Origin of the sequence: Pseudoxanthomonas spadix (assembly GCF_003703395.1) — a bacterium.
Classification (GTDB): Bacteria; Pseudomonadota; Gammaproteobacteria; order Xanthomonadales; family Xanthomonadaceae; genus Pseudoxanthomonas_A; species Pseudoxanthomonas_A spadix.
On the sequence record NZ_RDQN01000009.1, the window covers coordinates 1 to 55,436 of the forward strand.

Sequence of the window (55,436 nt, forward strand, 5' to 3'; positions counted from 1 at the left end):
GTACCTCGCGCATCACAACACCAAACCCAAGCCGTTCATCTGGACCAGAAGCGCCCGCGACATCCTGCAGAAGGTGATCCGCGCCAATCAGCGCTTAAGTTCCAAACAGAATGGAACACTACACTAGGGCCTGGCACCGGTCTTGCCGCTGCGCGCCATGCTGGAGAACACCCCGTCGCGCCGCACCCAGGCATGGAACAGGGCCGCGCCCAGGTGGCCCAGCACCATGGCGAACAGGACGTAGGCCAGCACCGTGTGCGCAGGCCGCAGCAGCGCATACAGGTCCGGGCTGTGCGGGGCGATTGCCGGCAGGTGCACCCCGCCGAACAACACGACCGGGTAGCCGCCGGCCGAGAGCATCGACCAGCCGATCAGCGGCATGGCCAACATCAACCCATACAACAGCCAGTGCGAGGCGTGGGCGGCCCGCTTCTGGATCGCCGGCAGGTCCGCGGGCAAGGGCGGCGGCGGGCTGCGCAGGCGGTTGACCAGGCGCACGATCGCCAGCAACAGGATCGCGAGACCGAGCGGGCGATGCAGGTCCAGCAGGGTCGGGCGCCAGGCCAGCGATACCACCATGCCGGCGCCGATGAACAGCATCGCCAGGATCATCGCGGCCATCAGCCAGTGCAGCATGCGCGCCAGTGCGTCGAAGTGTCCGTGGCGGTTCATCTGGTCTCTCCCTTGGCGCCGGTCGCCGCGGGCGCCTGACCGGTACCGATCTCGTGCATGCGCCGGTTGAACGACACCGAGTACACCGCCGCGCGCGCGGCCAGGATCGGGTCCTTGGATGGCGCCATGCCGTCGGGCAGCACGGTCGGGTCATAGTTGATGTCGCGGCAGGCGCCGCTGTCCTGCGGCGTGGTGCCGGTGAAGGTCACGGTGCCGGCCACCACCTGGGTGCGGTCGGCGGGCCAGGGCTGCGAGGGATCATCGATGGGGTCGCCCTCCCTGGCTTGGGTCACGACCAGGTCCCACTTCACCGGACCCCTGGCCAGGCGCGTGTTGAATTCCTCGCTGAGAAAATCGGCATCGGCCTGCGCGCGCTGCCCGGCGCTGAGCTCCTCGAATGGCGCCTGCGGCCGCAGCGACCAGCGCACCGCATGGCGTTCACCAGCGGCGTTGGTAAACCAGAAACTGTTGACGCCGTTGAACCGGGTGTTGGCCCAGCTGTTGGACCACGGCGCCGACTTGGCCCAGGCCATGAACTTCTTCGCTTCCGGATACTGGTCCAGGAACGCGGCCATCCTGGCCGGGTCGGGCTTGCCGGTGGCCGGGTCCGGCGCCGAGGCGAGGTTCTGCGCCTGGAAGCCTTCCGGCGTGGCCACCACGAAGAACGGAAAGCTGTTCATGGCGGTGCGCCATTGCTGGCCGTCGTCGGTCTTGAGCAGCAGGGCGACGCTGCGCACGCGCGCCTTGGCGTCGGCGCCGTGCGGGTCGCCGCCGCCGATCGACAGCCGCCCCAGGATCGGCGTGTTTGCCTGGGTGAACACGCGCGCCCTGGACAGCTGCGGCGCCTGCGCGCTGGGGGTAAAGCTGCCGGCGACACACACGCCCTTGGCGTGGGCCCGGCGGAAGCCGGGGTGCGGCTTGCCGGCTTCGATGGTGTTGGTCATCTGCTGCGCCGTGAGCCGCGCGCCGAACCCGCCGCCAACCCAGGCAAAGGCGCCGGCCAGGGCGGCCAGAAGCGCGACGATGCCCAACAGGGCCGGCACCGGGCTGGGTTTGCCCGGCGCTCGGGATGAGGAAGATGGCTGGGACATGGGGTTTGCTGGCGCTGGGAGTCGAAGGTGGGACGCGGCGGGCGTGGAGTTATTCCATCTGCCTGTGGCGGCCAAGCTGCGGCCGCGGCGGTGATGGCCTCGTCAGACCCAGGGAATACCCTGTCGCCTCGCCCGTCCCACCCACAGACCCGTCCGGCATCGCGCCCATGACCGCTCCCGCCACCGACCTGGATGACGCCACGCTGCACGCGCTGATCCCGCGCCTGCGCCGGTTCGCCCGTTCGCTGGTGCACGAGCCGGCGGCGGCCGACGATCTGGTCCAGGCCACGCTGGAGCGCGCGCTCGTCCATGGCCGCAGCCGGCACACGCCCGCGGCGCTGCAGGGCTGGCTGTTCTCGGTCCTGTACCGGCAGTTTGTCGACGAACACCGCCGCGCCCTGCGCTGGCGCCGGCTGGCGCAGCTGTTCGGCCAGGCCGAGCCCGAGCATGCGCCGTCGGCCGAGCGCGTCACCGCCAGCCGCGCCACCCTGGCCGCCTTCGACACGCTGCCGGCCGAGCAGCGCGCCTTGCTGCTGCTGGTCAGCGTCGAGGGCTTCAGCTACCGCCAGGTGGCCGACACCCTGGGCGTACCGATCGGCACGGTGATGTCGCGCCTGGCCCGTGCCCGCCAGGCCCTGCGCGTGGCCAGCGATGCCGCGCCCGGCCCGACCCGGCCGGTGCTGAAGGTGCTGCGATGATCCGCCTGGCGCCGAGCGAGGCGGACCTGCACGCCTATGTCGACGGCCAGCTGGAGGCCCCGGCGCGCGCCGAGATCGAGCGCTGGCTGGCTGCGCACCCGGAGCGCGCGGCCGTGGTCGCCGACTGGAAACGCGATGCCAAACGCCTGCGCGTGAGCCAGGCCCTGCCCGAGCAATGGCCGGCCAATCCGAACCTGGAGCCGGCCCACCTGCGCCGCCGCGTGCGCGCCCGCGGTCGTGCGCGGCTGGGGGTGGCCGCCGCGCTGCTGCTGTCGCTCGGGCTGGGGACCGTGACGGGCTGGCAGGCCAGGCAGCTGCAGGTGGCCTCGGCGCGGCTGCCGATGGCCGATGCGGTCTGGGCCTATCGGCTGTTCGCCGTGTCCGACCGCCCCGATACGCTTGATGCGGCCGCTCGCGCGCAGCTGCAGGACTGGCTGGGCCAGCACTTCGGCGCGCTGGGCGCCATGCCCGATCTGCACGCGCAGGGCTTGCACCTGGTCGGGGGACAACGCCTGTCCACCGAACAGGGCGCGGCGGCGATGCTGGTCTATGCCGATGCCAGCGGTGCGCGGATCGGCGTGTACCTGCGCCCGGGCGGCCGCTTCGGCCAGCCGGGCCAGCGCCGCGACGGCGAGCTGCTGGCCCAGTACTGGTCGCGCGGCAACACCAGCTTCGCGGTGGTCAGCCCGTTCGAGGATGCACGCGCGCGCAACGTGGCGGCGGTGCTCGCGCCAGGCGGCTGAAGGCGCTTCGATCAAGCCGGTTGCACGGCGTTGATCTCCACCGTCACGTGGACCAGTTCCTCATGGATGGCCAGCGCCGCGCGCACGTCCTGCGGCGACAGCGGCCGGGTGGTGACCAGGCCGAGGATGGCCGCGTACTGGCCCCGTCCCACGCGCCAGACGTGCAGGTCGCTGATCGCGGTGGGCTGCGGCAGTTCGGCGATCACCTCGCGCACTTCCTCTACCACCGGCGCGTCCATCTCCGCATCCAGCAACACCCGGCCGGTGCTGCGCAGCAGGCCGATTGCCCACACCGTCACCAGTACCGCGCCGGCGATGCCCATGACCGGGTCCAGCCAGGACGCACCGAAGAACCGGCCGGCGAGCAGGGCGACGATCGCCAGCACCGAGGTCGCCGCATCGGCCAGCACGTGGACATAGGCCGCGCGCAGGTTGAGGTCGGCATGGGGGGCATGGTGATCCTCGCCGGGGTGCCCATGTGCGTGGTGGCCGTGGTCATGACCATGGTCGTGCCCGTGATGGTGGTGGCTGTGGTCGTCCTTCAGCCACCAGGCGCAGACCAGGTTCACCGCCAGCCCGAGCACGCCCAGCACGATGGCCTGGTCGTAGTGGATCGGCAGCGGATTGACCAGCCGCTGCAGCGACTGCACCGCCATCAGCAGCGCCACGCACAGCAGCAGCACCGCGCTGGTGTAGCCGCCCAGGATCTCGATCTTCCAGGTGCCAAAGGCAAAGCGCCGGTCGCGCGCGAACCGGCGCGCGCTGGCATAGGCCAGCAACGACAGGCCCAGCGCCAGCACGTGCGAGCTCATGTGCCAGCCATCGGCCAGCAGCGCCATCGAGTTGAAGATCCAGCCGCCGGCAATCTCGGCCAGCATCATCGCGGCGGTCAGGACCACGGCCCGGCGCGTGTTGCGTTCGCCAGCGGTATTGCCGGTGACGTAGCTGTGGTCGTGACGATGCGCGTGCAGCGCCGGGTCCAGGGACATGCGGAAAACCTGGTGTAGGATACCCCCCCATGGTATCCGAGATTGGTCCCGCATGACCCACCTGATCCACGACGTGGCCAGGCTCACCCCGCGCATCCGGCGCCTCAAGGGCCAGGTCGCCGCGCTGGAAAAGGCGCTGGCCGGCCAGCCCGAGTGCATCGCCGTGCTCACCCAGATCGCGGCCATCCGCGGCGCGGCGCAGGGCCTGCTGCTGGAAGTGCTGGAAGGCCACATGCAAGCGCACGTGGCCGGCGAGAAGAACCCCGCCAGGCGCAGCGCCGAGGTCGCCGCGATCCACAAGGTGCTGCGTTCCTACCTCAAGTAGCGCGCAGCTCGCGCCGCGTTGCCGCCATCGCCACCTGCGCACGGGCATGCTGTGGGTCTGTCTCCCTCAAGGCGTCGACATGGGCAACCTGCATTTCTACCGTCCCGGCCAAGGCCACGGCCTGGCCCACGATCCGTTCAAGGCGATCCTCGCCCCGCGCCCGATCGGCTGGATCGGCTCGGTCTCGGCCGACGGCGTGCGCAACCTGGCGCCCTACAGCTTCTTTGGCGCCTTCTGCGACACGCCGCCGATCATCGGTTTCAGCAGCTCGGGCTGGAAGGACAGCGTGCGCAACGTGCAGGCCCGCGGCGTGTTCACCTGGAACCTGGCCAGCCGCGCGCAGGCCGAGGCGATGAACCTGAGCTCGGCGCCGTTTGCGCCGGAGGTCGACGAGTTCGAACGCGCCGGCCTGGTCGCGCTGCCCGGCAAGGTGGTCGATGCGCCGTTCGTCGAAGGCGCGCCGGCCGCCTTCGAATGCAGGTTGACCCAGCTGCTCCAGCTCACCGACGCCGATGGCCACGCACTGGAACAGTGGCTGGTGCTGGGCGAGGTGGTGGGCGTGCACATCGACCGTCGCTGGCTGGTCGATGGCGTCTACGACACCGCCGCGGCCGGGCCGATCCTGCGCGCCGGCGGCCTTGACCGCTACGCGCAGATCACGCCCGAGGCGATGTTCGAGATGGCGCGGCCCACAGGCGTGTAGCGCGCCGGTGGCGCAGCCTGTGCAGCCCCTTGCGATGCGCAGGCACCGCCGTGCCCTGGTCCGGACCGACCTGCAGGCCGCCCGCATCGATGCCTTCGGTGCCGCCGTGGCTCGCGCGTGGCGTCAGCCCTTGGGCGGGCACAGCTCGAACTGCACCGGGGTGCCGTTCGCCGACGAGTCGGTGATCCACACATCGAACAGGCCCGGCTCGGCCCGGCACACCAGGTCCATGCCGGTGAAGGCCAGCAGGCTGCGGTCCAGCTGGAAGCTGACCTGGGCCGATTCGCCGGGCCGCAGCGCGATCTTGTTGAAGCCCTTCAGCTCGCGCACCGGGCGCACCCGGCTGGCCACCCGGTCGTGCACGTACAGCTGCACCACGGTTTCGCCGGCGACCTCACCGGTATTGGTCACGGTCGTGGTCGCGGTCAACGTCTGGTCCCAGCCCAGCTGGGTGGTCGACAGCTGCGCCGGGCCGTACTCGAAGGTGGTGTAGGAGAGTCCGTGGCCGAACGGATACAGCGCATCGGCCGTGACCTCGCGCCAGCGCGACTTGAACTCGCGCATGTGCGGCAGCTCGGGGCGGCCGGTCCGCGAGCGGTTGTAGAACAGCGGCTGCTGGCCCGAATCCTGCGGGAAACTCACCGGCAGGCAGCCGGCCGGGTTGTAGTCGCCGAACAGCACGTCGGCCACGCCGTGCCCGGTCTGGCTGCCCAGGTACCAGGTCACCACGATCGCTGCAGCCTTGCGCACCGCGCCGTGCAGGGCCAGTGCGCGACCATTGCGCAGCAGTACCACCAGCGGCTTGCCGGTGGCGGCCAGGGCTTCGGCCAGGGCCTGGTGTGCGGGCGGGACCACGATCTGGGTCCGCGACTGCGCCTCGCCGCTGTAGGACTGCGGCTCGCCGATCGCCAGCACCACCACATCGCTGGCATGTGCGGCGGCCACGGCGGCCTCGATGCCACCGTCGATCGGCTCTTCCAGGCCGCAGCCGTCCTCGACGATCAGCTGCGCGTGCTCGCCCAGGGCGGCGCGCACGCCGGCTTCCAGGGTGACATAGCGCGTCCTGTCGCCGAACAGCGTCCAGCAGCCTTCGATATTTTTGGTGTCGCGCGCGAACGGGCCGACCAGCGCGATCTTCTGCCCGGTCTTCTTCAGCGGCAGCACCGCGCCCTGGTTCTTCAGCAGCACGATCGATCGGCGCGCCGCATCGCGCGCAAGCGCCTCATGCGCGGCCAGATGCGACTGGTCGGCTTCGCGCGCCGGATCCAGCGAGCGGTATGGATTGTCGAACAGGCCGATCTGCTGCTTGACCCACAGCACCCGGCGCACGCTTTCATCCAGCTGGGCCAGGGTCACCTCGCCGCTTGCCACCAGCGAGGCCAGGTTGCGGTCGTAGAAGCCGCTCTGCATGCTCAGGTCCAGGCCGGCGGTGAACGCGCAGCGGGTGGCGTCGCGTTCGTCGGCCGCATAGCCGTGCGCGATCAGCTCCATGTCGGCGGTGTAGTCGGACACCACCAGCCCGGGGAACTGCCAGGCCCCGCGCAGCAGGTCGGTCATCAGCCAGCGGTTGGCACTGGCCGGCACCCCGTTGATGTCGTTGAAGGCGCTCATCACCGTGATCGCACCGGCGTCGAAGGCGGCCTTGAACGGCGGCAGGTGCACATCGCGCAGGGTCTGCTCGGAAATGTCGACCGTGTTGTATTCCAGGCCACCGGCGACCGCGCCGTAGGCGGCGAAATGCTTGGGCGTGGCCAGCAGGCAATCATCGGCAGTCAGCCCGGCCTGGCCCTGAAACCCCTGCACGCGTGCACGGGCGAAGGCGCAGCCCAGCAGCACGTCCTCGCCGGCACCTTCGGCACCGCGGCCCCAGCGCTGGTCACGGGCCACGTCCACGGCCGGGGCGAAGGTCCAGTGGATGCCCGCGGCGGTGGCTTCGACCGCGGTGGCGCGCGCGGTGCGGCGGGCCAGCTCCGGCTCGAAGCTGGCGGCCTCGCCCAGCGGGATCGGGAACACCGTGCGCATGCCGTGGATCACATCGGCGCCCAGCAGCAGGGGAATGCCCAGGCGCGACTCTTCCACCGCCAGGCGCTGCGCCTGGCGTCCCTCGGCCGCGCCCACCCCGTTGAACAGCGCACCGATCTTGCCGGCGCGGATGCCCGCACGCACCTCCGCCGCACCGCGGGCGTTGGCCTCCGGATTGACCTCCGGGGCGAACGGCCGCAGCGCGTCGGCAAAGATGCCCAGCTGGCCCACTTTCTCTTCCACCGTCATCTGCGCGATGAGGGCCTCAATCCGTTCCGAGTTCGACATCCGGTCCTGCCGTGAAAACGTTTACATGTATTCTAGGCCAAGCCCGAAGGATGCCAAGCCCGCGGGACGCCAAGCGGGCAAGGCTGCACCGCCCCGGGCGCCCTGTCGAGGCCTTGCTGCCAGCGCCGCCGCGGGCCTGCGCCCGGCCAGGCGACTACTGCAGCTGCTCTGGTCCCTGGTCCTCGCCCCGGGGCGGCGGCGGATCGCCGGCCTGCAGCAGCGGCGGGATTTCGCCGGCGCCGGGTGGCAGGACGGGATAGGCATCCCATTCAAAGGGCATCTCGAACTCGGGTTCAAACGCGCGACCGGGCATGGCGACCTCCACGCGTCGGCATGCGAGGGTGCGCCGGCGCTGCCCGGTACTGTCCACCGCCGTTCGTCACGATCAGGTGCAGGCCTGCTGGCGGCGGGTTTCACGCCGCCGGCCGCCGGACACGCGCTCAGGGCGCGCTGGCCTGGTCCAGCGCCTGGATCTGTGCCGGGGTCAGGGTCAGGCGCGCGGCCTGCAGGATCTCCTGCAGCTGCTCGACGCTGCTGGCGCTGGCGATCGGGGCGGTGATCGAATCGCGCGCCATCAGCCAGGCCAGCGCGATCTGCGCCGGCGTGGCCTTCTGCGCCTCGGCCACCGCATCGAGCGCCTCGAGGATCGCCTGGCCGCGCGGATTGAGGTATTGCGCGACCACCTTGGCCCCGCGCGCCGGACTCTTGGCCGCATCGGCCGGATCGCGGTACTTGCCGGTCAAAAAGCCCGATGCCAGCGCGTAGTAACTGATCACGCCCAGGCCCTGGGCCTTGACCAGCGGCTCCAGCTCGGTCTCGTAGCCGGCACGGTCGTAGAGGTTGTACTCGGGCTGCAGGGTTTCATAGCGTGGCAGGTTGTGATCCTGGGACACCCGCAGCGCCTCGGCCAGGCGCTCGGCGCTGTAGTTGGAAGCACCGATCGCGCGCACCTTGCCCTTCTCGATCAGCCGCGAGAACGCGCCCAGGGTGGCCTCCAGCGGCACGGACGGATCGTCCTCGTGCGCCTGGTACAGGTCGATGGTGTCGATGCCCAGGCGGCGCAGCGAATCGTCCACCGCCGCCTCGATGTTCTCCGGCGACAGGCCCGGGCGCTCGCCCCACTTGGCCACCTTGGTGGCGATCACCACCTGGTCGCGCTTGCCGCTGGACTTGAGCCACTGGCCGATCAGCGTCTCCGATTCGCCGCCCTTGTTGCCCGGCACCCAGGCCGGATACACATCGGCGGTATCGATCAGGTTGAAGCCGCCATCGACGAAGGCGTCCAGCAGCCTGCCGGTGCCGGCCGCATCCTTGACGCTCCAGCCAAACACATTGCCGCCAAAGGCCAGCGGCGCGACGGTGATGCCGGATCTGCCCAGCGGGCGTCGGGGAATGGAACTCATCGTGGTATCTCCAGTGCGCGCGGAAAAAAACGAGCCCAAGCGTATGCGCCCGGCGTTTAAGCCAGCGTGCACAGCCGTGGCCAAAACCCGCTGCGTGCTAGGCTCGGCGCCACTTTTCCGCCGGGAATTGCGTCATGCGCCGATCGCTTGCCACCCTTGCCCTGTGCGCCGCGCTGGCGCCGCTGGTGCCGGCCCTGGCCCAGGTCGCCACGTCCGCCACGCTCCCCGTCCCGGCGCCGCTGCAGGCGGCCATCGACGGCCCCTGGCGCAAGCCGGCCGACGTGGCCCGCGACCGCTATCGGCATCCGGGCCAGACCCTGGCGTTCTTCGGTGTGCAGCAGGCCGACACCATCATCGAAATCACGCCCGGCAACGGCTGGTATTCGGCGATCCTGGCGCCCTACGTGAAAGGCCAGGGCCAGTACGTCGCCGCGGTGGTCGACCCCGACGCGGTGCCCGAGTCCTCGCGCGCCTACCAGCAAAAATCCAGGGACAGCCTGGAAGCGCTGTACAAGGCCGACGCCGCCCGCTACGGCCAGGCCAGGATGGTGGCCTACGCGCCGGCCACGCCCAGCTTCGGCCCGGCCAATTCGGCCGACGTGGTGCTGACCTTCCGCAACGTGCACAACTGGCGCATGGCCGACAACGCCGAGGCGATGTTCAAGGGTTTCTTCGCCGTGCTCAAGCCCGGCGGCACCCTGGGCGTGGTCGAACACCGCGCCGCCACGGCCGTGCCCGATGGCGACAGGAGCGGCTATGTCGGCGAGGACCAGGTGATCGCGCTGGCCACCGCCGCCGGCTTCCGACTGCAAGGCAAGAGCGAAATCAACGCCAACCCGCGCGACACCAAGGATTATCCGGGCGGGGTATGGACCCTGCCGCCGACCAACAAGCACGACCAGGCCGACGACGCCAGGTTCCAGGCCATCGGCGAAAGCGACCGCATGACCCTGCGCTTCGCCAAACCATAGGCACCCAGCCTCGTTGCGGCGAAGCCTGCGCCGAGCGCGTGCAGCGGGTGCATGGATTCGGGCATCGACGGCGCCGCCTTGAAAAAGATCGACCCGCGCGCAATGAGCAGTGGCGGTGCCGACCACCCACAGCGGTCGCTGTGTTCTGCCTTGCCCAACCCATGTGATGTCGCAACGCTGGGCGGCGGCGTGGGGCGCAGTCGGATCCAGCAGCTCCCACGCGGCGGGCATCGATAATGGGCCCCCACATCCCGTCGCGGTCACCACGCCGGTCAACGCCTTGCTCATTGCCTTCAACAAACCATTCAACGTGCTGTGCCAGTTCACCGATCGCAGCGCGCCGCCGCGGCGCACGCTGGCCGGGTTCGGCCTGCCCAAAGCGGTGTATGCGGCCGGGCGGCTGGACTACGACAGCGAAGGCCTGCTGCTGCTCACCGACGAGGGCGCCCTGGCCCACCGGCTCACCGATCCGCGCCACAGGCAGGACAAGACCTACCTGGTGCAGGTCGAAGGCACGCCCCATCCGGACCAGTTGCATGCCCTGCGCGATGGCGTGGGATTGAACGACGGCCCGACCCTGCCGGCGCGCGTGCGCCTGCGCGAAACGCCACCGACGCTGTGGCCGCGCGATCCACCCGTGCGCGTGCGCAAGACCGTGCCCGATGCCTGGCTGGAACTGACCTTGCGCGAAGGGCGCAACCGGCAGGTGCGGCGCATGACCGCCGCGGTCGGCCTGCCGACCCTGCGGCTGGTCCGCGTGGCAATGGGTGGGGTGGCGCTGCAGGACCTGCAGCCGGGACAGTGGCGCATCCAGCAGCCATGAGCGCTGCATGGCAACGCCGAAACGGCACGACGCCCGGTCGTGCCGGGCGTCGCCTCAACCTCGGGAAGCTGGCTCGACCGCCCGGCCCCCGCGGTGGCGAGGGCCAGACGGCCGAGGACTCAGCATTGCAGCTCAGCTTTCGCTGGGCGTCTTGGCGGCTGCCCGGCTGTAGCGTGCGGCGCGCGAACGCAGCCCGGCGTTGCCCCGGCTGGTGGCCGGTTGCAGCCGGCGCGCGCTGCCGTCGATGGCGGCCATGTCCTGCTTCTGCCTGTACCTGCGGAACACCGCATAGCCGATCAAGCCGATGCCGACCGCGGCCGCGGCGCCCACCGCGACCGGGTTGCGCTTGACGAAGCTGGTGGCGACCTTGCCGCCGGTGCGCGCCACGCCCAGCGCAGCGCTGCTCTTGAGGAACTTGCCGGCGGTGGACCGGCGCGAAGGCACCAGGTCGCGCACGCTGCTGCCGGCGCTGCGCAGTCCGTCGCCAGCCTGGTGGACCAGCTCCAGGGCGGTCTCCAGCGCGCGGTCGCTGATGTCAGTGAACTTGCTCATGACGGAACCCTGATGAGGAGGAAGAGGTGCAGTGTCCGGGCAGCCATGTAGACGGCGCGTGTGCGGCGCCGCGCCAGCCCATCCACAGCCTGAACACGCTGCGCGCAAGGTCGCTTCAAGCCCGGGCGATTCAGCTGCCGCGGGGCTTGGCCCGGTGGGTGGCGGTGGCGCTCCAGGGGTCGTCGGGCCAGGGATGGCGGGGGTAGCGTCCCTTCATCTCCTTCTTGATCTCGGCATAGGTCTTGGCCCAGAAGCTGCGCAGGTCGCGCGTGACCTGCAGCGGCTTGCCGCCGGGCGAGAGCAGGTGCAGGGTCAGCGGCACCCGGCCCTCGGCAATGTGCGGGGTATCGCCCAAGCCGAACAACTCCTGCAACTTGACCGCCAGCACCGGCGCGCGCGGGCTGCCGTCATGCTCGACGCCGTAGTCGATGCGCCGCTCCAACCCGGAAGGCACGGTGATGTGGGTCGGCGCCAGGGCGTCGATGCGCTGGCGCATGGCCCAGTCGGTGAAGGACTTGAGCGCCTGGGCCAGTTCGCTTTCGTCCAGTGCATCCAGCGCGGTCTTGCCGGCGAAGGCGGGCCTGAGCCAGTGGTCCAGGGTGGCCAGCAGCGCCGCGTCGGACAGGTCGGGCAGCGCCAGCTCCGGCATCCAGGCGCGCAGGTTGCGCACGCGCGCGCGCCATTGCTGCAGGCCCTCGGTCCAGGGCAGGGCGTCCAGGCCCAGCGCGCGCACCGCGTCGGTGAGCGCGGCGGCGGCGTGCTGCGGGTCGATCCTTCCGGCCGGGCGTGCGTCCAGCACGATCGCATCGAAGCGCGAGGTGCGCTGGGCCACCAGCGCGCGCCGCTCCACATCCCAGCGCACCTGGTCGGCGGTGGAAAAATGCGCGGCGAAGTGCTCGCGCAGGAACGCCTGGTCCACCGGCGCGGCGCGCAGGACCAGGCCATCGCGCGCTTCCCGGCGCAGTTCGCTGGCCACGATCCACGGCTCGCCGCGCAGCGCGCTGTCATCGAACAGGCGCGCGGTGCGGCCGTTGGCCAGCGCATAGCGCAGCGGATCGGTGGGATGGCGATAGCCGATACGATCGGGAAAGGCCTGCGCCAGCAGGTCGCCCAGCGCGTGCGCTTCGCTCTGGCGCGGTGGCGTGGCGTCCTCGCGCAGGCGGCGGCGCCACTGCCTGGCGGCCGCATCGATCGCCGCCAGCGCCGAACGCTGCGCATCGGCCGGGACGCGGCCATCACGGAAGGCGGCCAGCGCACGCCAGCGCGCGGCCAGCGCATCGCCGCCGCCACGCAGCGGGTCGCGCGCCTCCACCAGCGCGGCCAGGTCGCAGGCCAGCGCGCGCGACGTGCCCGCCGGGGCCGCCAGCAGCATCGCGGCCAGCCGTGGATGGGTGCCCAGCGCCAGCATGCGCCGGCCGAGCGGGGTGATCGGCCGGCTGGCATCCAGCGCGCCCAGCCGCTGCAGCAGCTCGCGCGCAGCGGCCAGCGGGCCGGACGGCGGCGGATCGACGAAGCGCAGCTCGTCGCTGCCCCACGCCGCCAGTTCCAGCGCCAGGCCGGCCAGTTCGACCTGGGTGATCTCCGGGCGTCGCTGGGGTTCCAGCCGCTGCGAGGCCGGCCACAGGCGCCAGGCCACGCCTTCGGCGACACGGCCGGCGCGGCCGGCGCGCTGGTCGGCCGAGGCCTGGGCGATGTGGACCACGTCCAGCCGCGAGAATCCGCTGTTGGGATCCAGCCGCGGCTCGCGCGCCAGCCCGCTGTCGATCACCACCCGCACGCCGGGCAGGGTCACCGAGGACTCGGCCACATTGGTCGCCAATACCACGCGGCGTCGGCCCTGCGGGTCGGGCTGCAGCACGGCCGACTGCTGCTGCACCGGCAGCTCGCCATGCAGCGCCAGCACGCTGACCCCGGCCAGTGCAGGACTGTCGCCCAGCGCCGCCTGCACGCGTGCGATCTCGCGCTGACCCGGCAGGAACACCAGCACGTCGCCGGGATGGCTGGCAATGGCCGCTTCCACCGCGCGCCGGGCCTGCGACTCCAGCGCCTCGTCGCGCCGCGCGGGGAAATGCGAAACCTCCACCGGATAGCTGCGCCCTTCGCTGGACAGGCGCGGCGCGTCCAGCCACTGCGCCAGGCGCGCGCCATCCAGGGTGGCCGACATCACCACGATGCGGAGGTCTTCGCGCAGCGCGGCCTGCACGTCCAGCGCCAGGGCCAGGCCCAGGTCGCCGGCCAGGTGGCGTTCGTGGAATTCGTCGAACAGCAGCGCGCCGACCCCTTCCAGCAGCGGGTCGTCCTGCAGCATCCGGGTCAGGATGCCCTCGGTGACCACCTCGATCCGGGTGCGTGCGCTGGTCCTGTTGTCGAAGCGGATGCGGTAGCCGACGGTCTGACCGACCGGCTCACCGAGCTGCCCGGCCATGAAGCCGGCGGCGGCACGCGCGGCCACCCGGCGCGGTTCGAGCATCACGATCCTGCGGCCGGCCAGCCACGGCGCGTCCAGCAATGCCAGCGGCACCTGGGTGGTCTTGCCGGCACCGGGCGGGGCTTCCAGCACCAGCCGCGGATGATCGGCCAGCGCGGCGGTGATCTGCGGCAGCAGCGGCGAAATGGGGAAGAACGGCGCGGACATGGCACACAGGATAAGGCGCGTGTCCGCCGCGCCCTACACTATGGCGCTCCCAGGTCTTCGCTCCACGCGCCATGCAGCTCATCGATATCGGTGCCAACCTCACCCACGAGGCCTTCGACCGCGATCGCGACGCAGTCCTGCAGCGCGCGCGCGCTGCCGGCGTGGCCCAGCTGGTGGTCACCGGGGCCAGCCGCGAGCATTCGCCCAGGGCGCTGGAACTGGCGCGCGCGCATCCGGGGTTCCTGTTCGCCACCGCCGGCGTGCATCCGCACCACGCCAGCGAATACACCGCCGAGTGCGATGCGCAGATGCGCATGCTGCTTGCCCAGCCTGAAGTGGTGGCGGTGGGCGAATGCGGGCTGGACTACCACCGCGACCTCTCCCCGCGCCCGGCCCAGCGCCGCGCGTTCGAGCACCAGCTGCAGAGCGCGGTGGACACCGGCAAGCCGCTGTTCCTGCACCAGCGCGAGGCGCATGCCGATTTCATGGCGATGATGAAGCAATTCGACGGTCAGCTGCCGGCCGCGGTGGTGCACTGCTTCACCGGCACCGGCCAGGAGCTGTTCGATTACCTGGACCAGGACTGGCACATCGGCATCACCGGCTGGCTGTGCGACGAGCGCCGCGGCGCGCATCTGCGCACGCTGGTGCCGCACATCCCCGCGCACCGGCTGATGCTCGAGACCGATGCGCCGTACCTGCTGCCGCGCACCCTCAAGCCGATGCCCAAGGACCGTCGCAACGAACCGGCCTTCCTGGCGCACATCGCAGGGGAAGTTGCCCGCGAGCGCGGCGAGGAACCTGCCGTCACCGCCGCCAGCACCACCCACACCGCGCGCGCGTTCTTCGGCCTGCCGGTTGCCTGAGCGTGCCGGCCGCCGGGCTCACTGGGCCTGGTCGTCTTCCTGCTTGGCCTCTGCCATCGCCTCCGGTTCCAGGTCTTCGGCGACGCGGTTGAACTTGACGAAAGCGCCCCAGGCGATCAGCAGCACCGCGGCGGTGAGGCCGATGGCCCCGGCATAGGGCAGTTTGGTGGGATCTTCGTGGCCCAGCTCGAAGGTCATCACCAGGGTCTCGATGCTCAGCGCGATCACCACCACCAAGAACCGCGACAGGTAGCGGTGCGTGGATGGCGCCGCAGCATGGCCAGCGCCGCGTGCGGGCGGCGCGAAGGCGTTCAACTGCTCACCCAAGCTGGGCGGCGACCAACACCTGCAGGTGGATCCACGCCGTTTCCAGCCGCGCCACACGCAGGCCGGCGTGCGCAGCGCGATGGACCATGTCGCCGACGATGTGCGCCGCTTCCACCCGCTGGCCCGATTGCAGGTCGCGCAGCATCGAGGCGGTCAGCGTGGAACCGGGCTGGGTCAACGCCTCCAGCATCGAGGCCTGCGCGGTCTGCGGCACCTGGACCCCGGCCGCGGCGGCCACCTCCAGGCATTCCGCGTACAGGCCGGCCATGAACGCGTGCCCGCCCTCGGCGGCGACGATCTGGCCGACGCTGCCGCGCATCAGGCAGGTGGCCGCCGCCAGCGCGGTCACGAAGCTGTACTTGCTCCATTGCGCCACGGCGATGTCGGCTGCGTGTTCGAACTTCAGCCCGGCCTGCCGGCACAGCGTGGCCAGCGCCTGCGTGCGCGGGCTGTCGGTGTCGCCGCTGCGCTCGCCGAAGGTGATCGAGGCGGTCCTGCCCAGGTGCAGCACCTGGCCATCCGGGCCCTTCATCGCACTGATGAAGCACAGCCCGCCCAGCACGTTGGCCGCGCCAAAGCGCGCGTCCAGCGCGGCGTAGTGCAGCAGGCCGTTGAGGATCGGCAGCACGCTCGTGCCCGGGCCGACCGCAGGGGCGATCGCGTCGATGGCGCTGTCCAGGTCATAGGCCTTGCAGCTCAGCAGCACCAGGTCGAAGGGTTTGCCGGCAGCCAGCGCCGGCAGCGCCTCGGCGGTGACATGGGCCACCGGAAACTGCGCATCGCCCTGCGCGGTCCTGATCACCAGGCCGTCGCGCTCGAGCTGTTCGGCACGCGCAGGACGCACCAGGAAAGTCACGTCCGCGCCGGACTGCGCCAGCCGTCCGCCGAAATAACCACCGGTGCCACCGGCACCCAATACCAGGATCCGCATGTGCCGTTCTCCAGAGCTTGCAGGATCAGCTGCGCAGGCCGATGCCGCGCTTGAGCAGGTGCAGGCCCAGTGCGCCCAGTGACACCACGAAGCCCACCATCAGCACGTAGGCCACCCACAGCGGCACGTCGGAGCTGCCCAGCAGGCCGTAGCGGAACGCGTTGACCATGTAGAAGATCGGGTTGAGGTGGGTCAGCGCCTCGGCCCAACCCGGCAGCAGCTCGACCGAATAGAACACCCCGCCCAGATAGGTCAGCGGGGTCAGGATGAAGGTCGGCACGATCGCGATGTCATCGAACTTGCGCGCGTAGGCGGCATTGACGAAGCCGGCCAGCGAGAAGATCGTCGCGCCCAGCAGCACCGTGCTCAGGGTCACCAGCGGGTGCGGGATGCGCACCGGGGTGAAGAACATCGCGATGATCAGCACGATCACGCCCACCATCAGCCCGCGCAGCACCGCGCCGGCCACGTAGCCCAGCAGGATCACCCAGTTGGGCACCGGGCTGACCAGCAGTTCTTCCACATGGCGGCCGAACTTGGCGCCGAAGAACGACGAGCTGATGTTGCCGTAGCTGTTCTGGATCACGCTCATCATCACCAGGCCCGGGACGATGAACTGCATGTAGGAGAAACCGCCCATGTCGCCCACGCGCGAGCCGATCAGGCCGCCGAAGATCATGAAGTACAGGGTCATGGTGATCGCCGGCGGCACCAGGGTCTGGCCCCAGATGCGCAGGATGCGCGCCACTTCGCGCCGGGCGATGGTCCACAGCGCGGTCAGGTTGCGCCGGGTGTTGCTGGCAGGCGGCAGCAGGGCCTGGTTGCTCATGCGGAAACCTCCGTGGGCGTGGCGGCGGGCGCGGCGGTCAGGCGCACGAACAGCTCCTCCAGCCGGTTGGACTTGGTCCGCATCGAACGCACGCGGATGCCGGCCGCGGCCAGCGCTTCGAACACCCGGGTGAGGTCCATCGCCCGCGGCATGTCCAGGTCCAGCGTGTGCGGGTCGGCGGCGGCCAGCGTGGCGCCTTCGATCACCGGCAGCTGCGCGGGCAGTTCGCCCTCGATGTCGAACAGGAACCCCTCCACGTCCAGCTGCGCCAGCAACGTGCGCATCGGCCCCTGCTGCACGATCCGGCCGTGATTGATGATGGCCAGGTTGCGGCACAGGCTCTCGGCTTCCTCCAGGTAGTGCGTGGTCAGGATGATGGTGGTGCCGGCGATGTTGATGTCCTTGAGCGTCTTCCACATGCCGCGGCGGATCTCGATATCGACCCCGGCGGTGGGTTCGTCCAGGATCAGCAGGCGCGGTCGGGTCATCATCGCCCGGGCGATCATCAGCCGGCGCTTCATCCCGCCAGACAGGGTGCGGCTCATCAGGAAGGCCTTGTCCCACAGCTGGGCGCGCTTGAGCTCGTCCTCGGCAAGCGGCACGGCCTGGCGGCGCGGGATGCCGTAGAAGCCGGCGTAGTTGACCAGGATGTCGAAGGGTTTCTCGAACAGGTTGAAGTTGATCTCCTGCGGGACCAGGCCGATCAGGCGCATGGCCGCGTCGCGGCGGGCCGACAGGTCGACGCCGAACACCTGGACCTGGCCTGAGGTCTTGTTGACCAGCGAGGAAATGATGCCGATCAGGGTCGACTTGCCGGCGCCGTTGGGGCCGAGCAGGGCGAAGAAATCGCCGGGCGCCACGGTCAGCGACACGCCCTTGAGCGCCTCGACGCCGTTGCTGTAGCGCTTGGTCAGATCGACGATGGACAGCGCCGGGACGTTGCCGGCCGCCGCGGAAGGAGCAGTCATGGAGTGGGCCTTTGCGCGGGCGAAGGCCCGCAGGACAAGCGATTACCTATTATAGGCGCCCCGCCTGGCTGCCCGGGCACCAGAGCGCTCCACTTGGCCATTGCCCAGTTCCGCCGACGCTGGGCGAACGCGGCATGATCGCGCCCAGCGTGGGCCACGATGTGTTCGCCTGCACCCAGGGCACCCGATGGCGTTCGTGCCCGGCCAGTTCATCCTGCAGCCGGGCGATGCCAACGCGCGAGATGCGGTACCACGACCCGCTGCGCGCCTTCGCCGTGGCGCATCCGGGCTTGCGCTGCCTGCCGTGCCTGTCGCGAGAACGGCCGGCCGCCGCGCACGCCCGGATGCGCGGCGGCTACGTGCAGCAGGTGCTGGCCGGGTTCGCCCCGGACCCGACCCGCGACATCGCCTGCCTGTGCGGCAATCCGGACAGGATCGATGCCCCGTTCCCAAGGCGCGCGTGCTGTTCGAACCGTCATGCCCCCTGCCTTCGGTCACATCCGCCGGCGCCCCGGGTCATGTCAGCATCCACGCAGGAAATTTCCGCTGTCTTCCAAGGAGTTCGTCATGCGGCACCGCTGGTTGTTCCCCGCCCTGATCCTGGCCGCATGCGCGCCAGCGGCGCAGGCCCGCACCCTGGGCACGCTGGAATTCAAGCCGTGCGCGCTCAGCGCACCGCTGTCGGCCAGCGTCGTCCAGGCCCAGTGCACCACCCTGGCGGTTCCGGAAAATCCCAAGGCGCCCGATGGCCGCAGGATCAGCCTGCGCATCGGCTGGATCCCGGCCGGGCGCGAGGAGGCGGCCGAGCCCGATCCGGTCTTCATGCTCGCCGGCGGCCCGGGCCAGTCGGCGCTGGACAGCTATCCGCAGGTGCAGCCGGCGTTCGCCGAAGTGGTCAGGAAGCGCAACCTGATCCTGGTCGACCAGCGTGGCACCGGCGGCTCCAACCCGCTGCAGTGCGCCAACCCGACCGATGCCATGGACCCTGACTCGCCGCAGGCGGCGGCGGACTACGCGCGCCAGTGCATGGCCACGCTGGAGAAGAAGGCCGACCTGCGCCACTACACCACCGGTCAGGCCATCGCCGACCTGGACAGCGTGCGCCAGGCCATCGGTGCGGACAAGATCAACCTGGTCGGCGTGTCCTACGGCACCCGCGTGGCCCAGCAGTACGCGGCCGCCTATCCGCAGCACACCCGCGCGATCGTGCTGGACGGGGTGGTGCCCAACTCGCTGGTGCTGGGCAACGAGTTCGCGGCGAACCTGGAACACGCACTGGACCTGCAGTTCGGCCGCTGCGCCAGGGACGCCAAGTGCACGGAGAAACTCGGCGACCCGCGCCAGCGCCTCAACGCGTTGATGAAGACCTTGAAGGACACCCCGCCGACGGTCAGCTTCCGCGATCCGGCCACTGGCGTGGCCCGGCAGGAAGTGCTCACTGCCGGCGATGTGGCGATGCTGGTGCGCATGTCGGCCTATCTGCCGTTGATGACCGCGACCCTGCCGCTGCAGTTTTCCGAAGCCGCGCAGGGCCGCTACGACACCCTGGCCGCCAGCGCCAACATGATCGGCGATTCGCTGGCCGATGCGATGGCCATCGGCATGCAGCTGTCGGTGATCTGCACCGAGGACGGCAGCGAGCTGAAGGCCGATCCGGCACAGGACGGCACGCTGCTGGGCAACGCCATCGTCGAAGGCCTCACGGCCCAGTGCGCGGTATGGCCCAAGGGCACCCGCGCGGCGAACTTTCGCAAGCCGCTGTCCACACAGGTGCCGGCGCTGCTGCTGAGCGGCCAGTTCGATCCGGTCACCCCGCCGCGTTATGGCGAGGAAGTGGCCAAGGCCCTGCCCAACGCGCGCCACCTGGTGCTGCGCGGCCAGGGCCACAACGTCATCGCCGCAGGCTGCACACCGCAGCTGCTGGGCAAGTTCCTCGATGGCCTGGATCCGAAGGCACTGGATGCCAAGTGCCTGGACCGGCTGACCGACACCCCGCCTTTCACCGGCTTCTACGGATGGGACCCATGATCGCCCTGCGCAATCTCCACAAGACCTTCAAGACCAAAAAGAGCGAGGTCAAGGCCGTCAATGGCGTGGACTTCACCGCTGCCGATGGCCAGATCACCGGCCTGCTGGGGCCCAATGGCGCCGGCAAGACCACCACCCTGCGCATGCTCTACACCCTGATGCAGCCCGACGCGGGCCAGGTGCTGGTCGATGGCGTGGACGTGGCCGCCAACCCGCAGGCCGCGCGCCGCGCGCTGGGCGTGCTGCCCGACGCGCGCGGGGTGTACAAGCGCCTGACCGCACGCGAGAACATCGCCTACTTCGGCCAGCTGCATGGCCTGGACAGCGCCACCATCAACGCCCGCACCGAGCGCTTGGTGCAGGCATTGAACATGGCCGACTTCATCGACCGCCGCGCCGAGGGCTTCAGCCAGGGCCAACGGACCAAGACCGCGATTGCCCGCGCGCTGGTGCATGACCCGCGCAACGTGGTCCTGGACGAGCCCACCAACGGCCTGGACGTGATGACCACCCGCAGCCTGCGCGAATTCCTCAAAGACCTGCGCGGCGAAGGACGCTGCGTGGTGTTCTCCAGCCACATCATGCAGGAGGTCGCCGCGCTGTGTGACCGCATCGTGATCATCGCCAAGGGCACCGTGGTCGTCGCCGGCAGCGCCGACGAACTGCGCGCGCACTACGGCGAGCAGAACCTGGAAGACGCCTTCGTCAAGGCGATCGGCTCCGAGGAGGGTCTGCTGGCATGAACAGCCTCAAGACCGTATGGATCGTGATGCGCAAGGAGCTCAAGGATCTGTTCCGCGACCGGCGCACGGTGTTCCTGTCGCTGGCGCTGGGGCCGATCCTGATTCCGGTGATGCTGGTGGGCATCTTCACCCTGACCGAGAACCGGATCCGCGACCTGACCGAAAAGCCGCTGGAGCTGCCCGTCATCGGCAAGGACAACGCGCCCAACCTGATCGCCTGGCTGGAAGGCCAGAACGTCACCATCAAGGCGCCACCGACCGACATCGCCGCTGCCATCGCCGAGCAGAAGGACGATGTGATCCTGCGCATCGGCGACGACTACGCCGAGAAGTGGCGCAGGAGCGAGCCTGCACCGGTGGAGGTGATCAGCGACAGCACCCGCCAGAACGCCCAGGTGCCGGTCAAGCGCGTGCAGGCGCTGCTCAAGGCCTACAGCGGGCAGGTCGGGGCGCTGCGCCTGCTGGCGCGCGGGGTCAGTCCCTCGGCCGCCGCACCGCTGCAGATCGGCGAGACCGACATGGCCTCCGATGCGGCCAAGCGCGGCCAGCTGGTCGGGATACTGCTGCCCTACCTGCTGATCCTCAGTGCGTTCATGGGCGGCGCCTACCTGATCATGGATGCCACGGCCGGCGAGCGCGAACGCCAGTCGATGGAACCGCTGCTGGCCACGCCGGCCGCGCGCGGCGCGATCGTCAGCGGCAAGGTGGCCGCGGCGTGCGCGGTGGCGCTGCTGTCGCTGGCCTTTACCCTGCTGATGTTCAAGGCCACCGCGGTGATCTCGCCGACCGTGGGTCGGCAGATGTCGGTGAGTTTCATGACCATCGCGATGCTGCTGCTGATCCTGATGCCGATGGTGTTCATCGGCACCACCCTGCTGACCTATCTGTCGGCCACGGCCAAGAGCATGAAGGAGGCGCAGAGCCACATGAGCTACCTCATGCTGCTGCCGATGCTGCCTTCGATCATCCTGATGGTGAACCCGGTCAAGACCCAGCTATGGCAGTTCGCGGTGCCGTTCCTGGCGCAGAACCAGCTGATCCTGAAGGTCGTGCGCGGCGAGGCGATCGACCCGATCCAGTGGGTGGTCTACTTGGCGGCCAGCTTCGGCCTGTCGGGCTTGATGTGGTTCCTGGCCGTGCGCCGCTATCGCGGCGAGCAGCTGGCGATCTCGGGCTGAGCCCCAGGGTCTTCGCAAAACGAGGAGGGGCCGGCATTGCCGGCCCTTCTTCTTTTGCCACGTGCTGGCCGATCAGCCCGGATTGAACGCGATCGTGCGCCGGGTAGTGCTGGTCGCGCCGGTGGGTTCGAACTTCCAGCGCTTGACCGCGGTCAGTGCGGCGCGGTCGAACACGCGCGGCGGAGTCGCCTCGACCACCCGCGCATTGGTGACATCGCCGTCGCCGCCGATGGTGATCTCCACCACGACGGTGCCGCTGGTATTGGCGCGCAGGGCCTCCATCGGATAACGCGGCGAGGGCGCGCTCAGCAGCCGACGTTCGCCCGCCGGCGGGACCGGCTCGGCGGCCACCGGACGCGGCGCCGGGGTTTGGGTGGCCGGGGCCGGCGCCGGGTTCGGGGCGTCTGCCACGGGCTGGCGCGCAGGCGCGGCGGCCGGAGGCGTCTCGGTCCGGGCCGGCTCGGCCCGAGCGGCTGGCGTTTGCTGCGCCTGCTGGGCCTGCGCCTGCTGCGCCTGCTGGGCCGCCAGGGCGTCGGCGGCCTGCTTCTGCTGGGCGGCCTGTTCGGCCAGGCGCTGGGTTTCCCTGGTCTTGGCCTCGGCGGCCGCCTTGGCCTTGCTGGCTTCGTCGGTGGTCTGCTGGGCCAGCAGCTTCTCGCCGCTGGCGATGGCCTGGCCCAGGCGGGGCAGGGCCGGCGCCTTGGGATCAGCCTTGCCGATCAGGGCCAGCAGGCGCCTGGCCTCGTCGAAGTCCTGGCGGCCAATGCTCTGCTCGGCGGCGATCACCGTGTAGGGCATCAGGTCGGTCAGGGCGCTGGTGGTGGCCGGATCGTCGGGCTGCTTGTCACGCAGGGCCAGGTAGTACTCCATGGCGTTGTCGCCGCCCGGGGCGTAGATGCGGTTCTGGCTCAGCGCCTTGCTGGCGGCGGCGCGCAGGTCCTCGGCGCTCATCGCCTGGACGCTGGCGGCCACCGCTGGCTTGGGTGGGCTGTCGGCGGCCACCGCCTGCGCGGCACTGGCCTTGTCGGTCGGTGCGGCATTGCCGGGCTGGCTGCCGTCGGCGGCCGGCGGTGGCTTGGAACAGGCGGCCAGCAGGCCGAGCAGCGCGAACGCTGCCACGGGCCGCAGCGCGGTCGGTGTGAGCTTGGACATCTGGTATTTCCCCTGGGTGCGCATTGCCTGACGAATGCCTGCAACGTGAAAGTCACGGAAATCGCCAGCGCTTGTCAACAGGCGCCCGCTCCTACTTGCCGATGCAGAACGTGGAAAAGATCCGCCCCAGCAGCGCGTCGGGCGAGGTTTTGCCGGTGATCTCACCCAGCGCGTCATGGGCAAGCCGCAAGTGTTCAGCGGCCAGTTCAAGCGTTTCATGATCAATCTCGCGTTTTGCAAGGTCCAGGTGCGCCAGGGCCTGCTCCAGCGCCAGCACATGGCGGGCGCGGGCGGAGAACTCACCCTCGGCAGAGGCGAGTGCCGGGCCACTGACCAGCGCCTGCAGCCGCGCCAGCAGGGCCTGGATGCCGGCGCCGGTGCGGGTCGAGATGCCCAGCGCCTGGTCCGGCAGCGCATGGGTCGCCGGCAGCAGGTCGGTCTTGTTGTGCAACCACAGCTGGCGAAGCTGCGGGTCGAGCAGGTCGGCGAGCGCGGCGTGGCCGGCCTGCGGATCGCGCGCGTCGACCACCACCAGGGCCACGTCGGCGCGCTGCAGTTCCTCGCCGGCCCGACGCATGCCTTCGCGTTCGATCGCATCGCCACCGCTGCGCAGGCCGGCGGTATCGACCAGGGTCAGCTCCAGGCCATCGACGCGGATCACTTCGTGCAGGGTGTCACGGGTGGTGCCGGCCAGCGCGCTGACGATGGCCCGCTCGCGTCCGGCCAGTGCATTGAGCAGCGAGCTCTTGCCGGCGTTGGGCGGGCCGACGATCACCACATGCAGGCCGTCGCGCAGGCGCCGGCCGCGCTCGGCCTCGGCCAACAGCCCGGCCAACGCGTCGCCCAGCTCGGCCAGGCCGGAGCGCACCGCCGCGCCGCCGAGCGTGTCCAGCGGCTCGTCGGCGAAATCGATCGCCGCCTCCACATGCACGCGCAGCCGCAGCAGCTGTTCGGACAGTGCCTGGATGCGGCGCGAGAACACCCCCTCCAGCGAACGTCGCGCCGCGCGCGCCGCGCGGGCGTCACCGGCGGCGATCAGGTCGGCGATCGCCTCGGCCTGGGCCAGGTCGAGCTTGCCGTTGAGGAAGGCGCGTTCGGAAAATTCGCCCGGCCGCGCCGGGCGCGCGCCCAGCGCGCAGGCGCGCGCCACCAGGGCGCGCAGCACGACCGGGCTGCCGTGGGCCTGCAGTTCGACCACGTCCTCGCCGGTAAAACTGGCCGGGGCGAGGAAGGCCAGGGCGATGCCATCGTCGATCACCTCGCCGTCGCCATCGAGGAAGCGCGCGTAACGCGCCCGGCGCGGCCGCAGCTGGCCGGCGCCCATCGCCGCGGCGATCGCCAGCGCCTGCGGCCCGGACAGGCGCACGATGCCCACCCCCCCGGCGCCGGGGGCGGTGGCCACTGCGGCAATGGTGTCGGTGGTCGCGGCCGCTGCGCTCACGGTTGCTCCGGTTGGACAGGCGTTCGGTCCAGGGTCGACGCGATCCTGGTCAGGTCCGGAATTGCCGCCCGGCTTACTTGCCCTTGGTCTTGAGGTCGTCCTTGGTGTGGCCCTTGCCATCGGTCTCGGGCCTGGCCAGCACCGGCTGGCCGTGGATGCGGCCCATCCACCACTGCTGCAGCAGGCTCAGGCCGCCGTTGGTGACCCAGTACAGCACCAGGCCGGACGGGAAGAAGGCCATGGTCGCGCCGAAGATCAGCGGCATAAGCTGCATCATCCTGGCCTGGGTCGGGTCCATGCCCGGGTTGGGCGTCAGCCGCTGGGTCAGGAACATCACCGCCACGTTGAGCAGCGGCAGGACGAAGTACGGATCGCGCGCGGTCAGGTCCTGGATCCACAGGATCCACGGCGCCTGGCGCAACTCCACCGATTCGTTGAGCACCCAGTACAGGCACAGGAAGATCGGCATCTGGATCAGCGTGGGCAGGCAGCCACCCATCGGATTGATCTTCTCCTTCTTGTACAGCTCCATCATCGCCTGCTGCAACTTGGCGCGGTCATCGCCATAGCGCTCCTTCAGCTGCGCCATGCGCGGCTGGAAGCGGCGCAGCTTGGCCATCGACTTGTACTGGGCCGAGGACAGCGGGAACAGCACCAGCTTGATCACCACCACCAGGCCGATGATCGACCAGCCCCAGTTACCCAGCAGGTCGTGCAGATGGCTCAGGATCCAGAACAGGCCCGAGCCGATCACCGCCAGCGGCGCGAACCGGCTGTAGTCCACCGCGCTGTCCAGGCCCGGAATGCCCGAGGCCTGGATCGCCCTGACCAGCTTCGGGCCAACCCACAGGCGCGCCTGGACGGTGCTGGTCTGGCCTGGTGCCACGCTCACGGCCGGACCGGTCTGGCTGATCAGGTACCGCGGGGTGCCATCGACCACGCGCTGGTCCAGCGAAACCTTGGTCGGCTGCGTCGGATCGGGCACCCAGGCGCTGAGGAAGTGGTGCTCCAGCATCGCCGCCCAGCCGCCGGTGGCATCCTGGTTGAGCTTGCCCCCTTCCAGGTAGTCCTCGTCGAACTTGCGTCGTTCATAGGCGCCGCTGGCGGTGCGCCAGGCGGCACCGACCAGGCTGAAGGCATGCGGATTGGTGAAGCCGCCCTTGACCGGCGGCGGCGGCACGCGTTCGAGTTGGCGATAGACCACCCCGCGCCACGGTGCCTGGCCGGTGTTGGTGACCTGGTCGGACACGCCTACCAGGTACTGGCCGCGCCTGACGGTGAAGGTGCGCACGATGCGCACGCCATTGCCTTCCCACACGAACGGGATGCTCAGGCTGTCCTGGTCGGCGCCCAGACTGTAATCGCGCTGCGGCTGCATCGGGCGAAAGACCGAGCTCTGGTCCGGGGCCGCGCCGCTCTGGGCAATCCAGGCCACCGCGGCGGTGTAGCGCTGGGCCGGGTCGTCCTTGAACAGCTCGACCGGTGGGGCGCCGGGATCACGGCTCTGCGGGTACTGCAGCAACTGGGCGCGCAGGACCTTGCTGCCGTCAATCACCAGCTTGAGCGTGTCGGTACTGACGGTGACCTGGGTGCCCTGCGTCGCCGGCGCGGCGGCCGCCGCATGGGCCGGCGCGGTGGTCTGCTCGGCCACGTTGGCCGACGGAATGGTCAGGCCCTCGGTGCTGGGCACGCCATTGCCCTGGTCGGATGTGGTGCCCGGCGCGGTCGCAACCGCAGTGGCGGGTTGGTCCTGGGCGCTGGTCCACTTGCCCCACTCCATCCACAACAAGGTCGCCACCATCAGCCAGGCGAAGATCAGGAAAACACGGGTCTGGTTCATCAGGCAGGCAGTCTCAGCCGGTGGTCGGGTCCGGCGTGGAAAGGGAGGAGGGAGGGCTCGAAGGCGCGGGGCGCATTGTGCCGCCCGCATCCGGAGGGGGCAACGCGCCGGCGCGCACCAGCAGCCCGCAGAAGGCCTGGCGCAGCTGCGTGGACGAAGCGGCGGCCGCCGGTGGGCGGGCGACCAGCACGTAGTCGCCCGGCTCCAGCTGCGCGCGCAGGGCGCGGAACTGCTCGCGCAAGGTCCGCTTGATGCGGTTGCGGCCGACGGCGTGCTTGTCGACCTTGCGTGACACCGCCAGACCCAGCCGCGCCCCGTCGCCGCCAGCCGCGTAATGCAGGGCCAGCATCGGCGCCGCGGTCCGGCGTGCGGTGGCGAACACCCGGGCGTACTCGGCCGAGGTGCGCACCCGGGCCGCACGGGGGAAGGTCCTGCGGGGAAATTCAGAGCTCATGGCACGACAAAGCCCGCACCGTTGCCGGGCGCGGGCTTGGGGTGCAGACGCATGGCAATGTCAGAGCCGCGCACCGGGCGCGGCCCCGGCATCAGGCGCAGAGCGTCTTGCGGCCCTTGGCGCGACGGCGGGCGAGGATCTTGCGGCCGTCAGCGGTCTTCATGCGTGCACGAAAACCGTGGTCGCGCTTGCGCTTGAGATTGCTGGGCTGGTAGGTGCGCTTGGTGGCCATGGGGCACTCTAAGGCGTATGCGTGGAAAGAACCGGAAATTCTACGGGGCGCCGGTTTGCTGCGTCAAGGGCAGGGTGTGGACCAGGCTGTGGATGGGCGGTGGGCCGCCGGTGCATCGTGGTAACCTGCGCGGCCCCTTTTTCGCTTGTGCCACGCAGGTTGTTGCCACGCCTGCGCCGGCCGGATGATCGATCTCGCAAATGGATGCCTGGCCCCGCTGCCTAGAACGCCTGGAAGCCGAATTGCCGGCTGAAGATGTCCATACCTGGCTCAAGCCGCTGCAGGCCGAACAACGTCCCGACGCGGTCGTGCTGTACGCGCCCAATGCCTTCATCGTCGACCAGGTGCGCGAGCGCTACCTGCCACGCATTCGCGAGCTGCTGGACCACTACGCCGGGCTGGACCAGGTCTCGCTGGCGGTCGGCTCGCGCGCCAGGACGGCCGCGCCTGTGGCTGGCGCCGCGCCGGCCTCGCTGGGCACCACCGCCACCGCGCCGACCGAGCCGTTCGCCGGCAACCTGGATACCCACTACACCTTCGACAACTTCGTCGAGGGCCGCAGCAACCAGCTCGGACGCGCCGCGGCCTGGCAGGCGGCGCAGAAGCCGGGCGAGCGTTCGCACAATCCGCTGCTGCTGTACGGCAGCACCGGCCTGGGCAAGACCCACCTGATGTTCGCCGCCGGCAACGAGCTGCGCCGGCAGAACCCGGCCGCACGCGTGCTGTACCTGCGTTCGGAACAGTTCTTCAGCGCCATGACCAAGGCGCTGATCGACCGGACCATGGACCAGTTCAAGCGTCGCTTCCAGCAGGTCGAGGCGCTGTTGATCGACGACATCCAGTTCTTCGCCGGCAAGGACCGCACCCAGGAAGAGTTCTTCCACACCTTCAACGCGCTGTTCGACGGCCGCCAGCAGATCATCCTGACCTGCGACCGCTATCCGCGCGAGGTCGAGGGCCTGGAGCCGCGGCTGAAGTCGCGCCTGGCCTGGGGCCTGTCGGTGGCCATCGACCCGCCCGATTTCGAGACCCGCGCGGCGATCGTGCTGGCCAAGGCGGCCGAGCGCGGGACCCACATCCCGGACGATGTGGCCTTCCTGCTGGCCAAGAAGATGCGCTCCAACGTGCGCGACCTGGAAGGGGCGCTCAACACCCTGGCCGCGCGCGCCAACTTCCTGGGCAAGGCGATCACCCCCGAGTTCGCCCAGGAAACCCTGCGCGACCTGCTGCGCGCCCAGCAGCAGGCCATCGGCATCCCCAACATCCAGAAGACCGTGGCCGATTACTACGGCCTGCAGATCAAGGACCTGCTGTCCAAGCGCCGCACCCGTTCGCTGGCGCGTCCGCGGCAGATGGCCATGGCCCTGACCAAGGAACTGACCGAGCACAGCCTGCCGGAGATCGGCGATGCCTTTGCCGGCCGCGACCACACCACCGTGCTGCATGCCTGCCGGCAGATCCGGACCCTGATGGAATCGGACGGCAAGCTGAAGGAAGACTGGGACAAGCTGATCCGCAAGCTGAGTGAGTGAACACGCGCCCGCGGGCCGGGTCAGGTGGCTATGCTGTACAAGGTCGGCCCGAGGGGTGAACAACCGGTGGGCCGAAGGGTCTTGAAGCTGTGGACAAGGGGTGGATCAAATCCTGCGGCAAAACTGTCCACAGGTTTCCCCGGCAGGCGCGGTGCACCTGTACACCGGGTTTTAACCACTAAAAATATCGCAATATCAAATGGTTACAGGTGCTTTCCCGCGTAATGGCGGCAACCATCACCACCAGTTTTAAAGATTTATACACTTCTAAAAACATAGAGCACCGGGACATACACGATGCGTTTCAGCCTGCAGCGAGAAGCTTTCCTCAAACCCCTGGCGCAAGTGGTCAACGTGGTGGAACGTCGCCAGACGCTCCCCGTGCTGGCCAATTTCCTGGTCCAGGTGCACAACGGCCAGTTGTCCCTGACCGGCACGGACCTGGAAGTGGAAATGATTGCGCGCAGCGCGGTCGAGGACGCCCAGGACGGGGAGACCACGATCCCGGCCCGCAAGCTGTTCGAGATCGTGCGCGCCCTGCCCGACGGCAGCCGGATCACGGTCAGTCAGAGCGGGGACAAGGTCAGCGTCGCCGCCGGGCGCAGCCGCTTCACCCTGGCCACCCTGCCGGCCAACGATTTCCCGTCGGTCGATGAAGTCGAAGCCAGCGAGCGGGTCACCGTGCCCGAGGCCGCGCTGAAGGAACTGATCGAACGTACCTCCTTCGCCATGGCCCAGCAGGACGTGCGCTATTACCTCAACGGCTTGCTGTTTGACCTGCGCGATTCGGCGCTGCGCTGCGTGGCCACCGATGGCCACCGCCTGGCGCTGTGCGAATCGGGCCTGGACACTGGCACCAGCCTGACCAAGCGCCAGATCATCGTGCCGCGCAAGGGCGTCACCGAGCTGCAGCGCCTGCTCGAGGGCGGCGAGCGCCTGCTGGAGCTGGAGCTCGGCCGCAGCCACATCCGGGTCAAGCGCGACGATGTGACCTTTACCTCCAAGCTGATCGACGGCCGCTTCCCCGATTACGAAGCGGTGATCCCGATCGGCGCGGACATCGAGGTCAAGCTGGACCGGGAAGTGCTGCGTGCGGCCCTGCAGCGCGCCGCGATCCTGTCCAACGAGAAATACCGCGGCGTGCGCGTGGAACTTTCGCCCGGGCAGATGAAGATCAGCGCCCATAACCCGGAGCAGGAAGAAGCCCAGGAGGAAATCGAGGCCGACACCAAGGCTGACGGGCTGGCGATCGGCTTCAACGTCAATTACCTACTGGACGCCTTGTCTGCCTTGCGTGACGAGCACATCGTGATCCAGCTGCGCGATGCCAATTCATCGGCCCTGGTGCGAGAGGCCAGCAGTGAGCGTTGCCGCCACGTGGTGATGCCGCTTCGGCTGTGATGCATTGGTGGCTGTTCCACGTGAAACCCAGACAACGCCCGGACCGATCCGGGCGTTGTCATTAGCGAACGCGAAGCGATGCACGTGACCCGACTGGCCGTGGGCGGCTTGCGCAGGTTCGCGCAGGTTGAACTTGCCCCGAAGCCCGGCCTGAACCTGATCACCGGCGACAACGGGGCCGGCAAGACCAGCCTGCTCGAAGCCCTGCACCTGATGGCCTGGGGCCGCAGTTTTCGCGGGCGCGTGCGCGATGGATTGATCCGAACCGGTTCGCAGGCCGTCGAGGTCTTCGTGGAGTGGCGCGAAGGCCAGGATGACCGGATCCGCCGTGCGGGTCTGCGCCACAGCGGGCAGGAATGGAGCGGCCGCCTGGATGGCCGCAACGTCGGTCAGCTCGGTGAGCTGTGTGCGGCGCTGGCGGTGGTGAGCTTCGAGCCGGGCAGCCATGCACTGGTGACCGGCAGCGGCGAGCCACGGCGGCGCTTTCTGGACTGGGGCCTGTTTCACGTGGAACAGGATTTCCTCCCGGTCTGGCGCCGCTACAACCGGGCGCTGAAGCAGCGCAACGCCCTGCTCAAGTCCGGCGGCGGCGGGAAACAGCTCGATGCCTGGGACGTCGAGTTGGCGGACGCCGGCGAAGCGGTGACCGCGCACCGGCAGGCGTACCTGGACCGGCTGCAAGGCCAGGTCCAGGACGTTGCCAACGCGCTGGTGCCGATGCTGGGCCGGGCGCAACTGGAATTTGCGCCGGGCTGGCGTCGCCAGGCGCTGTCGCTGGCCGATGCGCTGCTGGTGTCGCGGGAGCGCGACCGCCAGTTCGGCCACACCGGCGTGGGCCCGCATCGGGCAGATTGGCGGGTCGATTTCAGCGCCCTGCCCCAGCGCGAAACATTGTCTCGTGGCCAGGCCAAGCTGACCGCGCTGTCCTGTCTGCTGGCCCAGGCCCAGGACTATGCGGCCCAGCGTGGGGAGTGGCCGGTGCTGGCCCTGGATGACCTGGCCTCCGAGCTGGACCGCCGTCACCAGGCCAGTGTGTTGGCTCGGGTGATCCAGTCCGGCGCCCAGGTCCTGGTCACCGGTACTGAAATGCCGGCAGCACTGGAAGCTGTGCCGCTGGCGTGGTTTCACGTGGAACACGACACCATCGTCGGCCGCTGAACCGCGCGACTGGGCCCCAAGGAGGCCGCACCGGTCGCGGTGGTACAATTCATGCTTCCTTATCAAGCGTCGGCGGCCTGCGCGAATCCTCTCGTCGCGCGCCCCCGGCCGTGCAGGCGATCGACACCGAATGACCGAACAGACCCCCCCGGCAACCGCCGGCCAGACCGGCACCTACGACGCCAACAGCATCACCGCCCTCGAAGGCCTGGAGGCCGTGCGCAAGCGTCCGGGCATGTACATCGGTGACGTGCACGATGGCACCGGCCTGCATCACATGGTCTTTGAGGTGGTCGACAACTCGATCGATGAGGCCCTGGCCGGCCATGCCGACAGCGTGGTGGTGACCATCCATGCCGATGGTTCGGTGTCGGTCTCGGACAATGGCCGCGGCATCCCGGTCGGCAGGCACGCGCAAATGAGCGCCAAGCTCGGCCGCGAGGTCTCCGCCGCCGAGGTGGTGATGACCATCCTGCACGCCGGCGGCAAGTTCGACGACAACAGCTACAAGGTTTCCGGCGGCCTGCACGGCGTCGGCGTCAGCGTGGTCAATGCACTGTCGGAGAAGCTGCTGCTGGATATCTTCCAGGGCGGATTCCACTATCAGCAGGAATTCAGCCATGGCGTCGCGCTCGCCCCGCTCAGGCAGCTCGGTGCCAGCACCAAGCGTGGCACCACCCTGCAATTCTGGCCCTCGGTCACCGCCTTCCATGGCAATGTCGAGTTCCACTACGACATCCTGGCCCGGCGCCTGCGCGAGCTGTCCTTCCTCAACTCCGGCGTCAAGATCGTGCTGGCCGACGAACGCGGCGAAGGCCGCCGCGACGACTTCCACTACGAAGGCGGTATCGCCAGCTTCGTCGAGCACCTGGCCAAGGCCAAGAATCCCCTGCACCCGCACGTGATCTCCACCGTGGGTGAATACAACAACATCGTGGTCGACGTGGCCCTGCAGTGGACCGACGCCTACCAGGAAACGATGTACTGCTTCACCAACAACATCCCGCAGAAGGACGGCGGCACCCACCTGGCCGGCTTCCGCGCCGCCCTGACCCGGGTGCTGAGCAACTACATCGAGCAAAACGGCATTGCCAAGCAAGCCAAGGTTGCTCTGACCGGCGATGACATGCGCGAAGGCATGATCGCGGTGCTGTCGGTCAAGGTGCCCGACCCCAGCTTCTCCTCGCAAACCAAGGAGAAGCTGGTCAGCTCCGAGGTGCGCCAGGCCGTGGAGAACGCCTTCGGCGCGCGCCTGCAGGAGTTCCTGCAGGAGCATCCGAACGAGGCCAAGGCGATCACCGGCAAGATCGTCGACGCCGCCCGTGCCCGCGAGGCCGCGCGCAAGGCAAGAGACCTCACCCGCCGCAAGGGCGCACTGGACATCGCCGGGCTGCCCGGCAAGCTGGCCGACTGCCAGGAAAAGGATCCGGCGCTGTCTGAGCTGTTCATCGTCGAGGGCGACTCGGCCGGCGGCTCGGCCAAGCAGGGCCGCAACCGCAAGAACCAGGCGGTCCTACCGCTGCGGGGCAAGATCCTCAACGTCGAACGCGCCCGTTTCGATCGCATGCTCGCCTCCGACCAGGTCGGCACCCTGATCACCGCGCTGGGCACCGGCATCGGCCGCGATGAGTACAACCCGGACAAGCTGCGCTACCACCGCATCATCATCATGACCGACGCCGACGTGGACGGCTCGCACATCCGCACCCTGCTGCTGACCTTCTTCTACCGGCAGATGCCCGAGCTGATCGAGCGCGGCCACGTCTACATCGGCCTGCCGCCGCTGTACAAGCTCAAGCAGGGCAAGCAGGAGCTGTACCTGAAGGACGATGCGGCGCTCAACGTCTACTTGGCCAACAGCGCGGTGGAGAATGCCGCGCTGATCCCGGCCGCCGGCGAGCCGCCCATTTCCGGCGAGGTCCTGGAAAAACTGCTGATCCTGTTCGCCAATGCACGCGATACGATCGCGCGCAATACACATCGCTACAATCCGGCCCTGCTCGAGGCGATGATCGATGCCGCGCCGACCGATGTCCTGCCCAGCCTGGACCCTGCGGCCCTGCGCAAGGAGCTGGACACCCTGGAAGGCGCGCTCAACAGCCCCAGCATCGGCAGCCCGCGCTATACCCTGGAACTGCAGACTGCCACCGACACACGCCCGGCCGCGCTGCTGGCCACCCGCCACCACATGGGCGAGGAACTGACCCAGGTGCTATCGCTGTCGGCCTTCGAAACCGGCGAACTGCGCCCGCTGCGTGAAGCGGCCGCGCAGCTGCACGGCCTGGTCCGCGACGGCGCCCGGATCCAGCGTGGCGCCCGCAGCCAGGAGATCACCAGCTTCGCCCAGGCCCAGGCCTGGCTGCTGGAAGAAGCCAAGAAGGGCCGCCAGATCCAGCGCTTCAAGGGCCTGGGCGAAATGAACCCCGAGCAGCTGTGGGAAACCACGGTTAATCCCGATACCCGGCGCATGCTCCAGGTCCGGATCGAGGACGCGGTGGCCGCCGACCAGATCTTCAGCACGCTGATGGGCGATGTGGTGGAGCCGCGCCGCGAGTTCATCGACGCCAACGCGCTGAAGGTGTCCAACCTGGACATCTGAGCCTGGCGCGCATGGAAGCCGATCCGGTCCAGTCCGGCGGCGGGCAGGGAGCCTCTTCCCGGCCGGGAAGAGCACTGCCGCTGCGCCAGGCGTTGTCGCGCTTCGCGCTGGAGGTGCTGATCGTGGCGGTGCTGTTTGGCCTGCTTTCGCTGTCGGGCGCCTTGGCCTGGGGCCTCTGGCGCGGCGTGCAGCTGGCGCTGCAGGGCATGCCCACCGCCGATCCCGGCGCGATCATGCAGGCCGTCGGCAAGCCCGGCCCGCTGGCGACCATCGCCATGAGCGTGCTCGGGGTGGGCGGCACGGCGCTGGCGGCCATGCTCTGGCGCGCCCCGCCCCGTGGCGATGAACGCCGCCGCTCGCGTGCCGCCCTGCGCATGCCGGCGACCTGGCTGCTGGCGTTGTTCACCGCCGCGGGGGTGATCTGCTTCAGCGCGGTCGTCGCGCAGATCGCCGCGGCCCTGCGCCAATCGCTGGACCCCACCAACATGACCCTGGTGCGCGGCACGCTGGCCCAGCATCCGGGGCTGCTGCTGCTGTTCGCCGTGGTCGTCGCGCCGATCTACGAAGAAGTCCTGTTCCGGCGCGTGCTGTTTGGCAGGCTCTGGCGTGACGGCTGGCCGTTGCTGGGCGCGGTGTTGAGTGGGGTGCTGTTCGCCTTCATGCACGAACCGCCATGGGTGGGCGACAAGTCACTGGCCGTGCAACTGCCGCTGTGGGTGGTCTACACCTGCATGGGCATCGCCTTTGCGTGGGTCTACCGGCGCACTGGCTCGCTGGGGGCCTCGATCATCGCGCACGGGCTCAACAACGCGTTTGCGCTCGGCCTGATGATGGTCTTCGGCGTTGCCCGCTGAGCGCGGAAGCTTGACGGAAAGTTCATGTGTGCCAACACTGATCCGCATGAAAGCCAGACCCCGACTCGTCCTCCCGCTGTTGTGCTGCTTGGTCGCCGGCGTGTTGCTGGCCGGTTGCGCCACCATGACCTCCTCGACCGGCCGTCGCCAGAATGTGGGCGCGGTCTCGCAGCAGGAACTGGATCAGCTCGGCGCCCAAGCCTTCGCCGAGGCCAAGCAAAAACAAGTCATCAGCAGGGATCCCGGACAGAACGCCTACGTGCGCTGCGTGGTCAACGCGCTGGTGGCCCAACTGCCGGCATCCACACGCGGCATCGCCTGGGAAACGGCGGTGTTCGAGGACAGCGACGCCAACGCCTTCGCCCTGCCCGGCGGCAAGGTCGGAGTGAATACCGGCATGTTTCCGGTGGCCCGGACCCAGGATCAGCTGGCCGCGGTGATCGCCCATGAAATCGGTCACGTCGTCGAGCACCACTTTGAAGAGCGCCTCACCAACCAGGTCCGCACCTCGCAGGCGCTGCAACTGTTGGGCGCGCTGGCCGGCGACTACGGTTCGCTGGTCACCCAGGGCGGCAGCATCGCCGCCAGTGCAGGCTTTCTGCTGCCCAATTCGCGCGCGCAGGAAAGCGAGGCCGACGTGGTCGGCCAGCGCCTGATGGCACAGGCCGGGTTCGATCCGCGCCAGGCCGTGGACCTGTGGCAGAACATGCTGGCCGCCGGTGGCAGCCGGCCACCGCAGTGGCTGTCCACCCATCCCGATCCAAGCGCCCGCATCCGCGAGCTGCAAAGCCGCGCCGATACGCTGGTGCCGACCTGGCAGGCCGCGCGCGCTGCAGGCCGCACGCCGCGTTGCCGCTAATGGCCAGTTGCGCCGAGCGCGCAACGAAATCCGTACACATTGTTAATTCTATTCTGCTAGTTTTCCCGGCGGTCATCATTGGCCTGCTGTTCAGCCCCGTGCCCACGCAAGACCCCCGTTTCCGCAAGAGGTGATCCATGTTGTTGCGCACCCCCAAACATGCCCTGCTCTCCCTGGCCGTCCTCGGCCTGCTCGCCGGCACGGTCGCCGTCGACGCCTCGGCCCAGCAGACGCGTGAGCGCGCAGAACGCAAGAGAGGCGGCGATACCAAGCAGGAAGTGCTCTTCCCCGACGCCACCCGCCAGGTGCCGGAGGCCAAGAACTCTCGCAAGATGGCGTCCAGGGCCGAGAAGCTGATCAAGGCCTACAACGACCAGGACTGGGCCGCCGCACGCACCCAGGCCGATGAAATCATCGCCAGCCCCGACGCCAACGACTACGACAAGGCGCTGGCCGCGCAGATCGCTTCGCAGGCCGCCTACAGCACCGACGACCCGGCTGCGGCCAAGGCCTACCTCAAGCAGGTCCTGGACCTCAATGCGCTGGACAACAACGGCCACTACCAGGCCATGTACATGCTGGCCCAGCTGCAGCTGCAGGACGAACAGTACGCCGAAGGCCTGGCCACCCTCGACAGATATCTGGCCGAGACCAAGTCGAGCAAGCCTGAAGACCTCGCCCTGAAGGGTCAGGCCCTGTACCAGGCCGAGCGCTACGCCGAGGCGATCGAGCCGCTGAAGCAGGCCATCGCCACCTCGCCCGAGCCCAAGGCGCAGTGGAGCCGGGTACTGATGGCCAGCTACGAAGCCAACAACCAGCCCGCCGAGGCACTCGGGTTGGCCGAGGACATGGCCGCCAAGGCGCCAAACGACAAGACCGCGCAGATGAACCTGGCCGTGGTGTACTCGCAGAACGACCAGCCGGAGAAGGCCGCGGCGATCCTGGACAAGCTGCGCGCCTCGGGCCAGCTGACCGACGAAAAGGAATACCGCCAGCTGTACGCCACCTACAGCAACATGGACAAGCACGAAAAGCAGACCATCGAGGTCATCAACGACGGCCTGGCCAAGAACATCCTCAAGCCGAACCTGGAGGTGTATCAGATCCTCGCGCAGGCGTACTACTATTCCGAGCCGCCGCAGATCGCGCAGGCCATCGAAGCCTGGAAGAAGGCGGCGCCCCTGGATCCGACCGGCGAGACCTATCTGAATCTGGCCCGGGTGCAACTGCAGGAAGGGCACACCGACGAGGCCAGGAAGGCCGCCCAGGCAGCGCTGGACAAGGGTGTAAAGAAACCGCAGGACGCGAAAACGATCATTGGCGTCAAGTGATCGGTTGGAAGCGATTTCACAGCGGTGGATCACTGCTGGAATCGTGATGAAGGATTGGGTTAAGCTGGCAATTCCGCTGCGGTTCTGCAGGGGAATCCGAATCGAATCGACATTCCGGTGCGCCTGACCGCGCACCCCGTTTCCATTGAGTCCATTGGCGCATGGCTGAACAACTCGTCATCAACCGCTATCGGGAGCAGGAGGGTCCGCAGGGGCTCAACTGGTCGCGCATCATCGGCTACGCATTCGTCATCGCGCTGCATGTGGCGGTGTTCCTGCTTCTGTTGATCCCTGCGGTTGCACCGCCGGCGCAGAAGGAGGAGGAACAGAAGATGCTGGTTCAGATCGTCGACCCGCCCCCGCCCCCGCCGCCGCCCCCGCCGCCGCCGCCCAAGCAGGAGACCCCGCCGCCGCCGGTGAAGGAGCTGTCCCCGCCCAAGCCGTCGCCGGTCCCGCCGCCGCCGGAAGCCCCGCCGGTGGACGTGCCCGATCCGCGTCCGATGGATACCTATGCCCCGCCCGCGCCGCCGGCCCCGCCCGCGCCGTCCCCGGACATCGGCGCCAGTGTGGACATTTCCTCCAAGAACATGAACCCGCCGCGCTATCCGCCGGCCGCTGCCCGTGCGGGCGTGGAAGGCACGGTGATCCTGATCATCGATGTCGACGCCAACGGCAACGTCACCAACGTCTCGGTCGAGAAGTCCAGCCGCAACCGCGATCTCGACCGCGCCGCGACGGAAGCAGCACGCAAGTGGCGCTTCAATCCCGGTAAATCAGGCGGCCAGAGTGTCGCCGGGCGCGTGCGCGTCCCGGTCGACTTCAGCATGGGCGGCTGAGCCGGACTGCTTCACCCAATGAGCGTCACCTAACCCCACCAAATTTCCAACTAAAGGTAAGCGTCATGCTGCAGGAAACTCTGATTGTTGCCGCCGCGGGAGGCACCAACGCCGCCGCGGCCCTGAACCAGATGGGCTTCTCCCACCTGATCTCCGAAATGACCAGCAACCCGGGCGCCTTCGTGGTGTCGTGGGTGGTGCTGCTGACCCTGGTCATCATGTCCGCCGCGTCCTGGTACTGGACCATCGTCAACATCATCAAGAGCGTGCGCCTGCGCTCGCAGGCCGATCGGGTGACCGCGGCCTTCTGGGAGGCCAAAAACGCCCAGGACGCCATCCGCTTCATGGAGGAGCAACCGCGCAACGAGCCGTTTTCCAAGATCGCCCTGGATGCCGCCCAGGCCGCCGCCCACCACCAGCGCGCTGAAGGTACCGGCACCGGCGAGGCCCTGAGCCGTTCGGAGTTCGTCGACCGGGCCCTGCGTCAGGCCGTCACCCGCGAGAGCACCAAGATCCAGTCCGGCATGATCCTGCTGGCCACCGTCGGTGCGACCGCTCCGTTCGTGGGTCTGCTGGGAACGGTGTGGGGCATCTACGGCGCCCTGATCCGCATCGGTGCCACCGGCAGCGCCGGCATCGACGCTGTCGCCGGCCCGGTGGGCGAAGCGCTGATCATGACCGCCATCGGCCTGTTCGTCGCGATCCCGGCGGTGTTTGCCTACAACTTCTTCAGCAAGATCAACGCCACCACGATCGCCAACTTCGATACCTTCGCGCACGACCTGCACGACTTCTTCGCGACAGGCGCCCGCGTGCGCTAACGCGTCGAAACAAAACCCCACGACAAGAAGTATCCGGAGGCCGTATGGCATTCAGTAGCGGGGGCGGCGGTAGCGGCCCCATGGTAGACATCAACGTGACGCCCCTGGTGGACGTCATGCTGGTGCTGCTGATCATCTTCATCATCACCACGCCGCTGATGTCGCAGAAGGTAAAGGTGGAGTTGCCCGAAACCACGTTCATCCCCAATCAGGATGAACTGGCCAAGCGCACGCCGCCGATCAACATCGCGGTCAAGGAAGACGGTTCGATCTACTGGAACGACGAGCCGGTGACCAAGGACATGCTGGAGTCACGCCTGTCTTCGGCGGCTCAGCAGACGCCGCAGCCGTCCCTCAATCTGCGCGCCGACAAGACCACCAAGATGTCCACGATCAACGAGATCACCAGGATTGCGCAGGGCCAGGGCATGTTGGATATCGGTTTCGTTTCCACCAAGCAGAAGGGGCAGTAACCATGGCCTTTAGTAGTGGTGGTGGCAAGGGCGCCATGTCCGAGATCAACGTGACCCCGTTGATCGACGTGATGCTGGTGCTGTTGATCATCTTCATCGTGACCGCGCCGATCATGACCTACCCGATCGATGTGGCGCTTCCGCAGCGGTCGACGACGCCGCCGCCCACCCAGGAACCGCCACCACCGATCGATCTGCGGATCGACGCTTCCAACACGGTGTACTGGAACAACAACCCGGTGTCGGTCAGCGCCCTGCAGGGCATGATGGAGAACGAGGTCCAGAAGGACCCGACCAACCAGCCGCAGCTGCGCATCGACGCCCACCCGGACTCGCAGTACGAAACCATGGCCCGTGTGCTGGCCGCTGCGAAGAACGCACAGATGCTCAAGATCGGTTTCATGCAGCAGTAGTCGATCCGCCGCATTGGATGAGAGACAACGCCGCCTGCTAGGGCGGCGTTGTTGTTTGGTGGCACTACGGGCATGTCCGGACCCGCAACCACCGAGCGCGGCAGCTGGCGCGGCACCGCGCCTGCATCGCTGGGTGCTCCGCTCCCACGCGCGAAAAATCCGGCCACGCCGGTGTGCCATGAGCCGATCTCAACCCTCCCGGACCGCGGCCGTGCTCAGGGCTGCCCAGGCGCAACGGCTGCACCTCGAAGCGGCGACCGCCGGGCGCATCGCCATCGCCGGTTATTGCGCTGGACCTACGCGCTCAGCGCCTGGATGATCGCCAGATAGCGGCGCACGGTTGTTTCCAGGCCTTCATACAGGGCCTCGCTGATCAGCGCATGGCCGATGGAGACCTCCTGCACCTGCGGCACCCCGGCCAGGAACATGCCCAGGTTGTCCTGGCTGAGGTCGTGCCCGGCGTTGACCTGCAGGCCCAGCAGCTGAGCTTCCTGCGCGGTGGCGCGGCACGCGGCCAGGGCCGGGTCGGGCGCGCCGGCGGCCCAGCCTTGCGCATAGGGGCCGGTGTAGAGCTCGATGCGGTCGGCGCCCATGGCCGCAGCCCGCTCCAGGCCCACGCAGCCGGCATCGACGAACAGGCTGACCCTGCAGCCCAGCGCCTTGAAGTGGGCGACCAGCCGGCCCAGCTGGATGGTGTCCCCGGTGAAGTCGAACCCATGGTCGGAGGTGAGCTGGCCATCGCTGTCCGGCACCAGCGTGACCTGGGCCGGGCGGGCCCGTTCGCACAGCGCCAGCAAGCCGGGATAGCCCTGGCGCGGCGGTGCAAATGGATTGCCTTCGATGTTCAATTCCACCTGGAACTGCGCAGTCAGCCCGGCCAGCGCCAGCACGTCCTCGGCAGTGATGTGGCGCCGGTCCGGGCGCGGATGCACGGTGATGCCGTGGGCACCGGCGCGCAGGCAGGTGCGCGCGGCGCGGACCACGTCTGGCTCGCCGCCGCCGCGCGAATTGCGCAGCACGGCGACCTTGTTGACGTTGACGCTGAGCGCGGTGCGCACTGGGTCAGGCGTCATCGCGCGGCTGCTGCGGCATGGCGCTGGCTTGTGGTTGCCGGGCGGCCTTGCGCGCCTGGGCCTGCTCGCGCAGGCGGTGCAGCTCGACCGGGTCGACCATGCCACGGCCGTTGCGATCGCGGTTGCCGGCCCTGGCCCAATACCAGCCCATCGCCCAGGCGATCAGCAGGCCCAGCGCGGCCAGCAGGCTGACGGCCATCAGCGCCATCGAGGGGGTGCGCAGGGCCACCGCCATGGCGCCCAGGGAAAGCAGCAGGAAGAGCCAGTACATGACACGCGCTCGGTGCAAGGGAGGGGACGGGAATTCTACCGATCCGCCTGCGCCGGCACGCTACAGCAGCGGTGAGCCCAGCCGCGCCAGCGCCTCGGGCAAGCGGTTGCGCCACAGCGAGCGGTTGCGCGCATCCTGCACACGCGCAGCGCTGGCGAACTCGCCCTCCAGCAGCTGTGACAGGCGCGCGTTGAAGGTCGGTTCGCGGAACAGCAAGGCCACCTCGAAATTCAGCCGGAAGCTGCGGTGGTCGAAGTTGGCGCTGCCCAGCACCGCCAGGGCGTCGTCGCACAGCAACGCCTTGGTGTGCAGCATGCGCGGGCCGTACTCGTAGACCTTGACCCTGGCCGCCAGCAGCTCATCGAAGTACGAGCGCGCCGCGTAGGTCACCACCCGGGAATCGCTCTGCTTGGGCACCAGCAGGCGCACGTCCAGCCCGGCCAGGGCGGCCGATGTGAGCGCCATCATCGCCGCCTCGCCAGGGACGAAGTACGGCGTGACCAGCCACACCCGCTGCCTGGCCTCGTAGATCGCACCCACCTGCAGGCGGTGGATGGCTTCCCAGTCCGAATCCGGGCCGGAGGTCAGCACCTGCGCGGCGATCGGGCCCGGTTCGGCCTCGGCCGCCGGCGCCCACAGCGCCGTGCCCCTGAAGTTCTCGCGTTGATGGCCGCTGGCGTACAACCAGTCCTCGACGAACACCTGCTGCAGGCTGCGCACGATGTCGCCTTCCAGGCGCATGTGCAGGTCGCGGAAGGCGTCCGGGCGCAGGGTCTCGTTTTCCTCGTCGGTGATGTTGATGCCGCCGGCGAAGGCCACCGTGCCGTCGATCACCACGATCTTGCGATGGGTGCGCAGGTTCAGCCAGGGCCGGCTGAAGGGGCGGAACTGGGTCGGGTGGAACCAGCAGTGCTCACAGCCAGCCTCCAGCAGCGGTGCCAGGAACTTGCGGTTGAGCTTGCCGGCGCCGACCGCGTCCAGCAGCAGGCGCACGTGCACGCCGGCCCTGGCCCGCTCGATCAGCGCATCGCGCACGCGCGTGCCGGTGCGGTCCGGCTCGAAGATGTAGTACTCCAGGTGCACGTGGTTGCGCGCCTGGCCGATCGCCTCCACCAGCGCCTCGTAAGTGGCCGCGCCGTCGACCAGCAGGTCTACGCGCGTGGCCGAAGAGGGCGGCAGGCCGGTCACGGCCTGGCCCAGCAGCGCCAGCTCGGCGCATTGTGCGTTGGGCGGACAGGTGGCCTGCTGCGAATCCATGCCATCGCGCGAGCGGTCGCGTCGCAGGCGCTGGCGCTTGATCTTCTGCGGGCCCAGCGCGAAGTAGATGAGAAAGCCCACGTACGGCAGCACTGCCAGCGACAGCACCCAGCCGAGCGTGGCCACCGGCTCGCGCTTCTGCAGGATGATCCAGCCGGACAGGATCAGCAGATAGGCTACCCAGGCCGCGGTGAGATAGGACTTGAGGTGCGGGATCTGTGCGATGTCGTGCCACACGGTGGCGAGCAGGGCGAGCATGGTCCGATTCTAGGCGTCTGTCGGGCTTTGGCGGTCGAGGCGAAAATTCGGCTGCGCGAGAACAGATTTTCGCCGATTCGCCGCCCCATAGTGGTTCTATGGGGCAAGAAGCGACGGAAATATGGACCGCACAGCCGGATTTGCAGCCCGGCCGGCCAAAGTCCGACAGGCTCATAGGGCAGTCGCGTTCGCTGAGACGCACCGGCGCTAGGCTTGCAGGCATGGGTGAGGCGATCAAAGGGCGCGGGTCGACCGGCTGGCTGCCGGGACGCTTTGCCGTGACCACGCCGGAAGTGGCCGACGATGGCTGGCACCAACGCGATCACGATGGCGAGCTGGACCTGCTGCCCCGCACCCAGGTCACCGAGGAACGTGCGCGCAGCATCATCAGCCGCAACCGCTCGCCGGACATCCCGTTCTCGCAGTCGGTCAATCCGTACCGCGGCTGCGAGCACGGGTGTTCCTATTGCTTCGCCCGGCCCACCCACGCTTACCTGGAGCTGTCGCCGGGCCTGGATTTCGAGACCCGGCTGTTTGCCAAGACCAATGCCCCGGCGCTGCTGCGGCGCGCGCTGGCCAGGCCTGGCTACCAGGTCAGCCCGATTGCGCTGGGCATCAACACCGATGCCTACCAGCCGCTGGAACGCAAGCTGCAGCTCACCCGCCGGCTGATCGAGGTGTTTGCGCAGACGCGCCATCCCTTCACCCTGATCACCAAGAACGCGCTGGTCACGCGCGATCTGGACCTGCTCGCACCGCTGGCCGCTGACAATCTGGTGCACGTGGCGTTTTCGATCACCTCGCTGGACAACGCGCTGTCTTCGAAACTGGAACCGCGCGCCTCGGCACCGCACGCCCGCCTGCGCGCGATGAAGGCCCTGAGCGCGGCCGGCGTGCCGGTCGGGGTGATGTTCGCCCCGGCCATTCCCTGGGTGAACGATGCGCACCTGGAAGGCGTGCTGGAAGCGGCGCGTGAGGCCGGCGCGCGCTCGGCCGGCTATGTGCTGCTGCGCCTGCCGCATGAAGTGGCGCCGCTGTTTCGCGACTGGCTTCAGACCCATCTGCCGCAGCGGGCCGCGCACGTGATGAGCACCGTGCAGCAGCTGCGCGGCGGCAAGGATTACGACAGCACCTTCGGGACGCGCATGCGCGGGCAGGGTGTGTACGCGGACCTGCTGGAACGGCGCTTTGCCCTGGCCTGCAAGCGCCTGGGGTTCGACCGCGATCGCGGGCCCAGGCTGGACTGCAGCAGGTTCGTGGCGCCGCGCGCGCCTTCGCCACAGGGCCAATTGTTCTAGGCCGGTGCGCTGGGCCAAACCGGGACGCCGCGTCGGTCTGGGCGCAGGCAGTGCGGCGGCCGCCGACCAGGCGCCGGCAACGACCGCGCGAACAACTCAGGCCACCGCACCGCGGCGCGCGCGCTCCAGATGGACCAGCAGCAGCGAGATCGCCGCCGGGGTCATGCCGGGGATGCGCTGGGCCTGGCCGACGGTCTGCGGCTGCACCCGGCCGAGTTTCTGCTGCACTTCCAGCGACAGGCCGCGCACGCCGGCATAGTCGAAGCCGGGCGGGATCGGCGTGCCTTCGTTGCGCTGCTGGCGGTCGATCTCGGTGCGCTGGCGGTCCAGGTAGCCGGCGTACTTGACGCTGATCTCCACCTGCTCGGCGACCTGCGCATCGGCCACGCCCGGGCCCAACGCCGGCACCTGCATCAACCTGGCGTAGTCCAGCTCGGGGCGCTTGATCAGGTCCAGGGCGTTGGTTTCGCGGCTGACCGCGATGCCCAGGGTGGCCTCCAGATCGCGACCCACGCCATTGCCCGGCGAGGCCCACAGACCGCGCAGGCGGGCAGTCTCGCCTTCGACCGCCTCGCGCTTGGCTGCAAAGCGCGACCAGCGCGCATCGTCGACCAGGCCCAGGGCGCGGCCGATCGGCGTCAGCCGCGCGTCGGCGTTGTCCTCGCGCAGCTGCAGGCGGTATTCGGCGCGGCTGGTGAACATGCGGTACGGCTCGGTGGTGCCGTGGGTGATCAGGTCGTCGACCAGCACGCCCAGGTAGGCCTGGTCGCGGCGCGGCGACCAGGGGTCCTTTTCCTGGACCAGGCGCGCGGCGTTGACGCCGGCCAGCAGGCCCTGCGCGGCGGCCTCCTCGTAGCCGGTGGTGCCGTTGATCTGGCCGGCGAAGAACAGCCCGGACACCTGCTTGGTTTCCAGCGAGGTCTTCAGCCCGCGCGGGTCGAAGAAGTCGTATTCGATCGCATAGCCAGGCCGGGTGATGTGCGCATTCTCGAAGCCGCGGATCGAGCGCACCAGCTCCAGCTGCACATCGAAGGGCAGCGAGGTGGAGATGCCGTTGGGGTAGATCTCGACCACGTCCAGCCCCTCGGGCTCGACGAAGACCTGGTGGCTGGCCTTTTCCGCAAAGCGCACCACCTTGTCCTCGATCGAGGGGCAATAGCGCGGGCCGATGCCTTCGATCTGGCCGCTGTACAGCGGCGAGCGGTGCAGCGCGGCGCGGATGATCGCGTGGGTGCGCTCGGTGGTGTGGGTGATCCAGCAGCTGACCTGGGCCGGGTGCTCGGCGCTATCGCCCATGAACGACATCACCGGCAGCGGATCATCGCCAGGCTGCTCGTCCATCACCCCGTAGTCCAGGGTGCGACCGTCGATGCGCGGCGGGGTGCCGGTCTTGAGCCGGTCGATGGCGAACGGACGCTCGCGCAGGCGCGCGGCCAGGGTGGTCGCCGGCGGGTCGCCCATGCGCCCGGCCGGGTACTGGGTCTGGCCAATATGGATCTTGCCGGCCAGGAAGGTCCCGGCGGTCAGCACCACGGCCGGGGCGTCGAAGCGCAGGCCGGTCTGGGTCACAACCCCGCGCACTGCGTCAGCCTCGATCACCAGGTCCTCGACCGCGGCCTGGAACAGGGTCAGATTCGGCTGTGACTCGACGATGCGCCGGATCGCGCTGCGGTACAGCGCGCGGTCGGCCTGGCAGCGCGTGGCCCGCACCGCCGGCCCCTTGGAGGCATTGAGCGTGCGCCACTGGATCCCGGCCAGGTCGGCCGCATGCGCCATTACCCCGCCCAGTGCGTCGATTTCCTTGACCAGATGGCCCTTGCCGATCCCGCCGATGGCCGGGTTGCAGCTCATCGCGCCGATGGTCTCGATGTTGTGGGTCAGCAACAGCGTGCGTGCGCCGGCGCGGGCCGAGGCCAGGGCAGCCTCGGTGCCGGCGTGGCCACCGCCGATCACGATGACCTGGTAGGAATGGAAGGACGTGCTCATGGCGCGGATTTTCTCATGCCGGTGGTGCCGCTGGCCTAGCAGCCTGTCGGACTTTGGTCGGCCGGGCTGCGAATCCGCCTGTGCGGTCCATCTTTCCGTCGCTTCTTGCCCCATATAACCACTATGGGGCGGCGAATCGGCGAAAATCTGTCCTCGCGCAGACGAATTTTCGCCTCGACCGCCAAAGCCCGACAGACTCCTAGCGGCGCCACGCGCGGCGAAATCAGGCGGCGCGATGCCTCGGCCTGAGGCGAAGCGGGTACTGGAGGCGGGACGCGAAAAGTTGGCACGGCTTCTGCGTCATACATCCTGCACCCATCGTGGCAAGCGACTTCGGGCGCCCAAGGCTGGTATTGGAACAGGGGCCAGCCGCTAGCGCACGTTGGGGATGCAGGGGCCGGTAGTCGGGGGACTGCCGGCCCCATTTTTTTCCGGGCCAGATCCGGTGGGATCGGTCTTTGGAACAACGAAGCAAACAACAACGCCCGGGCAATGCCGGGCGTTGTTGTTTTTTGGGCGCCGACGACCGGCAAGGGCCGGAACAGGGGGGATCCAGATTTCCCCACCGGACGTCGGCATGGACGCTTTGAACATTTATACCCGGGTTACGTCATAAAACGACGCAACCGGTCAACCAGCGCTAGCTTGAATGGAGCGCACGGCACACGCAAGGGTTCAGCGCTCGTGACTGATCGGCCGAGTGCGGAAGTGAGACTTCCTTGGCAAAGACGGCGGCGCCGGGCGCGACTGCGCCGGGCCGGCCGATCCAGCAGGCATTGGTGGTGACTGCGGCATTTCGCCTTCGACAGGGGGCGGCATCGGTCGGCCGTTCGGCGAGCGCTGGCGGTTGGGCGATTGGGCACGTGCGCGGTGCTCATCGCGCATGGACGGTGGGCGCTGGTGACCTTCAGCGGGACGCCACGGGCGCGGGCCCCCGGTCGCTGGCCGATCGCCACGATTCCCGCCATCGGCAACCGGCGGCGGACGCTGGCCATGGCGGTGGTCATCATGGCCGTCGTGATGATCACGCCGCCGCGCCGGCGGATGGATCACATAGGAGGGACGGCTGTAATACCCGTAGAAGCCGGGCCAATATCCATAGCCACCGTAGCCGGCGCCATATCCGCCGTATCCATAGCGGTAGGCACCGCCGTAGCCGCCGTAATAGCCGCCCGGATAGGAATACCGGTAGCTGGGACTGCCGCTGTAGTAGCCACCGGCTGCGCCGCCACTGACCTGATCATAGGTCGCGCAGCCGCCCAGCCCCGCCAGGGCAATGGCGGAAAACAGGAGACGTTTCATGGTGGACCCCCCGGTCCGCACCGCTGTATGGATGCCAGCCTGGGCGCCGGGCATTGAACCGGTGATTAATTCCTGCCGGGAATGGCCCGTGTGCCGCGGCCCTGGGGTACGCCGGAGCCGAAGACCATCGGGTAGTCTTGGGCCATGCCGTCCGCCCTTCCCTGTTTCGACGACGTCCTCGACGCCGCCGCCCGGATCGCGCCCCACGCGCGCCTGACCCCCGTGCTGACCTCCACCACGCTCGATGCGCTGAGCGGGGCGAGGCTGTTCTTCAAGGGTGAGCACCTGCAGCGCAGCGGCGCGTTCAAGTTCCGCGGCGCCTGCAATGCGGTCTGGGCGCTGGATGAACACCAGGCCGCGGCCGGTGTGGTCACCCATTCCTCCGGCAACCATGGCGCCGCGCTGGCGCTGGCCGCGCGCAGCCGCGGCATCGCCTGTCACGTGGTGGTGCCCGAAGGCGCGGTCGAAGCCAAGCTGGCTTCGATCCGGCGCTACGGCGCGCTCGTACACCGGTGCGCGCCAACCATTGCCGCGCGCGAGACGCTGTGTGCCCAGGTCCAGGCGCAGACCGGGGCGACCCTGGTCCATCCCTACACCGACTTCCACGTGATCGCCGGCCAGGGCACGGCTGCGCTGGAACTGCTGGCCGCCGCCGGCCCGCTGGATGCGGTGGTCACGCCGATCGGTGGCGGCGGCCTGGCCTCGGGCACGGCGCTGTCGGTGCGCGCCAACGCCGCGCAGGCCGCGCTGTGGTGCGCCGAACCGGAAGGCGCGGCCGATGCGGCGCGCTCGCTGGCCGCCGGCCGCCTGCAGTTGGACTTCATCCCGGACACGCGCTGCGACGGTTTGCGCGGCACCTTGGGTGCGCCCAACTTCGAGCTGCTGCGCCGGCATGGCGCGCGCGTGGGAACGGTATCCGATGCCGGCACGCTGGCCGCGATGCGCCTGTTGTGGCAGGTGACCAAGCAGACCGTGGAACCTTCCTCGGCCATCGCCCTGGCGCTGGTGCTGGCGCGACCACGGGACTTTGCCGGCAAGCGCGTGGGCATCGTGCTGTCCGGCGGCAATGTCGACCTTGACGCGCTGCCCTGGATGGCGGCATGAAACCGGCCCGGCGGCGCCGCGGCCGGTGGGGATGGTGCTGGCGGCTGGGCTGGCTGGTGCTGCTGTGGCTGGCTGGCGTTTCGGCCTACATCGTCTGGATCGGCCAGCGCGACCAGGCCGCGCCGGCCGACGTGATCATCGTGCTGGGGGCGGCCGCCTACGACGCGCGGCCCTCGCCGGTATTCGAAGAACGCCTGCGCCACGGTGTTGAGCTGTACCAGCGCGGCCTGGCGCCCAGGATGCTGTTCACCGGCGGCTTCGGCGGGACCGGCGCGCGCTTTGCCGAATCCCAGGTCGGCCGGCGCTACGCGCTCAAGGCTGGCGTGCCGGTCAGGGCGATCCTGATCGAGACCGTCTCGCGCACCACCCGTCAGAACCTGCAGCAGGCCGCCATGCTGATGCAGGCCAACAGCCTGCACCGGGCGATCATCGTCAGCGACCCGCTGCACATGGCCCGGGCCATGCGCCTGGCCCGCAAGGAAGGCATCGATGCGCTGGCCTCGGCCACCCCGACCAGCCGCTTCCGCACCTTCAGCACGCGCTGGCGCTTCTTCCTGCAGGAGCTGTACTTCTTCCACCGCGACCTGTTCCTGGAAGCAGTCTGATCCGCCCTGGCACGCAGCAGGAAGGTCCGGGCGTCGTGCGCCAGCGGCCCCTTGACGCCGTTCACCGGGTGCCCATGAAGATCGACGGAACCGCCCACCGCGCCACCGATCCGGTGCTGGACTTCGGCAGCGTCTACGAAAAGCGGCCCGCCGATTCAGGCCGGAGTCGAGCGGCGCCGGATCGGGATGCGCGACAGCGGCACGGCGGCCACGTCGTGGCCGTCTTTGCGAATGGGCGTGCCGGCCTGTGGAGCCCAGGCGTGGGCGTAGAGGACTTCCCAGGTGCTGGGCAGGCGGCCTTCGGCCGTGCGCAGGGGTTCATACGCCTGCGCGGCGTCGGCAAAGCGGCTGCGGCCGGTGAGCGAGGCGCGGCGCATGGACAGCGCGTTGGTGGCACCGATCGCGCGCAGCTCGGCCATCAGTGCCGGCAGGTCGGGATAGGTCAGGGTGAACTGGTCGCGGTCCAGCACCGGATCGCGGAAGCCGGACCGCATCAGGGCATCGCCAAACTGGGCGATCGGCGCGAACGGGCTCACGTGTGGCGCCGGGTCGGCGGCGAAGGCCTGGCGCAGTTCGATCAGCGTCTGCGGGCCGAAGGTCGAGCACAGCAGCAGCCCGTCGGGCTTGAGCACCCGGCGGAAGCCGGCGAACACCGCCGGCAGGTCTTCCAGCCATGGCAGGCACAGGTTGCAGAACAGCACGTCGGCGCTGTGCTCGGCCAGCGGCAGCGCGCGCGCATCGGCGGCCACCCGCGCGAACGGCTTCCACCAGCCGGCCTGCTTGCGGGCCTGGCGCAGCATCGGCAGGGCCAGGTCCAGCGCGATCACCTGCGCCCTGGGCCAGCGCTTGCGCATCTGCGCGGCGGCCGTGGCCGGGCCGCTGCCCACGTCCAGCACCACCTGCGGCACGCGCTGGCCCAGATAGTCCAGCGATTCGAGCAGGCGCTTTTCCACCTCGTGATGGAGCACCGCGGCATCGGCGTAGGTCGTGGCCGAGCGCGAGAACGCGCGGCGGATCTGGCGGCTGTCGAACATCGGCATGGCGCCATTGTCCGCCATTGCGCGCGGCGCGACGAGCCGATGGGCCGGACGCTGGGCCAGGCAGGGCGCAATGATTGCCAGGCACGGCGCCGGCCTCGCCTCGACCCGGTTCCCGGTGGCGAGCTGCTTCAGGCCACGCTCACCGCCAGCGACTGCGGCGCGCGGGCACGCACCAGGGCATCGACCAGGCCGTCGACCTGTTGGGGGGAATGCAGCGCCGAGAGGGTCACCCGCAGGCGCGCCTTGCCTTCGGGCACGGTCGGCGGGCGGATCGCCGGCACCCAGTAGCCGGATTCCTCCAGCGCGGCCGACCAGGCCAGCGCCTGCGCATCGGCGCCGCACAGCACTGGCTGGATCGGGGTGTCCGAGGGCAGCAGGTCCAGCCCGGCGACGGTGGCGCGGGTGCGAAAGCGCTCGATCAGGCCGGCGAGCTTGTCGCGGCGCCAGTCGTCGCGGCGCGCCTGGCGCAGGGCCTCGCTGCTGGCCGCGGCCAGGGCCGGCGGCAGCGCGGTGGTCTGGAGGTAGGGACGCGCGGTCTCGGCCAGATGCTGGATCAGGGCGGCATCGCCGATCACCGCCGCGCCGTAGCCGCCCAGCGCCTTGCCCAGGCTGACCAGCTGCAGAGGGACTTCCTCCACGCCCAGCCGGGCCTCGGGCACGCTGCCGCGGCCGTTGGGCCCGCGCACGCCGACCCCATGTGCGTCGTCCACGTACAGCAGCGCCTGCTGGACCCGCGCCACCAGCGCCAGCGCGCGCAGCGGGGCGACATCGCCGTCCATGCCGAACACCCCGTCGGTGGCCAGCATCGCCGCACCGTCGGGCACGTTGCGCAGCTGGCGGATGGCGCCCTCGGCATCGCCGTGCGGATAGCGGCGCAGGCGGCAACCGGCCAGACGCGCGGCGTCGAGCAGGCTGGCGTGGTTGAGCCGGTCCTGCACGCAGGCGTCGCTTTCTTCGCCCAGCAGCGCCTGCTGCACGGCCAGGTTGGCCAGGAACCGGCTGCCGAACAGCAGCGCGGCCGGCGCCTGCAGCCAGTCGGCCAGTTCGTGTTCCAGTGCCGCGTGCGCGGCATGGTGGCCGCTGACCAGGGGCGAGGCGCCGGCGCCGACGCCGTCGCGCGCGGCCGCGTCCTGCAGCGCGGTGGTCACCTGGAACTGCTGGGCCAGGCCCAGGTAGTCGTTGCTGCAGCATTCCACCAGCCAGCGCCCGTCCACTTCCACCCGCACGCCGTCGCGGCGGCTGACGATGCGGCGCACCCGGACCCGGTCCTGGGCCACGCGCAATTTGCGCAGCGACGCGATGCGGTCGTGCAGATCGGGGCGGGCCATGGGACGTCCTGTGCAGTGGCGGGCTGAGCGGGCTAGCGTAATCCACGCGACATCGGTGGTGATGACCGATTGGCCGGCGCTTTGCTGCCGCGTGTCCGCAGCTACACCCGGCGGGCGGGCGCGGGTTAAAGTCGGTGCGTTTCGAACAGGGACGCGCGCGCATGGATGCCAAACGGGTCGAGCGCTGGCTGCGACAGGCCGGCCGGGTGCTGCTGGCGCCGCGCTGCCTGGTCTGCGGCGAAGCCGGCGTTCACGGCCAGGACCTGTGCGCCGCCTGTACCGCCGCCCTGCCCTGGAACCACACCGCCTGCCCGCGCTGCGCCCTGCCGCTGGCCCATGCCGCACTGTGCGGTGCCTGCCTGCAGCGGCCGCCGCCGGTCGCGGCCACCTGTGCGGTGTTCGTCTATGGATTCGCGCTGGACCGGCTGGTGCCGCGCTTCAAGTTCCACCAGGACCTGGCCGCCGGCCGGCTGCTGGCCGAACTGATGGCCCAGGGCCTGGTCCAGGCCGAACGTCCGGCTGCGCTGGTCCCGGTCCCGTTGCATCCGGCGCGCCTGCGCACCCGGGGCTACGACCAGGCGCTGGAACTGGCCCGGCCGGTCGGCCGCGCGCTCGGCCTGCCGGTCCTGTCCGAGGTGCTGCATCGCCGGCGCGACACCGCGCCCCAGTCCGAGCTGGATGCGGCGGCGCGCCGGCGCAACCTGCGTGGCGCCTTCGCCGTCTCCTCGCCCACAGCGCTGCCTGACCATGTCGCGGTGCTGGATGACGTGATGACCACTGGCGCCACCGCCCACGCCGCTGCCCGCGCCCTGTTGCGCGCCGGGGTGAAACGCGTCGACGCCTGGGTCTGCGCAAGGGCGCCTTGATGGGCGGCCGTCCCTGCAGTTGCCTCAACCTGCAGGCGCCGGCATCACCGGCGGCACGTACGCCAGGGTCAGGCCGAGCAGCCACAGCAGGCCGATCACCAGCGGGATGTGGACCAGCAGCTGGATGAAGGTGAAGCCGACGATGTCGCGCGCCTTCAGCCCCAGCACGCCCAGCAGCGGCAGCATCCAGAACGGATTGATCAGGTTCGGCAGGGCCTCGGCGGCGTTGTAGACCTGCACCGCCCAGCCCAGGTGCGCGTGCAGTTCGTTGGCCGCCTGCATCACGTACGGTGCCTCGACCAGCCACTTGCCACCGCCGGAAGGCACGAAGAACCCCAGGATCGCCGAGTACGCCCCCATCACCGCAGGAAAGCTGTCCTGGGTGGCCACCCGCACGAAAAGCTGCGACAGGTGATGGGCCAGGCTGTCGCCATCGGCACCCTTTGCGCCGGTCAGGATCATCGCGATGGCGCCGTACAGCGGAAACTGGATCAGCACCCCGGTCGTGCTGGGCACCGCGCGTGCCACGGCGTTGAGGAAGCTGCGTGGCCGCCAGTGCAGCAGCAGGCCCAGCGCCAGGAACAGGAAGTTGTAGGTGTTGAGGTTGGCGATGGCGGTGATCACCGGCTTGGCGGCGAACTCGCTCGCCAGCCAGCCAAAGGCCAGCAAGGAGAGCAGCACGGTCAGCAGCGGGCTGTATTCCAGCCACTCGCCCGGACGGGTGCGCGGTGGCAGTTCGGGCCTGGCTTCGCTGGCCACGGCTTCTTCGAATGCCTCGACCGTCCGCGCCGAGCTGCCGGTGGGCGCGGTCAGCCAGCAGATCAGCAGCGAGACCAGAATCAGCACCGCGGTGAGCACGATCGACTGCCACAGGAAGATCGTCTCGGTGAACGGCAGCACGCCGGTGATTTCCACCAGGCCCGGCGGCATCGAGGCCGGATTGGCCTGCAGCTGCGCGGCCGAGGAGCTCAGGCCCATCGCCCAGACCGCGCCCAGGCCCAGATAGGCCGCGGCGCCGGCGGCCCGGTAATCCATCTTCAGATCGCTGCGACGGGCCAGCGCGCGCACCAGCAGGCCGCCGAACACCAGCGAAAACCCCCAGCTGAGCAGCGAAGCCAGCATGCTCACCAGGGCGACATACACGATCGCCCCGCGCCCGCTGCGTGGCACCCTGGCCAGCTGATCGATCAGGCGCGCCACGATCGGCGCGGTCGCCACCGCATAGCCGCCGATGACCACGAAGGCCATCTGCATGGTGAAGGGGATCAGGCTCCAGAAGCCGCCGCCGAAGGCCTCGGCCGTGGCCTTGGGGCTGGCTCCGGCCAGCATCGCCGCGACCGCCACGATGACCACGCCCAGCACCGCGAACACATAGGCATCGGGGAACCATCGCTCCGCCCAGGCTGCCGAACGCAGCGCCGCGCGCGCCATCACCCCTTGTCGTCCCAGTCCCGGATCGCTTGCCATCGCCCTGCCCCTTCCTGCGCCAGCCTGCATTCTCGGCCGGACCTGGGTCAGCGTCTGCCCCACCTTGGTCCAAGCCGGTCGCGCCGCCCACCCTGGCGTGATCCGGGATGCGCTAGGCTCGGCCGTGCTGTCCCGCCAGGCCGCTGCTTGTGCTGCCGCACCCCTCCAGCCAATCCAAAGGAGTTCCCATGACGCCTTTCCCGCTCAATGGCCTGGGCCGCGCCTGGTGGCTGCTGGTCCTCTATGGCGTGCTGGCAGTGCTGTTCGGGGTGCTGGCGGTGGCCCGGCCCGTGGCGGCGACCGCAGGTCTGGTCTGGGCCTTCGGCATCCTGGCCATCGCCGAAGGCATTGCCACGCTGGTGGCGCTGTTCACCCGCGATACCGGCCTGTCCAAGGGCTGGACGGTGCTGTACGCGCTGGCCTCGCTGGCGTTTGGGGTGCTGGCGGTGATCGACCCGTTGTCCACCGCCGGGGCGCTGGCGATCCTGCTGGCCGCCTGGATGATGGTGGCCGGCATCTACCGGATCGTGTTCGCCGTGCGCGTGCGCCGGCTGATACGCGGGGAGTGGCTGATCGCGCTGTCCGGCGTGCTGTCGGTGGTGCTGGGCGTGCTGTTCGCCATCGCGCCGCTGGCAGGTGCGATGGTGGCCACGCTGTGGGTGGGCATCGGCGCGTTGATCTACGGCGTGATCCAGATCGTGGCCGGGGTGAAGCTGCGCAAGTTCGGGCGCACCGCGGTCTGAGCTCAGCCCAGCCACAGGTCGGCGGCGACGCCGGCGAACACCGCCGCGCCGACCCAGTTGTTGTGCAGGAACGCGCGCAAGCACGGCCCGCGCTCGCGCTTGCGGCAGAGCACGAACTCGTAGACCACCAGGCACACGCCCACACCCAGCCCGGCCCAGTAATACGTGCCCAGACCGGCCTGGCGTCCGACCAGCAGCAAGGTGGCAAAGGTCAGCGCGTACAGCAGACCCTGGATGACCAGGTCCAGGTCGCCGAACAAAATCGCAGTGGACTTGGCGCCGGCGCGGATGTCGTCTTCGCGGTCGACCATCGCATACCAGGTGTCGTAGGCGGTGGCCCACAGGATGTTGGCCGAATACAACAGCCAGGCCAGGGTCGGCACCTGGCCCTGGACCGCAGCGAAGGCCATCGGAATGCCGAAGCCGAACGCCATTCCCAGGTAGACCTGCGGCAGGTAGGTGTAGCGCTTCAGGTAGGGGTAGCTGGCGGCCAGGAACGCGGCGATCACGCTCAGGCCGATGGTCAGCCGGTTCATCGTCATCACCAGGGCCAGGGCGGCGAGCATCAGCAGCACGAACACCCACAGCGCTTCGCGCCCGCTGACCTGCCCGGTTGCCAGCGGCCGCTCCCGGGTGCGCTCGACCTTGGGGTCCAGCCAGCGGTCGGCGTAGTCGTTGATCACGCAGCCGGCCGAACGGGTCAGCCAGACCCCTGCGGTGAACACCAACAGGGTCCACCACGGCGGCACCCCGCCGGCAGCCAGCCACAGCCCCCACCAGGTCGGCCACAGCAGCAGCAACACGCCGATCGGCCTGTCGCCGCGAACCAGCTTCCAGTACAGCGCCAGCCGGCCCGGCGGCCGCACTGCCGGCACATCGAAACGTTCGTAACCCATGCGCAAAGCGTAGCAGGCGCGCGCGGTCGCCGGCTTGCGCCCGGCTGCTCAACCTCGAGCGCTGGCACCGGCAACCAACTCCGCAACGACCAGGCTCGGTTCGGGCACACGATCGGGGCCGGGCAGGGGCGTGCCGGGCTGCGCGCGCGCGAGCTGCACAAGCCAGCGGCAGAGCCATTGGCCACCGATGCGGGCCAGCCGCGTCGCAATGTTTTCTTCAGGGTGTGCCGGCCGGCACCCGCATCGACACGATCTGGCGTTCGCGGCGGCTGATCCCGTACAGCATGCCCGGTTCACTCTCGTCCCAATCGATCGCTTGCCCCTCCACCGCGATGCCGAGGGTGTCCAGGTGGTCGAGCACCGCGCCGCCTTCGCGCGGCAGCGCCAGCACGTACAGTTCCGGCCGGTCGTGTCCGGTGGCGTACAGGCGTCCATCCGGCCCCCAGCCGCCGCCGGAGATGCTCGACGGCGCGATCCGCTCCAGCACCGAAGCCGGAAACGCCCAGCTCTCGGTGCGACGCCAGGCCTCGTCCAGGCGCACCAACAGCGTGTGCCGGTGATCGCGCGGCGCCTCGCCGCCGCGCCCGTCGTAGTTGGCAAACAGCGCCCACCAGGCACCGTCCTTGCGATCGACCCAGGTCAGCGAGCCGGTGCCCAGCCCCAGCGACACGCTGCGCAGGTGGTCCAGCGTGTCAGGATCGAAGAACTCCACCGAACTCCAGTGCGGCGTGGCCGGATAATTGGAACTGGCGCAGACCAGTTCG

52 protein-coding genes and 1 pseudogene (1 of these 53 running past the window's edge) are annotated in these 55,436 nt (G+C 69.3%); 26 read left to right on the top strand and 27 right to left on the bottom strand.

Annotated elements, in window-relative coordinates; all coding sequences use genetic code 11:
* Positions 1–123: 123 nt before the first annotated feature.
* Both D9R12_RS13045 and D9R12_RS13050 read right to left on the bottom strand, forming a co-directional pair.
* Positions 124–672 (bottom strand): cytochrome b, encoded by a 549-nt coding sequence (locus tag D9R12_RS13045; RefSeq protein ID WP_122231084.1) that lies wholly within the window; start codon positions 670–672, stop codon positions 124–126.
* Positions 669–1,763 carry a catalase family peroxidase gene (locus tag D9R12_RS13050; RefSeq protein ID WP_122231086.1) on the bottom strand — a complete coding sequence of 365 codons (1,095 nt, stop codon included), beginning with the start codon at positions 1,761–1,763 and terminating at the stop codon, positions 669–671. The genes D9R12_RS13045 and D9R12_RS13050 overlap by 4 nt, the downstream gene beginning before the upstream one ends.
* 167 nt (positions 1,764–1,930) lie before the next feature.
* Here D9R12_RS13050 and D9R12_RS13055 point away from each other — a divergent pair, with 167 nt between their 5' ends.
* Positions 1,931–2,461 carry an RNA polymerase sigma factor gene (locus D9R12_RS13055; RefSeq protein WP_122231088.1) on the top strand — a complete coding sequence of 177 codons (531 nt, stop codon included), beginning with the start codon at positions 1,931–1,933 and terminating at the stop codon, positions 2,459–2,461.
* Positions 2,458–3,204 carry an anti-sigma factor family protein gene (locus D9R12_RS13060; protein ID WP_122231090.1) on the top strand — a complete coding sequence of 249 codons (747 nt, stop codon included), beginning with the start codon at positions 2,458–2,460 and terminating at the stop codon, positions 3,202–3,204. The genes D9R12_RS13055 and D9R12_RS13060 overlap by 4 nt, the downstream gene beginning before the upstream one ends.
* An 11-nt stretch (positions 3,205–3,215) precedes the next feature.
* Here D9R12_RS13060 and dmeF read toward each other — a convergent pair whose 3' ends face one another.
* Positions 3,216–4,193, bottom strand: a complete 978-nt coding sequence (dmeF, locus tag D9R12_RS13065; RefSeq protein WP_014162148.1) for a CDF family Co(II)/Ni(II) efflux transporter DmeF — start codon at positions 4,191–4,193, stop codon at positions 3,216–3,218.
* 52 nt (positions 4,194–4,245) lie between these two features.
* Between dmeF and D9R12_RS13070 the strand changes: the two genes are divergently transcribed.
* Both D9R12_RS13070 and D9R12_RS13075 read left to right on the top strand, forming a co-directional pair.
* Positions 4,246–4,518 (top strand): metal/formaldehyde-sensitive transcriptional repressor, encoded by a 273-nt coding sequence (locus D9R12_RS13070; protein ID WP_014162149.1) that lies wholly within the window; start codon positions 4,246–4,248, stop codon positions 4,516–4,518.
* 79 nt (positions 4,519–4,597) lie between these two features.
* The gene (locus D9R12_RS13075; RefSeq protein ID WP_014162150.1) at positions 4,598–5,221 is read left to right on the top strand and encodes a flavin reductase family protein; all 624 of its coding nucleotides are present in this window, start codon (positions 4,598–4,600) and stop codon (positions 5,219–5,221) included.
* A 123-nt stretch (positions 5,222–5,344) separates the two neighbouring features.
* On the opposite strand, the gene bglX is transcribed toward D9R12_RS13075, so the two are convergent.
* From bglX to D9R12_RS13085, 3 genes are all read right to left on the bottom strand, one after another.
* Entirely contained in the window at positions 5,345–7,531 is a 2,187-nt protein-coding gene (bglX, locus tag D9R12_RS13080) for a beta-glucosidase BglX (protein ID WP_122231092.1), read from the bottom strand.
* A gap of 154 nt (positions 7,532–7,685) precedes the next feature.
* On the bottom strand, positions 7,686–7,844 hold the full coding sequence (locus D9R12_RS15830; protein WP_014162152.1) for a hypothetical protein: 159 nt from the start codon (positions 7,842–7,844) through the stop codon (positions 7,686–7,688).
* Positions 7,845–7,971: 127 nt separating this feature from the next.
* Positions 7,972–8,934, bottom strand: a complete 963-nt coding sequence (locus D9R12_RS13085) for an aldo/keto reductase (RefSeq protein WP_122231094.1) — start codon at positions 8,932–8,934, stop codon at positions 7,972–7,974.
* 134 nt (positions 8,935–9,068) lie between these two features.
* On the opposite strand from D9R12_RS13085, the gene D9R12_RS13090 reads away from it, so the two are divergent.
* A complete protein-coding gene (locus D9R12_RS13090; protein ID WP_122231095.1) occupies positions 9,069–9,905 on the top strand; it encodes a class I SAM-dependent methyltransferase in 837 nt (278 codons plus the stop codon).
* A gap of 280 nt (positions 9,906–10,185) precedes the next feature.
* Entirely contained in the window at positions 10,186–10,728 is a 543-nt protein-coding gene (locus tag D9R12_RS13095) for a pseudouridine synthase (RefSeq protein WP_122231097.1), read from the top strand.
* A gap of 132 nt (positions 10,729–10,860) precedes the next feature.
* Here D9R12_RS13095 and D9R12_RS13100 read toward each other — a convergent pair whose 3' ends face one another.
* Positions 10,861–11,280: a hypothetical protein gene (locus tag D9R12_RS13100; protein WP_014162156.1), complete on the bottom strand. Its 420-nt coding sequence runs from the start codon at positions 11,278–11,280 to the stop codon at positions 10,861–10,863.
* A gap of 130 nt (positions 11,281–11,410) precedes the next feature.
* Positions 11,411–13,915, bottom strand: coding sequence for an ATP-dependent helicase HrpB (hrpB, locus tag D9R12_RS13105; protein WP_170159258.1), 2,505 nt, complete (start codon positions 13,913–13,915; stop codon positions 11,411–11,413).
* A 71-nt stretch (positions 13,916–13,986) separates the two neighbouring features.
* On the opposite strand from hrpB, the gene D9R12_RS13110 reads away from it, so the two are divergent.
* Positions 13,987–14,781 carry a TatD family hydrolase gene (locus D9R12_RS13110; protein ID WP_122231101.1) on the top strand — a complete coding sequence of 265 codons (795 nt, stop codon included), beginning with the start codon at positions 13,987–13,989 and terminating at the stop codon, positions 14,779–14,781.
* 18 nt (positions 14,782–14,799) lie between these two features.
* On the opposite strand, the pseudogene D9R12_RS13115 reads toward D9R12_RS13110, so the two are convergent.
* The 4 genes and pseudogenes from D9R12_RS13115 to D9R12_RS13130 form a co-directional block, all read right to left on the bottom strand.
* A pseudogene (locus D9R12_RS13115) lies at positions 14,800–15,036 on the bottom strand (hypothetical protein); the annotation flags it as partial.
* A gap of 64 nt (positions 15,037–15,100) precedes the next feature.
* Complete coding sequence (gene panE, locus D9R12_RS13120) at positions 15,101–16,039, bottom strand: 2-dehydropantoate 2-reductase (protein WP_122231103.1); 939 nt, start codon at positions 16,037–16,039, stop codon at positions 15,101–15,103.
* A 25-nt stretch (positions 16,040–16,064) separates the two neighbouring features.
* Positions 16,065–16,868: an ABC transporter permease gene (locus tag D9R12_RS13125; protein ID WP_014162161.1), complete on the bottom strand. Its 804-nt coding sequence runs from the start codon at positions 16,866–16,868 to the stop codon at positions 16,065–16,067.
* Complete coding sequence (locus D9R12_RS13130) at positions 16,865–17,836, bottom strand: ABC transporter ATP-binding protein (RefSeq protein ID WP_122231105.1); 972 nt, start codon at positions 17,834–17,836, stop codon at positions 16,865–16,867. Before D9R12_RS13130 ends, D9R12_RS13125 begins: the two co-directional genes overlap by 4 nt.
* 567 nt (positions 17,837–18,403) lie before the next feature.
* On the opposite strand from D9R12_RS13130, the gene D9R12_RS13135 reads away from it, so the two are divergent.
* From D9R12_RS13135 to D9R12_RS13145, 3 genes are read left to right on the top strand one after another with little or no spacing between them, the layout of a single operon-like run.
* Entirely contained in the window at positions 18,404–19,864 is a 1,461-nt protein-coding gene (locus tag D9R12_RS13135; RefSeq protein ID WP_122231107.1) for an alpha/beta hydrolase, read from the top strand.
* Positions 19,861–20,607 carry an ABC transporter ATP-binding protein gene (locus D9R12_RS13140; RefSeq protein ID WP_122231109.1) on the top strand — a complete coding sequence of 249 codons (747 nt, stop codon included), beginning with the start codon at positions 19,861–19,863 and terminating at the stop codon, positions 20,605–20,607. The genes D9R12_RS13135 and D9R12_RS13140 overlap by 4 nt, the downstream gene beginning before the upstream one ends.
* Positions 20,604–21,785, top strand: a complete 1,182-nt coding sequence (locus D9R12_RS13145; RefSeq protein WP_122231111.1) for an ABC transporter permease — start codon at positions 20,604–20,606, stop codon at positions 21,783–21,785. Before D9R12_RS13140 ends, D9R12_RS13145 begins: the two co-directional genes overlap by 4 nt.
* Positions 21,786–21,857: 72 nt before the next feature.
* Here D9R12_RS13145 and D9R12_RS13150 read toward each other — a convergent pair whose 3' ends face one another.
* From D9R12_RS13150 to rpmH, 5 genes are all read right to left on the bottom strand, one after another.
* Positions 21,858–22,934: an energy transducer TonB gene (locus D9R12_RS13150; protein WP_122231202.1), complete on the bottom strand. Its 1,077-nt coding sequence runs from the start codon at positions 22,932–22,934 to the stop codon at positions 21,858–21,860.
* Between the two features lie 91 nt (positions 22,935–23,025).
* Positions 23,026–24,375, bottom strand: coding sequence for a tRNA uridine-5-carboxymethylaminomethyl(34) synthesis GTPase MnmE (gene mnmE / locus D9R12_RS13155; protein WP_122231113.1), 1,350 nt, complete (start codon positions 24,373–24,375; stop codon positions 23,026–23,028).
* Positions 24,376–24,448: 73 nt separating this feature from the next.
* On the bottom strand, positions 24,449–26,215 hold the full coding sequence (yidC, locus tag D9R12_RS13160) for a membrane protein insertase YidC (RefSeq protein ID WP_122231115.1): 1,767 nt from the start codon (positions 26,213–26,215) through the stop codon (positions 24,449–24,451).
* A gap of 13 nt (positions 26,216–26,228) precedes the next feature.
* Complete coding sequence (gene rnpA, locus D9R12_RS13165; protein ID WP_043290795.1) at positions 26,229–26,669, bottom strand: ribonuclease P protein component; 441 nt, start codon at positions 26,667–26,669, stop codon at positions 26,229–26,231.
* 91 nt (positions 26,670–26,760) lie between these two features.
* Positions 26,761–26,901: a 50S ribosomal protein L34 gene (gene rpmH / locus D9R12_RS13170; RefSeq protein WP_014162171.1), complete on the bottom strand. Its 141-nt coding sequence runs from the start codon at positions 26,899–26,901 to the stop codon at positions 26,761–26,763.
* Between the two features lie 200 nt (positions 26,902–27,101).
* Between rpmH and dnaA the strand changes: the two genes are divergently transcribed.
* From dnaA to D9R12_RS13225, 11 genes are all read left to right on the top strand, one after another.
* Positions 27,102–28,433, top strand: a complete 1,332-nt coding sequence (gene dnaA / locus D9R12_RS13175) for a chromosomal replication initiator protein DnaA (protein ID WP_122231116.1) — start codon at positions 27,102–27,104, stop codon at positions 28,431–28,433.
* Positions 28,434–28,730: 297 nt separating this feature from the next.
* Positions 28,731–29,834: a DNA polymerase III subunit beta gene (gene dnaN / locus D9R12_RS13180; protein WP_122231118.1), complete on the top strand. Its 1,104-nt coding sequence runs from the start codon at positions 28,731–28,733 to the stop codon at positions 29,832–29,834.
* Between the two features lie 78 nt (positions 29,835–29,912).
* Positions 29,913–30,992 carry a DNA replication/repair protein RecF gene (recF, locus tag D9R12_RS13185; RefSeq protein WP_122231120.1) on the top strand — a complete coding sequence of 360 codons (1,080 nt, stop codon included), beginning with the start codon at positions 29,913–29,915 and terminating at the stop codon, positions 30,990–30,992.
* A gap of 130 nt (positions 30,993–31,122) precedes the next feature.
* Positions 31,123–33,591, top strand: a complete 2,469-nt coding sequence (gyrB, locus tag D9R12_RS13190; protein WP_122231122.1) for a DNA topoisomerase (ATP-hydrolyzing) subunit B — start codon at positions 31,123–31,125, stop codon at positions 33,589–33,591.
* Positions 33,592–33,602: 11 nt separating this feature from the next.
* Entirely contained in the window at positions 33,603–34,445 is an 843-nt protein-coding gene (locus tag D9R12_RS13195) for a CPBP family intramembrane glutamic endopeptidase (RefSeq protein WP_122231124.1), read from the top strand.
* Positions 34,446–34,491: 46 nt separating this feature from the next.
* Positions 34,492–35,304 (top strand): M48 family metallopeptidase, encoded by an 813-nt coding sequence (locus tag D9R12_RS13200; RefSeq protein WP_122231126.1) that lies wholly within the window; start codon positions 34,492–34,494, stop codon positions 35,302–35,304.
* 137 nt (positions 35,305–35,441) lie between these two features.
* Complete coding sequence (locus D9R12_RS13205; protein WP_122231128.1) at positions 35,442–36,635, top strand: heme biosynthesis protein HemY; 1,194 nt, start codon at positions 35,442–35,444, stop codon at positions 36,633–36,635.
* A 161-nt stretch (positions 36,636–36,796) separates the two neighbouring features.
* Positions 36,797–37,471, top strand: coding sequence for an energy transducer TonB (locus D9R12_RS13210; RefSeq protein ID WP_122231131.1), 675 nt, complete (start codon positions 36,797–36,799; stop codon positions 37,469–37,471).
* Between the two features lie 65 nt (positions 37,472–37,536).
* Complete coding sequence (gene exbB, locus D9R12_RS13215) at positions 37,537–38,292, top strand: TonB-system energizer ExbB (RefSeq protein WP_014159037.1); 756 nt, start codon at positions 37,537–37,539, stop codon at positions 38,290–38,292.
* Between the two features lie 44 nt (positions 38,293–38,336).
* Positions 38,337–38,765, top strand: a complete 429-nt coding sequence (locus D9R12_RS13220; protein ID WP_043290232.1) for an ExbD/TolR family protein — start codon at positions 38,337–38,339, stop codon at positions 38,763–38,765.
* A gap of 2 nt (positions 38,766–38,767) precedes the next feature.
* Complete coding sequence (locus D9R12_RS13225) at positions 38,768–39,178, top strand: ExbD/TolR family protein (RefSeq protein WP_014159039.1); 411 nt, start codon at positions 38,768–38,770, stop codon at positions 39,176–39,178.
* Positions 39,179–39,474: 296 nt separating this feature from the next.
* On the opposite strand, the gene D9R12_RS13230 is transcribed toward D9R12_RS13225, so the two are convergent.
* Genes D9R12_RS13230 through cls form a run of 3 tightly spaced genes read right to left on the bottom strand, consistent with a single transcriptional unit; the run spans position 39,475 to position 42,037 of the window.
* Entirely contained in the window at positions 39,475–40,251 is a 777-nt protein-coding gene (locus D9R12_RS13230; protein ID WP_043290233.1) for a pyridoxine 5'-phosphate synthase, read from the bottom strand.
* Positions 40,241–40,522: a hypothetical protein gene (locus tag D9R12_RS13235; protein WP_014159041.1), complete on the bottom strand. Its 282-nt coding sequence runs from the start codon at positions 40,520–40,522 to the stop codon at positions 40,241–40,243. Before D9R12_RS13235 ends, D9R12_RS13230 begins: the two co-directional genes overlap by 11 nt.
* Before the next feature lie 60 nt (positions 40,523–40,582).
* On the bottom strand, positions 40,583–42,037 hold the full coding sequence (cls, locus tag D9R12_RS13240) for a cardiolipin synthase (protein ID WP_014159042.1): 1,455 nt from the start codon (positions 42,035–42,037) through the stop codon (positions 40,583–40,585).
* A gap of 221 nt (positions 42,038–42,258) precedes the next feature.
* Here cls and D9R12_RS13245 point away from each other — a divergent pair, with 221 nt between their 5' ends.
* Positions 42,259–43,335 carry a PA0069 family radical SAM protein gene (locus tag D9R12_RS13245; protein ID WP_122231133.1) on the top strand — a complete coding sequence of 359 codons (1,077 nt, stop codon included), beginning with the start codon at positions 42,259–42,261 and terminating at the stop codon, positions 43,333–43,335.
* 96 nt (positions 43,336–43,431) lie between these two features.
* Here D9R12_RS13245 and mnmG read toward each other — a convergent pair whose 3' ends face one another.
* Together mnmG and D9R12_RS15660 are read right to left on the bottom strand one after the other, a co-directional pair.
* Positions 43,432–45,321, bottom strand: a complete 1,890-nt coding sequence (gene mnmG, locus D9R12_RS13250; protein ID WP_122231135.1) for a tRNA uridine-5-carboxymethylaminomethyl(34) synthesis enzyme MnmG — start codon at positions 45,319–45,321, stop codon at positions 43,432–43,434.
* 675 nt (positions 45,322–45,996) lie between these two features.
* Positions 45,997–46,623, bottom strand: coding sequence for a hypothetical protein (locus tag D9R12_RS15660; protein WP_147475102.1), 627 nt, complete (start codon positions 46,621–46,623; stop codon positions 45,997–45,999).
* 144 nt (positions 46,624–46,767) lie between these two features.
* Between D9R12_RS15660 and D9R12_RS13255 the strand changes: the two genes are divergently transcribed.
* Together D9R12_RS13255 and D9R12_RS13260 are read left to right on the top strand one after the other, a co-directional pair.
* Positions 46,768–47,727 carry a pyridoxal-phosphate dependent enzyme gene (locus tag D9R12_RS13255; RefSeq protein ID WP_122231137.1) on the top strand — a complete coding sequence of 320 codons (960 nt, stop codon included), beginning with the start codon at positions 46,768–46,770 and terminating at the stop codon, positions 47,725–47,727.
* A complete protein-coding gene (locus D9R12_RS13260; protein WP_014159046.1) occupies positions 47,724–48,332 on the top strand; it encodes a YdcF family protein in 609 nt (202 codons plus the stop codon). The genes D9R12_RS13255 and D9R12_RS13260 overlap by 4 nt, the downstream gene beginning before the upstream one ends.
* A 155-nt stretch (positions 48,333–48,487) precedes the next feature.
* Here D9R12_RS13260 and bioC read toward each other — a convergent pair whose 3' ends face one another.
* Both bioC and bioF read right to left on the bottom strand, forming a co-directional pair.
* Positions 48,488–49,372, bottom strand: coding sequence for a malonyl-ACP O-methyltransferase BioC (bioC, locus tag D9R12_RS13265; protein ID WP_122231204.1), 885 nt, complete (start codon positions 49,370–49,372; stop codon positions 48,488–48,490).
* A 128-nt stretch (positions 49,373–49,500) separates the two neighbouring features.
* Positions 49,501–50,700, bottom strand: a complete 1,200-nt coding sequence (gene bioF / locus D9R12_RS13270) for an 8-amino-7-oxononanoate synthase (RefSeq protein WP_122231139.1) — start codon at positions 50,698–50,700, stop codon at positions 49,501–49,503.
* Between the two features lie 161 nt (positions 50,701–50,861).
* Between bioF and D9R12_RS13275 the strand changes: the two genes are divergently transcribed.
* The gene (locus D9R12_RS13275) at positions 50,862–51,566 is read left to right on the top strand and encodes a ComF family protein (protein WP_122231140.1); all 705 of its coding nucleotides are present in this window, start codon (positions 50,862–50,864) and stop codon (positions 51,564–51,566) included.
* Positions 51,567–51,590: 24 nt separating this feature from the next.
* Here the strand turns inward: D9R12_RS13275 and D9R12_RS13280 are convergent, their stop codons facing one another.
* Entirely contained in the window at positions 51,591–52,997 is a 1,407-nt protein-coding gene (locus D9R12_RS13280) for a short-chain fatty acid transporter (RefSeq protein WP_122231142.1), read from the bottom strand.
* Positions 52,998–53,221: 224 nt separating this feature from the next.
* Here D9R12_RS13280 and D9R12_RS13285 point away from each other — a divergent pair, with 224 nt between their 5' ends.
* A complete protein-coding gene (locus D9R12_RS13285; protein WP_014159051.1) occupies positions 53,222–53,776 on the top strand; it encodes an HdeD family acid-resistance protein in 555 nt (184 codons plus the stop codon).
* Positions 53,777–53,778: 2 nt separating this feature from the next.
* Here D9R12_RS13285 and ubiA read toward each other — a convergent pair whose 3' ends face one another.
* Entirely contained in the window at positions 53,779–54,672 is an 894-nt protein-coding gene (gene ubiA / locus D9R12_RS13290; protein ID WP_122231144.1) for a 4-hydroxybenzoate octaprenyltransferase, read from the bottom strand.
* A gap of 217 nt (positions 54,673–54,889) precedes the next feature.
* Positions 54,890–55,436: the 3' portion of a hypothetical protein gene (locus tag D9R12_RS13295; protein ID WP_014159053.1), read on the bottom strand. Its footprint extends 314 nt past the window's final position; only the last 547 of its 861 coding nucleotides appear in the window; its start codon lies beyond the right edge, outside the window; its stop codon occupies positions 54,890–54,892.

Bases quoted from the DNA above. Each gene is read 5' to 3' on its own strand.
- D9R12_RS13045 (WP_122231084.1), bottom strand. From the start codon at position 672: ATGAACCGCCACGGACACTTCGACGCACTGGCGCGCATGCTGCACTGG.
- D9R12_RS13050 (WP_122231086.1), bottom strand. From the start codon at position 1,763: ATGTCCCAGCCATCTTCCTCATCCCGAGCGCCGGGCAAACCCAGCCCG.
- D9R12_RS13055 (WP_122231088.1), top strand. From the start codon at position 1,931: ATGACCGCTCCCGCCACCGACCTGGATGACGCCACGCTGCACGCGCTG.
- D9R12_RS13060 (WP_122231090.1), top strand. From the start codon at position 2,458: ATGATCCGCCTGGCGCCGAGCGAGGCGGACCTGCACGCCTATGTCGAC.
- dmeF (WP_014162148.1), bottom strand. From the start codon at position 4,193: ATGTCCCTGGACCCGGCGCTGCACGCGCATCGTCACGACCACAGCTAC.
- D9R12_RS13070 (WP_014162149.1), top strand. From the start codon at position 4,246: ATGACCCACCTGATCCACGACGTGGCCAGGCTCACCCCGCGCATCCGG.
- D9R12_RS13075 (WP_014162150.1), top strand. From the start codon at position 4,598: ATGGGCAACCTGCATTTCTACCGTCCCGGCCAAGGCCACGGCCTGGCC.
- bglX (WP_122231092.1), bottom strand. From the start codon at position 7,531: ATGTCGAACTCGGAACGGATTGAGGCCCTCATCGCGCAGATGACGGTG.
- D9R12_RS15830 (WP_014162152.1), bottom strand. From the start codon at position 7,844: ATGCCCGGTCGCGCGTTTGAACCCGAGTTCGAGATGCCCTTTGAATGG.
- D9R12_RS13085 (WP_122231094.1), bottom strand. From the start codon at position 8,934: ATGAGTTCCATTCCCCGACGCCCGCTGGGCAGATCCGGCATCACCGTC.
- D9R12_RS13090 (WP_122231095.1), top strand. From the start codon at position 9,069: ATGCGCCGATCGCTTGCCACCCTTGCCCTGTGCGCCGCGCTGGCGCCG.
- D9R12_RS13100 (WP_014162156.1), bottom strand. From the start codon at position 11,280: ATGAGCAAGTTCACTGACATCAGCGACCGCGCGCTGGAGACCGCCCTG.
- hrpB (WP_170159258.1), bottom strand. From the start codon at position 13,915: ATGTCCGCGCCGTTCTTCCCCATTTCGCCGCTGCTGCCGCAGATCACC.
- D9R12_RS13110 (WP_122231101.1), top strand. From the start codon at position 13,987: ATGCAGCTCATCGATATCGGTGCCAACCTCACCCACGAGGCCTTCGAC.
- panE (WP_122231103.1), bottom strand. From the start codon at position 16,039: ATGCGGATCCTGGTATTGGGTGCCGGTGGCACCGGTGGTTATTTCGGC.
- D9R12_RS13125 (WP_014162161.1), bottom strand. From the start codon at position 16,868: ATGAGCAACCAGGCCCTGCTGCCGCCTGCCAGCAACACCCGGCGCAAC.
- D9R12_RS13130 (WP_122231105.1), bottom strand. From the start codon at position 17,836: ATGACTGCTCCTTCCGCGGCGGCCGGCAACGTCCCGGCGCTGTCCATC.
- D9R12_RS13135 (WP_122231107.1), top strand. From the start codon at position 18,404: ATGCGGCACCGCTGGTTGTTCCCCGCCCTGATCCTGGCCGCATGCGCG.
- D9R12_RS13140 (WP_122231109.1), top strand. From the start codon at position 19,861: ATGATCGCCCTGCGCAATCTCCACAAGACCTTCAAGACCAAAAAGAGC.
- D9R12_RS13145 (WP_122231111.1), top strand. From the start codon at position 20,604: ATGAACAGCCTCAAGACCGTATGGATCGTGATGCGCAAGGAGCTCAAG.
- D9R12_RS13150 (WP_122231202.1), bottom strand. From the start codon at position 22,934: ATGTCCAAGCTCACACCGACCGCGCTGCGGCCCGTGGCAGCGTTCGCG.
- yidC (WP_122231115.1), bottom strand. From the start codon at position 26,215: ATGAACCAGACCCGTGTTTTCCTGATCTTCGCCTGGCTGATGGTGGCG.
- rnpA (WP_043290795.1), bottom strand. From the start codon at position 26,669: ATGAGCTCTGAATTTCCCCGCAGGACCTTCCCCCGTGCGGCCCGGGTG.
- rpmH (WP_014162171.1), bottom strand. From the start codon at position 26,901: ATGGCCACCAAGCGCACCTACCAGCCCAGCAATCTCAAGCGCAAGCGC.
- dnaA (WP_122231116.1), top strand. From the start codon at position 27,102: ATGGATGCCTGGCCCCGCTGCCTAGAACGCCTGGAAGCCGAATTGCCG.
- dnaN (WP_122231118.1), top strand. From the start codon at position 28,731: ATGCGTTTCAGCCTGCAGCGAGAAGCTTTCCTCAAACCCCTGGCGCAA.
- recF (WP_122231120.1), top strand. From the start codon at position 29,913: ATGCACGTGACCCGACTGGCCGTGGGCGGCTTGCGCAGGTTCGCGCAG.
- gyrB (WP_122231122.1), top strand. From the start codon at position 31,123: ATGACCGAACAGACCCCCCCGGCAACCGCCGGCCAGACCGGCACCTAC.
- D9R12_RS13195 (WP_122231124.1), top strand. From the start codon at position 33,603: ATGGAAGCCGATCCGGTCCAGTCCGGCGGCGGGCAGGGAGCCTCTTCC.
- D9R12_RS13200 (WP_122231126.1), top strand. From the start codon at position 34,492: ATGAAAGCCAGACCCCGACTCGTCCTCCCGCTGTTGTGCTGCTTGGTC.
- D9R12_RS13205 (WP_122231128.1), top strand. From the start codon at position 35,442: ATGTTGTTGCGCACCCCCAAACATGCCCTGCTCTCCCTGGCCGTCCTC.
- D9R12_RS13210 (WP_122231131.1), top strand. From the start codon at position 36,797: ATGGCTGAACAACTCGTCATCAACCGCTATCGGGAGCAGGAGGGTCCG.
- exbB (WP_014159037.1), top strand. From the start codon at position 37,537: ATGCTGCAGGAAACTCTGATTGTTGCCGCCGCGGGAGGCACCAACGCC.
- D9R12_RS13220 (WP_043290232.1), top strand. From the start codon at position 38,337: ATGGCATTCAGTAGCGGGGGCGGCGGTAGCGGCCCCATGGTAGACATC.
- D9R12_RS13225 (WP_014159039.1), top strand. From the start codon at position 38,768: ATGGCCTTTAGTAGTGGTGGTGGCAAGGGCGCCATGTCCGAGATCAAC.
- D9R12_RS13230 (WP_043290233.1), bottom strand. From the start codon at position 40,251: ATGACGCCTGACCCAGTGCGCACCGCGCTCAGCGTCAACGTCAACAAG.
- D9R12_RS13235 (WP_014159041.1), bottom strand. From the start codon at position 40,522: ATGTACTGGCTCTTCCTGCTGCTTTCCCTGGGCGCCATGGCGGTGGCC.
- cls (WP_014159042.1), bottom strand. From the start codon at position 42,037: ATGCTCGCCCTGCTCGCCACCGTGTGGCACGACATCGCACAGATCCCG.
- D9R12_RS13245 (WP_122231133.1), top strand. From the start codon at position 42,259: ATGGGTGAGGCGATCAAAGGGCGCGGGTCGACCGGCTGGCTGCCGGGA.
- mnmG (WP_122231135.1), bottom strand. From the start codon at position 45,321: ATGAGCACGTCCTTCCATTCCTACCAGGTCATCGTGATCGGCGGTGGC.
- D9R12_RS15660 (WP_147475102.1), bottom strand. From the start codon at position 46,623: ATGAAACGTCTCCTGTTTTCCGCCATTGCCCTGGCGGGGCTGGGCGGC.
- D9R12_RS13255 (WP_122231137.1), top strand. From the start codon at position 46,768: ATGCCGTCCGCCCTTCCCTGTTTCGACGACGTCCTCGACGCCGCCGCC.
- D9R12_RS13260 (WP_014159046.1), top strand. From the start codon at position 47,724: ATGAAACCGGCCCGGCGGCGCCGCGGCCGGTGGGGATGGTGCTGGCGG.
- bioC (WP_122231204.1), bottom strand. From the start codon at position 49,372: ATGCCGATGTTCGACAGCCGCCAGATCCGCCGCGCGTTCTCGCGCTCG.
- bioF (WP_122231139.1), bottom strand. From the start codon at position 50,700: ATGGCCCGCCCCGATCTGCACGACCGCATCGCGTCGCTGCGCAAATTG.
- D9R12_RS13275 (WP_122231140.1), top strand. From the start codon at position 50,862: ATGGATGCCAAACGGGTCGAGCGCTGGCTGCGACAGGCCGGCCGGGTG.
- D9R12_RS13280 (WP_122231142.1), bottom strand. From the start codon at position 52,997: ATGGCGCGCGCGGCGCTGCGTTCGGCAGCCTGGGCGGAGCGATGGTTC.
- D9R12_RS13285 (WP_014159051.1), top strand. From the start codon at position 53,222: ATGACGCCTTTCCCGCTCAATGGCCTGGGCCGCGCCTGGTGGCTGCTG.
- ubiA (WP_122231144.1), bottom strand. From the start codon at position 54,672: ATGGGTTACGAACGTTTCGATGTGCCGGCAGTGCGGCCGCCGGGCCGG.